Origin of the sequence: Bradyrhizobium sp. CCBAU 45321 (assembly GCF_028128975.1) — a bacterium.
GTDB lineage: Bacteria > Pseudomonadota > Alphaproteobacteria > Rhizobiales > Xanthobacteraceae > Bradyrhizobium > Bradyrhizobium yuanmingense.
The window spans coordinates 113,515-168,997 of sequence record NZ_LFKZ01000130.1 but is presented as its reverse complement, the minus strand read 5'-3'; the positions used below and the strand labels follow the sequence as shown (position 1 = coordinate 168,997).

Annotated in this window: 55 protein-coding genes (2 of these 55 running past the window's edge); 31 read left to right on the top strand and 24 right to left on the bottom strand. The window is 64.9% G+C overall.

Features of this window, described 5'->3' with window-relative positions; genetic code table 11:
- Together ACM43_RS33320 and ACM43_RS33315 are read right to left on the bottom strand one after the other, a co-directional pair.
- Positions 1-2,352, bottom strand: partial view of a Wzz/FepE/Etk N-terminal domain-containing protein gene (locus ACM43_RS33320; protein WP_271545898.1) — the 5' portion only. The gene continues 24 nt to the left of window position 1, outside the view; 2,352 of the gene's 2,376 nt are visible here — the first part of the coding sequence; it begins with the start codon at positions 2,350-2,352; its stop codon lies beyond the left edge, outside the window.
- A 282-nt stretch (positions 2,353-2,634) separates the two neighbouring features.
- Positions 2,635-3,435 carry a class I SAM-dependent methyltransferase gene (locus tag ACM43_RS33315; RefSeq protein WP_157283098.1) on the bottom strand — a complete coding sequence of 267 codons (801 nt, stop codon included), beginning with the start codon at positions 3,433-3,435 and terminating at the stop codon, positions 2,635-2,637.
- A gap of 323 nt (positions 3,436-3,758) precedes the next feature.
- Here ACM43_RS33315 and ACM43_RS33310 point away from each other — a divergent pair, with 323 nt between their 5' ends.
- Positions 3,759-4,787 (top strand): glycosyltransferase family 2 protein, encoded by a 1,029-nt coding sequence (locus ACM43_RS33310; RefSeq protein WP_271545895.1) that lies wholly within the window; start codon positions 3,759-3,761, stop codon positions 4,785-4,787.
- Positions 4,788-5,008: 221 nt separating this feature from the next.
- On the opposite strand, the gene ACM43_RS33305 is transcribed toward ACM43_RS33310, so the two are convergent.
- A complete protein-coding gene (locus tag ACM43_RS33305) occupies positions 5,009-5,995 on the bottom strand; it encodes a glycosyltransferase (RefSeq protein WP_271545893.1) in 987 nt (328 codons plus the stop codon).
- 285 nt (positions 5,996-6,280) lie between these two features.
- Between ACM43_RS33305 and ACM43_RS33300 the strand changes: the two genes are divergently transcribed.
- The 3 genes from ACM43_RS33300 to ACM43_RS33290 are packed head-to-tail and all read left to right on the top strand — an operon-like array spanning position 6,281 to position 9,846.
- A complete protein-coding gene (locus tag ACM43_RS33300; RefSeq protein WP_442869363.1) occupies positions 6,281-7,348 on the top strand; it encodes a glycosyltransferase in 1,068 nt (355 codons plus the stop codon).
- Positions 7,349-7,351: 3 nt separating this feature from the next.
- Positions 7,352-8,704: an O-antigen ligase family protein gene (locus ACM43_RS33295; RefSeq protein ID WP_271545890.1), complete on the top strand. Its 1,353-nt coding sequence runs from the start codon at positions 7,352-7,354 to the stop codon at positions 8,702-8,704.
- Entirely contained in the window at positions 8,701-9,846 is a 1,146-nt protein-coding gene (locus ACM43_RS33290; RefSeq protein WP_271545888.1) for a GNAT family N-acetyltransferase, read from the top strand. The genes ACM43_RS33295 and ACM43_RS33290 overlap by 4 nt, the downstream gene beginning before the upstream one ends.
- Positions 9,847-9,867: 21 nt before the next feature.
- Here ACM43_RS33290 and ACM43_RS33285 read toward each other — a convergent pair whose 3' ends face one another.
- Positions 9,868-10,407: an RBBP9/YdeN family alpha/beta hydrolase gene (locus tag ACM43_RS33285; RefSeq protein WP_271545886.1), complete on the bottom strand. Its 540-nt coding sequence runs from the start codon at positions 10,405-10,407 to the stop codon at positions 9,868-9,870.
- Positions 10,408-10,529: 122 nt separating this feature from the next.
- Between ACM43_RS33285 and ACM43_RS33280 the strand changes: the two genes are divergently transcribed.
- Together ACM43_RS33280 and ACM43_RS33275 are read left to right on the top strand one after the other, a co-directional pair.
- The gene (locus ACM43_RS33280) at positions 10,530-11,006 is read left to right on the top strand and encodes an Lrp/AsnC family transcriptional regulator (protein ID WP_271545884.1); all 477 of its coding nucleotides are present in this window, start codon (positions 10,530-10,532) and stop codon (positions 11,004-11,006) included.
- A gap of 103 nt (positions 11,007-11,109) precedes the next feature.
- Positions 11,110-11,994, top strand: a complete 885-nt coding sequence (locus ACM43_RS33275; RefSeq protein ID WP_271545883.1) for a protein-L-isoaspartate O-methyltransferase family protein — start codon at positions 11,110-11,112, stop codon at positions 11,992-11,994.
- A gap of 63 nt (positions 11,995-12,057) precedes the next feature.
- Here ACM43_RS33275 and wrbA read toward each other — a convergent pair whose 3' ends face one another.
- Complete coding sequence (wrbA, locus tag ACM43_RS33270; RefSeq protein WP_271545880.1) at positions 12,058-12,657, bottom strand: NAD(P)H:quinone oxidoreductase; 600 nt, start codon at positions 12,655-12,657, stop codon at positions 12,058-12,060.
- 139 nt (positions 12,658-12,796) lie between these two features.
- A complete protein-coding gene (locus ACM43_RS33265; protein WP_271545878.1) occupies positions 12,797-13,495 on the bottom strand; it encodes a pirin family protein in 699 nt (232 codons plus the stop codon).
- A gap of 115 nt (positions 13,496-13,610) precedes the next feature.
- Here ACM43_RS33265 and ACM43_RS33260 point away from each other — a divergent pair, with 115 nt between their 5' ends.
- Complete coding sequence (locus ACM43_RS33260; protein ID WP_157283089.1) at positions 13,611-14,546, top strand: LysR family transcriptional regulator; 936 nt, start codon at positions 13,611-13,613, stop codon at positions 14,544-14,546.
- A 120-nt stretch (positions 14,547-14,666) separates the two neighbouring features.
- Here ACM43_RS33260 and ACM43_RS33255 read toward each other — a convergent pair whose 3' ends face one another.
- Positions 14,667-14,924: a hypothetical protein gene (locus ACM43_RS33255; protein ID WP_271545876.1), complete on the bottom strand. Its 258-nt coding sequence runs from the start codon at positions 14,922-14,924 to the stop codon at positions 14,667-14,669.
- Between the two features lie 142 nt (positions 14,925-15,066).
- On the opposite strand from ACM43_RS33255, the gene ACM43_RS33250 reads away from it, so the two are divergent.
- Positions 15,067-16,053, top strand: a complete 987-nt coding sequence (locus ACM43_RS33250) for a tripartite tricarboxylate transporter substrate binding protein (RefSeq protein WP_271545874.1) — start codon at positions 15,067-15,069, stop codon at positions 16,051-16,053.
- An 8-nt stretch (positions 16,054-16,061) separates the two neighbouring features.
- Here the strand turns inward: ACM43_RS33250 and ACM43_RS33245 are convergent, their stop codons facing one another.
- Complete coding sequence (locus ACM43_RS33245) at positions 16,062-18,677, bottom strand: autotransporter outer membrane beta-barrel domain-containing protein (protein WP_271545872.1); 2,616 nt, start codon at positions 18,675-18,677, stop codon at positions 16,062-16,064.
- A 250-nt stretch (positions 18,678-18,927) separates the two neighbouring features.
- Between ACM43_RS33245 and ACM43_RS33240 the strand changes: the two genes are divergently transcribed.
- A complete protein-coding gene (locus ACM43_RS33240; RefSeq protein WP_157283186.1) occupies positions 18,928-19,266 on the top strand; it encodes a hypothetical protein in 339 nt (112 codons plus the stop codon).
- A gap of 6 nt (positions 19,267-19,272) precedes the next feature.
- Here ACM43_RS33240 and ACM43_RS33235 read toward each other — a convergent pair whose 3' ends face one another.
- Both ACM43_RS33235 and ACM43_RS33230 read right to left on the bottom strand, forming a co-directional pair.
- The gene (locus ACM43_RS33235) at positions 19,273-19,740 is read right to left on the bottom strand and encodes a YbaK/EbsC family protein (protein ID WP_271545869.1); all 468 of its coding nucleotides are present in this window, start codon (positions 19,738-19,740) and stop codon (positions 19,273-19,275) included.
- Between the two features lie 41 nt (positions 19,741-19,781).
- Positions 19,782-20,513 carry a haloacid dehalogenase type II gene (locus ACM43_RS33230; RefSeq protein WP_225126556.1) on the bottom strand — a complete coding sequence of 244 codons (732 nt, stop codon included), beginning with the start codon at positions 20,511-20,513 and terminating at the stop codon, positions 19,782-19,784.
- Between the two features lie 208 nt (positions 20,514-20,721).
- Between ACM43_RS33230 and ACM43_RS33225 the strand changes: the two genes are divergently transcribed.
- Together ACM43_RS33225 and ACM43_RS33220 are read left to right on the top strand one after the other, a co-directional pair.
- Entirely contained in the window at positions 20,722-21,684 is a 963-nt protein-coding gene (locus tag ACM43_RS33225) for an ABC transporter substrate-binding protein (RefSeq protein ID WP_271545867.1), read from the top strand.
- Between the two features lie 149 nt (positions 21,685-21,833).
- Positions 21,834-22,130 (top strand): hypothetical protein, encoded by a 297-nt coding sequence (locus ACM43_RS33220; protein ID WP_157283080.1) that lies wholly within the window; start codon positions 21,834-21,836, stop codon positions 22,128-22,130.
- Between the two features lie 123 nt (positions 22,131-22,253).
- On the opposite strand, the gene ACM43_RS33215 is transcribed toward ACM43_RS33220, so the two are convergent.
- Entirely contained in the window at positions 22,254-22,625 is a 372-nt protein-coding gene (locus tag ACM43_RS33215; protein WP_271546511.1) for a winged helix-turn-helix transcriptional regulator, read from the bottom strand.
- Positions 22,626-22,784: 159 nt separating this feature from the next.
- Between ACM43_RS33215 and ACM43_RS33210 the strand changes: the two genes are divergently transcribed.
- Positions 22,785-23,519, top strand: coding sequence for an SDR family NAD(P)-dependent oxidoreductase (locus tag ACM43_RS33210; RefSeq protein ID WP_271545864.1), 735 nt, complete (start codon positions 22,785-22,787; stop codon positions 23,517-23,519).
- A gap of 132 nt (positions 23,520-23,651) precedes the next feature.
- On the opposite strand, the gene ACM43_RS33205 is transcribed toward ACM43_RS33210, so the two are convergent.
- On the bottom strand, positions 23,652-24,536 hold the full coding sequence (locus ACM43_RS33205) for an amidohydrolase family protein (protein ID WP_128266238.1): 885 nt from the start codon (positions 24,534-24,536) through the stop codon (positions 23,652-23,654).
- A 309-nt stretch (positions 24,537-24,845) separates the two neighbouring features.
- Here ACM43_RS33205 and ykgO point away from each other — a divergent pair, with 309 nt between their 5' ends.
- The 3 genes from ykgO (at position 24,846) to ACM43_RS33190 (ending at position 26,111) form a co-directional block, all read left to right on the top strand.
- Positions 24,846-24,971 carry a type B 50S ribosomal protein L36 gene (gene ykgO / locus ACM43_RS33200; protein WP_006611362.1) on the top strand — a complete coding sequence of 42 codons (126 nt, stop codon included), beginning with the start codon at positions 24,846-24,848 and terminating at the stop codon, positions 24,969-24,971.
- A gap of 119 nt (positions 24,972-25,090) precedes the next feature.
- Positions 25,091-25,726 (top strand): tetratricopeptide repeat protein, encoded by a 636-nt coding sequence (locus ACM43_RS33195; RefSeq protein ID WP_157283076.1) that lies wholly within the window; start codon positions 25,091-25,093, stop codon positions 25,724-25,726.
- A 124-nt stretch (positions 25,727-25,850) separates the two neighbouring features.
- Positions 25,851-26,111: a hypothetical protein gene (locus ACM43_RS33190; RefSeq protein WP_271545862.1), complete on the top strand. Its 261-nt coding sequence runs from the start codon at positions 25,851-25,853 to the stop codon at positions 26,109-26,111.
- Between the two features lie 7 nt (positions 26,112-26,118).
- On the opposite strand, the gene ACM43_RS33185 is transcribed toward ACM43_RS33190, so the two are convergent.
- Entirely contained in the window at positions 26,119-26,301 is a 183-nt protein-coding gene (locus ACM43_RS33185; protein ID WP_028180446.1) for a hypothetical protein, read from the bottom strand.
- 328 nt (positions 26,302-26,629) lie between these two features.
- On the opposite strand from ACM43_RS33185, the gene ACM43_RS33180 reads away from it, so the two are divergent.
- On the top strand, positions 26,630-27,586 hold the full coding sequence (locus tag ACM43_RS33180; RefSeq protein ID WP_271545859.1) for an alpha/beta fold hydrolase: 957 nt from the start codon (positions 26,630-26,632) through the stop codon (positions 27,584-27,586).
- 117 nt (positions 27,587-27,703) lie between these two features.
- Here ACM43_RS33180 and cycA read toward each other — a convergent pair whose 3' ends face one another.
- Positions 27,704-28,099 carry a cytochrome c-550 CycA gene (gene cycA, locus ACM43_RS33175; protein WP_157283070.1) on the bottom strand — a complete coding sequence of 132 codons (396 nt, stop codon included), beginning with the start codon at positions 28,097-28,099 and terminating at the stop codon, positions 27,704-27,706.
- A 228-nt stretch (positions 28,100-28,327) separates the two neighbouring features.
- Between cycA and ACM43_RS33170 the strand changes: the two genes are divergently transcribed.
- Entirely contained in the window at positions 28,328-29,821 is a 1,494-nt protein-coding gene (locus ACM43_RS33170; RefSeq protein ID WP_271545857.1) for an FAD-linked oxidase C-terminal domain-containing protein, read from the top strand.
- Between the two features lie 5 nt (positions 29,822-29,826).
- On the opposite strand, the gene ACM43_RS33165 is transcribed toward ACM43_RS33170, so the two are convergent.
- On the bottom strand, positions 29,827-30,597 hold the full coding sequence (locus ACM43_RS33165; protein WP_271545855.1) for a hypothetical protein: 771 nt from the start codon (positions 30,595-30,597) through the stop codon (positions 29,827-29,829).
- Between the two features lie 220 nt (positions 30,598-30,817).
- Positions 30,818-32,395: a cation:proton antiporter gene (locus ACM43_RS33160; protein WP_085968676.1), complete on the bottom strand. Its 1,578-nt coding sequence runs from the start codon at positions 32,393-32,395 to the stop codon at positions 30,818-30,820.
- A 97-nt stretch (positions 32,396-32,492) separates the two neighbouring features.
- Between ACM43_RS33160 and ACM43_RS33155 the strand changes: the two genes are divergently transcribed.
- From ACM43_RS33155 to ACM43_RS33140, 4 genes are all read left to right on the top strand, one after another.
- The gene (locus ACM43_RS33155; protein WP_271545852.1) at positions 32,493-33,251 is read left to right on the top strand and encodes a tetratricopeptide repeat protein; all 759 of its coding nucleotides are present in this window, start codon (positions 32,493-32,495) and stop codon (positions 33,249-33,251) included.
- 305 nt (positions 33,252-33,556) lie between these two features.
- A complete protein-coding gene (locus tag ACM43_RS33150; RefSeq protein WP_271545850.1) occupies positions 33,557-34,948 on the top strand; it encodes a tetratricopeptide repeat protein in 1,392 nt (463 codons plus the stop codon).
- Positions 34,949-35,318: 370 nt separating this feature from the next.
- On the top strand, positions 35,319-37,229 hold the full coding sequence (locus ACM43_RS33145) for a propionyl-CoA synthetase (RefSeq protein WP_271545848.1): 1,911 nt from the start codon (positions 35,319-35,321) through the stop codon (positions 37,227-37,229).
- 157 nt (positions 37,230-37,386) lie between these two features.
- Positions 37,387-37,656: a hypothetical protein gene (locus ACM43_RS33140; protein ID WP_225126530.1), complete on the top strand. Its 270-nt coding sequence runs from the start codon at positions 37,387-37,389 to the stop codon at positions 37,654-37,656.
- A 149-nt stretch (positions 37,657-37,805) separates the two neighbouring features.
- Here the strand turns inward: ACM43_RS33140 and ACM43_RS33135 are convergent, their stop codons facing one another.
- A complete protein-coding gene (locus tag ACM43_RS33135; protein WP_035997500.1) occupies positions 37,806-38,501 on the bottom strand; it encodes a DUF1013 domain-containing protein in 696 nt (231 codons plus the stop codon).
- A gap of 263 nt (positions 38,502-38,764) precedes the next feature.
- On the opposite strand from ACM43_RS33135, the gene ispH reads away from it, so the two are divergent.
- The 3 genes from ispH to rnhA are packed head-to-tail and all read left to right on the top strand — an operon-like array spanning position 38,765 to position 41,184.
- Entirely contained in the window at positions 38,765-39,733 is a 969-nt protein-coding gene (gene ispH / locus ACM43_RS33130; RefSeq protein WP_157283056.1) for a 4-hydroxy-3-methylbut-2-enyl diphosphate reductase, read from the top strand.
- Positions 39,734-39,739: 6 nt separating this feature from the next.
- Positions 39,740-40,723: a homoserine kinase gene (locus ACM43_RS33125; protein WP_157283054.1), complete on the top strand. Its 984-nt coding sequence runs from the start codon at positions 39,740-39,742 to the stop codon at positions 40,721-40,723.
- Entirely contained in the window at positions 40,720-41,184 is a 465-nt protein-coding gene (gene rnhA, locus ACM43_RS33120; RefSeq protein WP_271545843.1) for a ribonuclease HI, read from the top strand. Before ACM43_RS33125 ends, rnhA begins: the two co-directional genes overlap by 4 nt.
- A 153-nt stretch (positions 41,185-41,337) precedes the next feature.
- On the opposite strand, the gene ACM43_RS33115 is transcribed toward rnhA, so the two are convergent.
- The 6 genes from ACM43_RS33115 to ACM43_RS33090 all read right to left on the bottom strand — a co-directional run bounded on the left by ACM43_RS33115 (position 41,338) and on the right by ACM43_RS33090 (position 49,001).
- Positions 41,338-41,823 (bottom strand): peroxiredoxin, encoded by a 486-nt coding sequence (locus ACM43_RS33115; RefSeq protein WP_028180275.1) that lies wholly within the window; start codon positions 41,821-41,823, stop codon positions 41,338-41,340.
- A 108-nt stretch (positions 41,824-41,931) separates the two neighbouring features.
- Positions 41,932-42,486, bottom strand: coding sequence for a DUF924 family protein (locus tag ACM43_RS33110; RefSeq protein ID WP_271545841.1), 555 nt, complete (start codon positions 42,484-42,486; stop codon positions 41,932-41,934).
- Positions 42,487-42,501: 15 nt separating this feature from the next.
- Positions 42,502-44,187 (bottom strand): long-chain fatty acid--CoA ligase, encoded by a 1,686-nt coding sequence (locus ACM43_RS33105; protein WP_157283050.1) that lies wholly within the window; start codon positions 44,185-44,187, stop codon positions 42,502-42,504.
- Positions 44,188-44,377: 190 nt separating this feature from the next.
- Entirely contained in the window at positions 44,378-45,883 is a 1,506-nt protein-coding gene (locus tag ACM43_RS33100) for a D-alanyl-D-alanine carboxypeptidase family protein (protein WP_225111594.1), read from the bottom strand.
- Positions 45,884-46,072: 189 nt separating this feature from the next.
- On the bottom strand, positions 46,073-47,869 hold the full coding sequence (locus tag ACM43_RS33095) for a glucan ABC transporter ATP-binding protein/ permease (protein WP_271545838.1): 1,797 nt from the start codon (positions 47,867-47,869) through the stop codon (positions 46,073-46,075).
- A gap of 82 nt (positions 47,870-47,951) precedes the next feature.
- Positions 47,952-49,001, bottom strand: a complete 1,050-nt coding sequence (locus tag ACM43_RS33090) for an ABC transporter substrate-binding protein (protein WP_271545836.1) — start codon at positions 48,999-49,001, stop codon at positions 47,952-47,954.
- Positions 49,002-49,227: 226 nt separating this feature from the next.
- Here ACM43_RS33090 and ACM43_RS33085 point away from each other — a divergent pair, with 226 nt between their 5' ends.
- From ACM43_RS33085 to ACM43_RS33055, 7 genes are all read left to right on the top strand, one after another.
- Entirely contained in the window at positions 49,228-49,587 is a 360-nt protein-coding gene (locus ACM43_RS33085; protein ID WP_157283042.1) for a hypothetical protein, read from the top strand.
- A 118-nt stretch (positions 49,588-49,705) separates the two neighbouring features.
- Complete coding sequence (hisE, locus tag ACM43_RS33080) at positions 49,706-50,110, top strand: phosphoribosyl-ATP diphosphatase (RefSeq protein WP_157283040.1); 405 nt, start codon at positions 49,706-49,708, stop codon at positions 50,108-50,110.
- Between the two features lie 46 nt (positions 50,111-50,156).
- Entirely contained in the window at positions 50,157-50,759 is a 603-nt protein-coding gene (locus ACM43_RS33075; RefSeq protein ID WP_081492862.1) for a YqaA family protein, read from the top strand.
- Between the two features lie 47 nt (positions 50,760-50,806).
- Complete coding sequence (locus ACM43_RS33070) at positions 50,807-51,346, top strand: hypothetical protein (protein ID WP_035997543.1); 540 nt, start codon at positions 50,807-50,809, stop codon at positions 51,344-51,346.
- A 30-nt stretch (positions 51,347-51,376) separates the two neighbouring features.
- Complete coding sequence (locus ACM43_RS33065) at positions 51,377-52,777, top strand: aspartate ammonia-lyase (RefSeq protein ID WP_271545832.1); 1,401 nt, start codon at positions 51,377-51,379, stop codon at positions 52,775-52,777.
- Positions 52,778-53,048: 271 nt separating this feature from the next.
- On the top strand, positions 53,049-54,017 hold the full coding sequence (locus ACM43_RS33060; protein ID WP_036021244.1) for an NAD(P)H-dependent flavin oxidoreductase: 969 nt from the start codon (positions 53,049-53,051) through the stop codon (positions 54,015-54,017).
- A gap of 22 nt (positions 54,018-54,039) precedes the next feature.
- Positions 54,040-54,813, top strand: coding sequence for a thioesterase family protein (locus tag ACM43_RS33055; protein ID WP_271545830.1), 774 nt, complete (start codon positions 54,040-54,042; stop codon positions 54,811-54,813).
- A 374-nt stretch (positions 54,814-55,187) separates the two neighbouring features.
- On the opposite strand, the gene ACM43_RS33050 is transcribed toward ACM43_RS33055, so the two are convergent.
- On the bottom strand, positions 55,188-55,483 hold the end of the coding sequence (locus tag ACM43_RS33050) for an AMP-binding protein (protein WP_157283030.1). 1,267 nt of this gene lie beyond the right edge of the window; 296 of the gene's 1,563 nt are visible here — the last part of the coding sequence; its start codon lies beyond the right edge, outside the window — the gene reads right to left on this strand; its stop codon occupies positions 55,188-55,190.

Here is a 55,483-nt window from a genome sequence, read left to right as displayed (position 1 = left end):
GCGCGTTTGCATTGCAGGGGTGAGCTCGTCGAGCACGACGCCGACGAGCTTGCGCTCGGCCGGGCCGAGCGCGGCTAGGATCTCTTCCAGGCTGTCGTTGACGTCGAGGCTGGTCGGCAGCACGGCCACCAGCGAGTCGATGTCCTCGAGCAGCTTGCGGCCGCCGGCCGCGAGCGGAATGGCTGGGCCGTCGAGGATCACGAGATCATAGCCGCCCGCGGAATGGGCCTGCACAATCGCCTTGTGGATGGCATCGGCGGCTTTGCCGGCGTCGCCATCGGCGGCCGGCAGCACCGAGATGCCATTGACCGTCTTGATCTCGCGCGCGTCCTTGCTGCCGATCGAGAGCCAGCCGAGCCTGCTCGGCTCGCTCTTGCCGGGACGGATGACCCTGTTCGTGAGCGAGCGCGCCTGATGGTCGGCATCGATCATCAGCACGCGGGCGCCGTCGCGTGCGGCCGCCAGCGCGAAGTTCAGCGCGGCCACGCTGCGGCCGCTGGTCATGCCGGTGCCGACGAGCGCGACGACCGGCATCGCCTTGCCGCCGGCGCGGCGCGTCACCGCGGCGCGCATGTCGCGCCAGGCGTTGAGCAAGCTCGTCATGGGAAAGCCGGGGCGCAGCGTCGGCCAACCCAGCCGCGTGAGATCGACGCCGCCGCCGGTGGGAAGGATGGCGCCGAGCGTATGGATGACGTCGGCCTCCTGGAAGCGTGCGATCAGCGGCTTCTCGATCACTGGCTGCTCGACCATCGAAGGCTGCAGCGGGGGCGCGGCAAGTTCCGGCGTCGATGGCGCTGCTTCAGGAACGCGCGGGGCCTGCCGCGGCGGAGCAACCTCCGCAGCGCGCGGCAGCTCCGGAGCTCGGGACGTCTGCGGCGCCGGCGAGCGCTCACGCCGGGCGGGTGTCGGCGTCCCGGGCGCGGCTGCACCGGCGAAAAGCAAATCTGCCACAACGAACCAGCTCGACGCCGCGATCGCCCCGAAGATGAAGCCGATCATGGCGAACAGGCTCATGGCCGGCGGGAACGAGCGCCGCTGCGGCACCGTCGCCTCGCCGATGACGCGGGCGGCCGAGGTGTTCAGGCTCTCCTGCTCCTCGGTCTCGCGGGAGCGCTTGAGAAAGGACTGATAGACCTCGCGGCTGGCATCGGCTTCGCGCTCGAGCTCGCGCAGGCGCACGGCGGCCTGGCTGAGCTGGACGCTCTGCCGCTTCTGCGCTTCCAGCGCGCGGTTGAGCGAGGCCTCGAAATCGCGGGCGCGCGTCAGATCGTTCTTGGCGGACTGGGCGAAGCGGTCGATCTCCTCGTTGATGGTGCGCTTGAGATCCTCGACCTGCTTCTCGGTCTGACGCAGCGCCGGGTGGCGCGGGCCGAGCTCACCGGCCTGCTCCGCATATTTCTTGCGCGCATCGGCATATTGCGCGCGCAAATTCGCAATCGTCGGCGATTGCAGCGCCTCCGGAATCGCGCCGGCATCGGCAGCGGTGCGGCGGCTCGCCTCGATCTGGTCGAGCCGCGCCTGCGCGTCCATCGTCGCTGCGCGGGCCGCGGAAAGCCGCTGATTGCTGGCGGAGAGCTGCTGATCGCTAATCAACGCATCCTGGGTGCCGACGAAATTGTTCTGGGCCTTGTAGGTCGCCAGCGCAGTCTCGGCGTTACGCAGCCGGTCGCGCAGCTCCTTCAGGCGGCTGGAGAGATCGTTGGTGGCACGCCGTGCCGCCGAAGCCTGCGACTTGCGGGACTCGGCGAGATAAGCATTGGTCAGCGTGTTGGCGAGCATCGCCGCCTTGGCGGGATTCGTCGACCAGACCTCGATGTCGACGATGAAGCTCTTCTCGGTTTTGCGGATCGCGATGTGCTTGTTCAACGCATCGAGCGCCGCGAGCTCCACTTCCCTCTTCTCCGCAGCGGAGGGCGCGCGCGGTTGCAGGCCGATCAGGCCGAGCAGCGACGACATCAGGCTCCCAGCCTCACCGCCTCCGAATTCCGGATCCTTGTCGAGGCCGGCCTGCTGGATCACCTGGAGCAGCACGCTGTTGGAGGTGATCAGGCGCGCCTGGCTCTCCACCACCATGGCCATGCCGGTGACGTCCTGGGCCCGGGGCGTGAGCTCGCGGTCGACGAGCTGAAGCTCGCGCGGGTCGACATAGAGCTGAGCGGTGGCGGTGTAGCGGGGCGTCACGCTCTTGCCGATCGTGACGGCAAGCGCCGCACCGAGCAGGGCGGCCGCGGCGATCGCGACCTTCCGCCGCCAGAGCAGATTGGCGAGCTCCAGCACGTTGAAGCCGGCCTGAGGCTTCCGTTGCGCAGCCTCCGGTCCGGCTCGATCGATCGGCTGGTTATAGTCAAGCATGATCCCCAGCTTTCATTCCAAGTGCCGCGGGCTGAGGGGTTACTCTTCGCTTTACGCCACGCACCCGGGATATAGGTGTCCGATCAACGCAACAGCGAAAATTAACCATACTCATTGAGGGACTATTCACCGAAATGGCAAACAAAGCGTTTAAGCGCATGCCATCCCTCGGCGCCTTCCTGTGAATCTCGCGATACCCGCTCCTTAACGGTTCGTTACCGCGCGCAGCATGGCCGCGAGCCGTCGCTCGTCCGTTGATGGGCCGCGCACGTGCCATCGCCGTCAGATCCTCCGAAGGATGACGTGATAGTCGCCGCGGCGGACGTCGGTGCCGCGCGGCAGCACGGCGTTGAGCACCGCGGCGCCGGCGTCGACCAGGGCCGCAAACAGCGGCTTGCGCCGGCGCATCTCGGGATAGCGCGGACTTTCGACTTCACGACGATAGATCATCTCGAGGCCGTTGGCGGCTGCGAATGCTTCCAGCCGGGGCAGCGTCACCAGCGGATGGAAGAACGTCGGGAACGGCGGCTCGCCGGGCAGGCCGGCGTCCTTGATGCCGCGGATATGCCGGTAGAACCAGACGTGAAACCAGTGCGGCGAATATTTGGTGACGAACCCGGAGAGCGAGCGCGGATTCGGTGCGCCGATCAGGATCATCCCGCCCCGCCTCAGCGCATCGCGGAAGTTCAAGAGCGCGGCGTCGACATGGGGCAAGTGCTCGATGACGTTGTAGCATATCACGAGATCGAAGGTCTCGCGGGCGAAGCTGTAGGTCTGGACGTCGCCGAGGATCGCCTCGTCGGCGTAGGTGTTGTTGCGGACCTGGTCCTCGTCGATGTCGACCACGGTGACCTTGCTGCGGCTCAGCAAGTCCGGTGGCAGAACGCTGCACGAGCCGCCGCCCGCCTCATAGATCGCGAGCCGGCCCTGCGGCAGCTCGCGGCACAGCACGTCGTGGACGGCGAGCAGGCTGTCGCGGGCTTCGCCGGGAACGAGATCATGGAGCGCCTCGGCATATGGTGCAGCCGCGGGGAATTGGATCGCCGTGGCTGTCGCGAAATCGATCGGTGCTGGCTTGTTCATGGATTCTGACCGCGCTTGTTCTATTCAAATTTACAGGAAAAAATGCGCCTGCCCGAAGAGCAAATCCGATGCCGCACCGTCTCACCGGTCGCAGTGCTTACGGCCCGGTTAATGCGCATGCGCATTAACTACGGTATTGTTCATGTTGGAGCGTTGTCGGGCGCGTGGACCGCCAATTGCAGCATGACGCGCGGCGAACATGGTGGCTATGTACCGCGCGGCAGCCGTTCATTTTGAGACGCATCTGTCCCGCGGCGATGTGCCGTCGTGGGACGCGCGATCGAAGCAGGGATTCTTCAATACATCTCGGACATCTAGACCTCATGACATTGATCCCGACAGACCTGTCTGCAGCACGCATCCCGGATGCCGTGCGCGATTCCAACCGGGAGATCGTGGCGAGCTCTCGCGTCATCGACCTCTCGGTCGGCATCGTCGTCTGTGTCCCGTGCTTCCGTCGTCCGCAACACCTGCGCCTGACGCTGGAGTCGTTGGCGAACCAGCGCACCCCGCGCTCCTTTGCCGTCGTCATGGTCGAGAACGATGCGGTGCGGCGCGAAAGCGCGCCGGTCGCCGCGGAATTTCTGGCCGATGGAAGGCTCCAGGGCGTCTGCCTTATCGAGGCGCGACAGGGAAATTGCCGGGCGATCAATGCTGCCTTCGAGACGGCGCAGGAGCTGTTTCCCGCCGCGACCCGTTTCCTGATGATCGACGACGACGAGATCGCATCAAGCGACTGGCTCGAGCTGATGGTCCGCACCGCGGAGGCGACCGGCGCCGACGTGGTTGGCGGGCCGGTGCTGCCGGTCTTCGACGACGACAGCAAGCCCTGGCTTTCGCGCCATCCCGCCTTCTGTCCAGCCTACGACTACAGCGGTGCGGTGCCGCTGATCTACGGCTGCGGCAATTGCCTGATCACGCGTGCCGCCTTCGAGCGGTTCGACCGTCCCGCGTTCGACCTGCGCTTCAATTTCCTCGGCGGCGGCGACTGTGATTTCTTCGTGCGGTGCCGTGACGCCGGCATGCTGTTCCACTGGACGGCGGAGGCCGTCATCACCGAGACCGTGCCGCGTAGCCGCACCAGCCTCGGCTGGATCGCAAAGCGCGGCTTGCGCATCGGCGCGATCAATTATCGTGTGCAGTACAAAGCCGCCCCGAGCGCAGCAGCGCGGGCGCGGGTCTTTGCGCAGATGCTGGGCCGCCTGCCGCTGTCGCTGCTTCGCGCCGCCGCCTTGTTGACCTCGTCGAAAGCCGTCGTCGCGATGCATCCGGTGATGGTTGCGTCTGGCGCCGCGCTGGCGGCCCTCGGCCTCGAGCCGAAGCCTTACGAGGCCTCGAAGATCGCGTCCTGACGCGGCGACGACTAGAGCGTGATGAGATCGGGTTGATTGCTACAAGGTAAGTGCACTCCCTCTCCCGCTTGCGGGAGAGGGCCGGGGAGAGGGTGTTTCCGCAATGGGATAGCCCCCTAGAGGAGAAAGCCCTCACCCGCGCCTTCGGCGCGACCTCTCCCGCAAGCGGGAGAGGTTGCAACGAGCCCGTGGCAAGCGATTCAACCTAAAGCCATTCCGCTCTAGATACCAAACCGGGCGAAGGCGACCCGGATTGCCGAGCGTGGCAGCGATTTGAGCGACTGCCGGCCGATCATCGCGAGATAAGCGAACGCCTGGCGATACCTGCCGAAGCGGACCGCCTGCATCGCCGAGTAGGTGACGAGATGAATCTCGGCGGCAAGGCGCAGCCCGGCTGTCATGTGCTCGGGCAATCTCGCCAGGATCAATCCGTCATCGAACACCCGCGCGATGGCCGGGAAGAAGTCCTTCGGCGTCCGGACCGCGGCGTTCATGGTGTTGGCCGTGTGAAGACGATAATCGAGCAGCAGCTCCGGCGCGAACGCGAACTCCCCGATCGCAGCGAGGCGGCACCAGCAATGCCAGTCCTCGCAATATTTGAGGGACGTATCGAAGCCGCCGATGGCGCGGAAAGCTTCCGCGCGTGCGAGCGCGATGCCGCCATTGACGATGAAATTGCCGGCGGCGAGCCGCGTCAGCACGTCTCCGGACGGCTTCCGGCGCCCCTTTAGGAGGCCGCGCCGGCCGATCTGGCGGCCTTCGCTGTCGATGATGTTGTAGTCGCCATAGACGAGAACGGCGCGCGGCGCGCCACGCGCTGCAGCGAGCAGCGCCGCCACCGCGCCGGGGCGCAGGCGGTCGTCGGCATCGAGGAAGAGCAACCACTCGCCGCTTGCCTGTCTTGCGCCGAGATTGCGTGCGGCCGATACGCCCGCGGAATCGTTGTGGAACAAGTGCAGCCGCGGGTCACGCATGCCGCGGACGATCGCAACGGTTTCGTCGTCCGAGCCGTCGTCCACGACGATCACCTCGGTCACCTCGCGCTGCGCCAGTGCGCTGGCGAGCGTTTCGCCGACATAGGCCGCAACGTTTTTGGCGGGAATGACGACCGATACCGATGTGGTCGAGCCGACCTGAAGCGGAAAGCGCGCCGGCGCTGCCGCGCGGGAGGCGGCTGGCAGTTCAAGAACCTCTTCAGCGGTGATCAAGCTACGGCTCGCCTTTAATGATCCGTTAACCAGGACCCATGTGCCGCGCTGGTAACGCTGGCGATCTGCAAGTCCGGCGTGCGCGCATGATACTCGCATTGCGCTCGAGCGGTTGCCGAGAAGGCTCGCGTGCCGCCGGTTTCGTAGAATAACGTTAAGCCGCTGGCATTAAGCCTGTGGCAAATTTGGAAGAGTGCGGCGGCCTATCCCGTGCGAGAATACGCATCGGAATGCCGCGGATGGAATCCCGTGCCCGCAAACAGGTTCGAACACGCCCCCGATACGATGATCCTGAACCTCTTCTACGAGGACAAGGATGACCGCTGGTTTCCGGGCGACCGGCATCTGCGCCGCATCGCCCGCCGGTTGTTGCTCGGCGAGCCGCGCATGAGTGGCCAGCTGCGCGTGTTCCTCAATCTCTGTGCGGGGCTCGACCGGCTCGGCGTCCGCTACCGCGTCAACGATTACGGCTACATCGCGGAACATCCCGACGAGCTCGCCTGCGTCGTCGGCCGCACTTTCTTGCTCGACAAGTTCCCATGGAAGAACCCGATCCTGCTCGGCGCTGCCGCCCACAATCATCCGCTCGACGACCCTGATCTATTCAAGCGTCTGCCGGTGAAGAAGGTCGTGGTGCCCGGTCCCTGGTACGTCGACATGTACCGGTCATATTGGCCCGAGACCGAGGCCTGGCCTGTCGGCATCGACACGAATCTCTGGGCGCCGTCGGCTCGAGCGCAAAAGACCGTCGATGTTCTGATCTACGACAAGGTCCACTGGGACCGCGAGCGTTACGCGCCGGAGATGATCGAGCCCGTGCGCGCCCGGCTCATCAAGGAAGGCCGCTCGTTCACGGAGCTGCGCTACGGCAGCTACAAGGAGGCAGATTATCAGGCTGCGCTCGCGCGTTCGCGCGCGATGATCTTCCTGTGCCAGAGCGAGAGCCAGGGCATCGCCTATCAACAGGCCTTGTCCTGCGGCGTGCCGGTGTTTGCCTGGGATCCGGGCGGGCCGTGGCGCGACCCCGACTATTATCCGCATCGCGTGCAGTTCGCGCCGGTGTCGTCGGTGCCGTATTGGGACGAACGCTGCGGCGTCAGATTCACCGACATCGCCGGCTTCGAGGCGGGCTGGGACAATTTCTGGGCCGGGTGCAGCGCCGGCGAGTTCGATCCGCGCGGCTACATCCTGGACAATCTCACGCTGGAACAAAGAGCGCTGCAATATTACGAGATCGCGCGGAGCATCCTGCGGCAGCCCGTGGTGTCGCAGACCTCCGCAAGGCCCGTTGACGAAGCCTCGGAAGGGTTGAGCCGCGACCCGAAGCTTCACCGGCGTTACCAAATGTCTTGAGCCATGGACCGCAGCGCCGCCAACATGACCGACGTCGAGCCCCGACCGTTCGGCCATATCCTGCGTGATCGCCTCGCAGGGCTCGATGCCGTGCAGGTGGCGCGCTGCCTCGTCGCGGTCGGGGCGCTGCTGCTGGTGCTCGTGACACTCGATCCGTTCCCGGACCTGCGCAATCCCAACGTCACCACGATCGTCGGCGGACGAATGGCGCTGACCTATGTCGCCTGGGGCCTGCTGGCTGCGGTCGCTATCCTGTGTGTCGCTGCCACCGATGCGCCCGCGCTGAAGAGCCTGGTGACGCCGCTGCATCTCTGCCTGCTGGGCTGGCTTGTGATCAACATCGTGTTCTCCGAAAGCCGCGGCGTTTCGATGCAGCGATTCGTGCTCACGGTCAGCGTGACGTCGCTTGCCATCGTGTTGCCGTTGCTGCCGCCGACGCGGCGCAGCTTCAATTCTTGCCTCGGTGCTGCCGCACTCGTGCTGCTCGCGCTGTGCTATCTCGGCGTCTTCCTCGCGCCGCAATATGCGATCCACACCGCGCTCGACGTCACCGAGCCGCAGCTTGCCGGCGACTGGCGCGGCAGCTTTGGCCACAAGAACATCGCCTCGGCCGTGATGACCATCCTGGTCTATGTCGGCATCTACCTGTCCGCCGTCGGCTCGTTCGTGATGGGGCCTGTGATCGCCGTGCTGGCCGGCACCTTCCTGATCTTCACCGGCGGCAAGACGTCCTCGGTGCTGTGCCTTGCGATCTACGTGCTCGCTTCGCTGGTCTATGTCACGCCAAGCCTGTGGCTGAAGCGGCTCATCTGCTTCGTGCCGCTGATTGCGATGAACCTGTTGACCGTCGGCAGTGTCGTCAGCCCGGTGCTGGCGGCGATGACACGGCTGCTTCCGCTCGATCCCACCTTCACCGGACGCTCCGCGATCTGGGATTTCGCGCTCGCAGCCGTCGCCGAGAAGCCGATCATCGGCCACGGCTATTCTGCGTTCTGGGACGACGTGAGTGCGCGGGCCACCGCGGAAGGAGCCGAATGGGCAACATCGGCGGCGCACAGCCACAATAGCTACCTCGATCTCGCGGTCACGATCGGTCTGCCGGGGCTGCTGCTGGTGATCCTCATCTTCGTGCTCGCTCCGCTCCGCAATTTCCAGACGGCGCAGGCTCGCAGCCGCAGTGGCGCACTGGCCAAGCTGTTCCTGACCGTGTGGCTGTTCGGCCTGTACTACGGTGCCACCGAGACCTTCCTGCTCGAACGACAGAATCCGATCTGGTTCATGTTCGCGCTGGCGGTGGCCGGCCTGCACTTCCTGGCAAGGTTCCAATGCATCGAGCAGACCGAGCCCCGCGCATGACCTTCCTCAGCGTTGATCAGCCCGACGATTTTGCGTCCAGCGCGTCGGCCATCGCGGTCGATTTCCTGCGTGACTGGCGGCATGCGGCCTCGCGCCTGAACGCCGGGCACCGCACCGCTTTCCAGCATGCTGGCTGGCTCGGCGCCTGGTACGAGTCGTTTCACGACGTCGCTCCGTTGATCGCCGTGATCTCCGATGCTGCCACCGGCAAGGACATCGCGGTCGTGCCGATGATCAGCCATGTCCGGCGCGGCATCCGCATCGTCGAGTTCGCGGACCTCGGCGTCTCCGACAACAACGCACCGATCCTGGCGCTCGATGCCTCGTTGGATGCGGGAACGGCGGACGCGATCAACACGGCGCTGATCGGCGCGTTGCGCGCGCTGCCCGATCGTTTTGATCTGCTCCGCCTGAAGAAGATGCCGGCAGAGGTCGGCGGCAAGCCGAATCCGCTGGTATCGCTCGGCCGGATCGGATCCTCCTCGCTCAACGGCAATCTCGTGTTGATGGGCGACGACTATGGCGGCTATCAGGCCGCGATCAAGCGCCTGCAGATGCCGCGCTGCTGGCGGGTCTTCAGCCGTCATGCCGGTGCGCGGTTCGAGATCGCCGCCGATGTCGGGCGTGCGCACGAGCTGTTGGACGTGATGGATCTCCAGCAGCAGGCACGCATGCAAAAGCTCGGCTCGCGGTTCGTTCTCAACGACGAGACCCATGCGCGATTCTATCGCGAGGTCGTCCGCCGGGGCCTCGCCGGAGGTCATGCCATGGTCTCGGCACTGGTGTGCGAGGAAGGCATTGTCGCCACGGCGCTTGGCGTCAAGCATGGCGCGACCTATGTCCTGCTGCGCATCAGCCATGGCGGCGATCAATGGTCGAATTGCTCGCCGGGTCTGCTCGTCATCGAGCGCACCATGGCGGCGCTGCATGCGCAAGGCCTGCGCCGTTTCGACCTCAGCATCGGCAATCAGGACTACAAGCGGCGCCTCGGCGCCGAGAGGGTGCCGCTGACCGATGTCAGCGTCGCGCTGTCCTGGCGCGGCCTGCCCTTCGCCTGGCGCGATCACGCCGCGCAGGGCCTTCGGCGCTATCCGAAGCTCGCCTCCCTCGCGGCGAGGGCGATGGGCAAGGGAGCGCGCTGACGGGCGCCCTCTGTTTCGCCATCACCTCGGAAGGCCCGCCCGGAAAGCATCCAGCAACGCGCGTCCGTGCGGCCAGTCGCCGAGCCCGCTCGCGGCATTGATGTGGCCGAGCGCGCCCGACACGATCAGGCCGGACTGCCAGTCCTGCGCCCGCCGCCGTGTCACCTCGAGCGCTCCATATGGATCATTCGTGCTCGCGATGATCAGCGCGGGAAAACGCAACGCGCCGCCGGGGACCGGCTTGAACGTCACAGCTTCCGCGGGAAAATGGCCACCATCGGGATCGGGCACGGCGACCAGAAAGGCGCCCGCAATCGCGGAAGGGAAGCGTGCGGCCCAGTGCGCCACCAATAGGCAGGCGAGGCTGTGTGCGACCAGGACGGGCGGCCTGGCGCAGCGCGCGACCGCGTGCTCCAGGGCTTGCTCCCAGTCGTCGAGCTCCGGCTGGTCCCAGCTCGCCGGCTGGAATCGCGTGAAGCGCGCATCAGCGCGCTCCCATAGCGTCTGCCAGTGGGTCTCTCCGGAGCCGCCGAGCCCGGGCAATGTGATGATGTCGTGCATGAACGTCCCGTGATATCTGAGGTGACGCCGCAGTGTGACCGATCGCGGTCCTGCATCACATGGCAAGTCATCGGCGAAATCGACCATCTGCCGATGATCTCAAGGTGGAACGGAGAATTGAGTTGGATCGCTTCGGGAGCATCGATGCCAAGGATTTGAAGATCCTCGAGGCGCTGCAGGCCAATGCGCGGGTGCCGTTGTCCGAGCTCGGCCGTTCCGTCGGGCTGTCCCAGCCGGCCGTGTCCGAACGCGTCAAGCGGCTCGAGGAAGCCGGCATCATCGAGGGCTACGGCGCCCGCATCAACCCGCGCGCGCTCGGGCTCGGCCTGATGGCGCTGGTGCGCCTGCGCACCTCGCACGAGCATATCAAGACCTGCCTCAAGCGGTTCAGCGAAATCCCTCACATCATCGAAGTCCATCGCGTCACGGGCGATGACTGTTTCGTGCTCAAGGTGCTCGTTCCGGCGCCGGAAGATCTCGAGACCATCGTGGATCGCATTGCCGGTTTTGGCGCTGTGACGACCGCGCTGGTGCTGCGGAGCGAACCCGTGCGGCCAATCGGCAGGGACCTCGTCAGGAAGAAAACAGAACGGAGTTGAGGCGTGGCCACGTCACCGCGCCGTCACAAAGGCCCGCGATTGCGCAAGCCTTCCGATGATCGTCCTCGTTGTGTTATCGTCGCTTCCATTCCGCGGAGGCGACATGGAAGACCGTTCGGCAAAATATCGTGCATTCTATGCGCAGTTGATTTGCGCTGCTGCGAAGGCTGCAGACCCTCGCCTCGAGCAGGCCTTTCGGACCATCAGGCGCGAGCCGTTCGCCGGGCCCGGGCCGTGGTCGATCTGTCTCGGCGGTCATCCCTATGTGGTCACGCCTGACGATGATCCCGCCTTCCTCTATCAGAACGCGCTGTTGGCGCTGGACCCGGCGCGCCGTCTCAACATCGGCATGCCCGGTGCGCACGCCTACTGGCTCAGCGGCTGCGCCGTGAAGGAGGGCGAGACCGTGGTCCAGATCGGCGCCGGCAGCGGCTATTACACCGCGATTCTCGCGCATCTCGTCGGTCCCGGCGGTCGCGTTCACGCCTATGAGATCGACGAGCGTCTGGCGGGACTTGCGCGCGACAATCTGAAGGACATCACCCATGTGGACGTGCGCGGACGCTCGGGCATCGCTTCCGATCTGCCGGCGGCCGACGTGATCTATGTCTGCGCGGGCGCGGCACAGCCGGCGGCGGAATGGCTCGATGCGCTGCGGCCCGGCGGGCGGCTGGTGTTTCCGCTCGCGCCCGAAGGCATGCTCGGCGGCATGTTGATGATCACCCGGCCGGATCACGGTGCGATCTGGCCGGCGAAATTCCTCAGCCGCGCCCAATTCATCGGCTGCGCGGGATTGCAGGATGCCGAGGTCGGCCGGCGATTGGGCGAGGCGTTCGCGAAAGGTTGGGAAGGGGTGCAGTCGTTGCGGAGAGAGGGCGCCCCCGACGAGACATGCTGGTTTGCCAGCGAGGGCTGGTGGCTTTCGACGGCGCCCGCACCTCTACCGACGGAGGCGGTTCGGCCTCACGCCGACATCACGCAGATTTAACGGTGACGTATCCCAATCCCGGATTGGGGCGGCATTCCGACTGAGAATGCCGCCCGGGTCGCATCAGCCATTCAGCTTCTTGGCGGTCTCCGCGATCTGGCGGCCCTGATAGCGCGCGCCGGCGAGCTCGTTGGCGCTGGGCTGGCGGCTGCCGTCGCCGCCGGTGATCGTGGTGGCGCCATAGGGCGCACCGCCCGTGACCTCGTCGAGCTTCATCTGGCCGGCAAAGCCGTAGTTCATGCCGACAACGACCATGCCGAAATGCAGCAAGTTGGTGATGATCGAGAACAGCGTGGTCTCCTGGCCGCCGTGCTGGGTCGCGGTGGCCGTGAAGGCGCCGCCGACCTTGCCGTGCAGTGCGCCCTTGGCCCAGAGCCCGCCGGCCTGGTCGAGGAAGTTCGCCATCTGCGAGGCCATGCGGCCGAAGCGGGTGCCGGTGCCGACGATGATCGCGTCGTAATTGGCGAGGTCCTCGATCTTGGCGACCGGCGCGGCCTGGTCGAGCTTGTAATAGGAGGCTTTCGCGACCTCGGCCGGCACCAGCTCGGGCACGCGCTTGATGTCGACGGTCGCGCCGGCCTCGCGCGCACCTTCGGCGACGGCATTGGCCATCGCCTCGATATGGCCATAGGCGGAATAATAGAGGACGAGAACTTTGGTCATGGTGGTCTCCGTTGGGACTAGTGTTGGTCTAATTGTTGAGGTCGTCATGCCCGGGCTTGTCCCGGGCATCCACGTTGTTGTCGGCGCGTGGAGAGGCGTGGATGGCCGGGACGAGCCCGGCCATGACGGAGAGAGCGGTTTAGGCCGCGTCGACGAGCACGAGCTCGGAATCTTCGAGCGCCGTGATCTTCAGCCTGGCCTCGTCGCGGATCGCGGCGCCGTCGCGGGCGTTGACGCGGACGCCGTTGACCTCGACGGCGCCTGCCGCCGGCACCAGGTAGAGATGCCGCGACGTCTGCGGCTCATACTCCGCGCTCTCGCCCGCCTTCAGCGTGGTGGCGAGCACTCGGGCATCGGCGCGGATCGGCAGTGCGTCCGTGTCGCCCGCAAAGCCGCTGGCGATCGTAACGAGCCTGCCGGAGCGGTCTGCCTTCGGAAACGGCTTCGAGCCCCAGGTCGGCTGTCCGCCGCGCATCGCCGGCTCGATCCAGATCTGGAAGATCCGCGTCCTGGTCGGCTCGAAATTGTACTCGGAGTGGCGGATGCCGCTGCCGGCGCTCATCACCTGCACGTCGCCCGCTTCGGTGCGGCCCTGATTGCCGAGGCTGTCCTGATGGGTGATCGCGCCTTCGCGCACATAGGTGATGATTTCCATGTTGGCGTGGGGATGGGCGGGAAAGCCGGTGTTCGGCGCGATCTCGTCGTCATTCCACACCCGCAAGGCGCCGTGGCCCATGTTGTTTGGATCGTAATGGCTGGCAAAGGAGAAATGATGCTTGGCCTTGAGCCAGCCGTGATCGGCGCCGCCGAGTTTTGCGAAAGGTCTGAGTTCGATCATCTGTGCAATTCCCTGATGTCGGATTGATCTCTTGGATAAGCCTTCGCCCGTGGTATAGAAATAGAAACTGTCGAAACGCATTGTTTCCTTAAATGCCCCATCAGGATCGGCTGCCATGGCAAAACTCCCAGACTTCGAAGCGCTCGCGATCTTCGCCAAAGTTGTAGAGCTGCGATCATTTGCGGGGGCTGCGAGCGAGCTTGGGATGTCCAAGGCCACGGTGTCCAAGGCGGTCACGCGATTGGAGGAGCGGCTCGGCGCGCGGCTGTTCAACCGCACCTCGCGCCGGCTCGCGCTGACCGATGCCGGCCACAAGCTGGCCGAACGCGCGACGCGCCTCCTGGCCGACGGCGAGGCCGCCGAGAACGAGGCGTTGGCGCAGTCGGTGGCGCCGCGCGGCTTGGTGCGGCTCGCCGTCCCCATGACGTTCGGCATCAAGGCCGTGGCGCCGCTGCTGCCGGAATTTTTCGAGACCTATCCGGAGGTCTCGGTCGATCTGCATTTGAGCGATGCGACCGTCGACCTGATCGGCGAAGGTTTCGACATGGCGGTGCGGATCGCGCGGCTGCCTGACTCTTCGCTGATCGCGCGGCGGCTCTTCACCATGCCGCGCTACACGGTCGCCGCGCCGTCCTATCTCAAGAAGCACGGCCGGCCGACGCACCCGATGCATCTCGCCGCACACAAATGCTTCAGCTACGCCTATCTCTCCACGCCCAATGCCTGGCACTACACCAATTCGGCCGGCGAGCAGGCCAGCGTCCGCCCGGGCGGCCAGCTTCGCGTCAACAACGGCGAAGCGGTGATGCCGGCGTTGATCGCAGGCCTCGGCATCGCCGAGCTGCCGGAATTCATCGTCGGCGAGGCGATCTCATCGGGCGAGGTCGAAGTCATCCTGAAGGACTGGAAGCAGGCCGAAGGCGCCGTGCATCTCGTGACCCCGCCCGGCGGCCCCCGCCCCGCGCGCGTCGAAGCGCTCGCCGATTTCCTCGCAGCCAAGCTGCCGGGCACATGCAAGCGGCGGCCGCGCGGGAAAAGCAAAGCGTCGTAGGAGCGCGCGCGGCTTCAACGCTCTCCGTCATTGCGAGCGCAGCGAAGCAATCCAGAATGTCTCCCCGGAGGGATTCTGGATTGCTTCGTCGCAAGGGCTCCTCGCAATGACGGTGTTTGACTACGCCACCTTCACGCCGTCGATCGCGACGACGCGCAGGCTCGGCTTCAGCGTTTCCTCCAGCTGCGCCTTCAATTCGTGAACGCGTGGGTCGCTCGACCGCGCCGCACACACCCCATATTGATGGACAGATCGTGCCAGCGCGCGCCGCGCTTCCGGCGTTCGCGTCAATTCGGGCGTCGAAAGCCGCAACACGATCGCTGCGAGATTCACCAGCATCTCGTCCAAGGCGAGGTCGATGGTTCCAAGATTGTGCATCACTCACTCCCTGGAAGGCCAACGGCGGCTCCAGGCCGGCGTTCCTGGCCACCCCGGACATGGCTAACGTTTGGTAAACGACTTGTCCTTGCCGGTCGCCACGTTAGGCTGGCGAAACAAGAAAATCAGGGGAGGGACCACCATGGATCGACGCGATCTCTTGCGCGCCGCTGCGGCATTGCCGTTGCTGCGGGCTGCTTGGCCGGACAAGGCCGCTGCGCAAGCCTATCCGGCGCGCAACATCACCATGATCGTTCCGTTTCCGGCCGGCGGACAGGCCGATCTTGCTGCGCGACCGGTCGCGACGGCGTTGGAGCGAATTCTCGGCAAGCCCGTGATCGTCGACAACCGGGCGGGAGGCGGCGGCGGATCGGTCGGCAATGCCGCGGCCGCGCGTGCCGAGCCCGACGGTTACACGCTGCTGATGACGCTGTCCTCGCTCGCGGTGCTCCCCGAGGCCGACCGGCTGTTCGACCGACCCGTGGCCTACGAGGTGTCGCAGTTCATGCCGATTGCGCGCGTGCTCGCCGATCCCACGCTGCTCGCGGTGCCGGCCTCGGCGCCCTGGAGAACCGCGCAGGATTTCGTCGAGGACGCGAAGAAGCGGCCGGGCCAGATCACCTATGGCTCGTCCGGACCGTACGGCACGTTGCATGTGGCGATGGAGATGTTCGCGAGCAGCGCCGGCATCAAACTGCTGCACGTGCCGTTCCGCGGCGCAGGCCCCGCGCTGACCGCGATCCTCGGCGGGACCGTGCAGGCGATCGCCGCCGCACCCGGCACGGTGAAACCGCAGGTCGACGACGGCAGGCTGCGCGTGCTCGGCAATTGCGGCGCGCAACGCATCGCCAGCTTCCCTGATGTGCCGACCTTCCAGGAGCTCGGCTACAAGGATGTCGAGTTTTACATCTGGGCCGGGCTGTTCGCGCAGAGCGCTCTGCCTGCGCCGATCGCGACCCGCCTGCGCGAGGCGATGGCGCAGGTGATGACGAGCCCCGACGTCCTCAAGGCGTTCGAGACCTCGGGCAGCCTCGTCGCCTATCAGGACGCGCCGGCCTTCTCTGAGTTCGTCGCGACCGACAGCAAGCGGCTGATCGCGGCGGTGAAGAAGATCGGCAAGGTGGAGTAGGGCGAGGTTCAGAATTCGCTGCGGACCAGGCCGCGCAGCGTGTGACGGTCGTATCCCGGCGCGAACGCGCCCTCGTACGAGGCCTTGAACGATGTCGCGGTCGTCAGATCCCACCGGATTTCGGCGCCGGCAAGCGCCACCGTGCGCGCGCGCTCGACGCCGGTGATCGCGAACGGAATGCCGGGTGCGCCTTCCAGAGCCGCCGTCGTGGTTGCCGCGCTGCCGGTAAACTCATGACGAACGGCAATGGTCGCGCCGAACTGTGCCGCGTGGCCATTCGGCATCATCATGCGCTGGCTGCCGCGCAGGCCAGCCGTGCCATAGCCGAGGTCGAAACTGCCGCCTCGCACCAGCTGATTTACCCCCGGCGCACCGGCCTCTGAAAGACTGCCCTGGCGTGTCGCGTACCAATCGGCCTTGGCAAAGGGCTCGGCGACAAGACCCCATCCGGTCTGGAACGGCCGCGAGATGCCCAGCGAAGCGGCAAAGGTGTTTGCGCGCGAAGCGGCAGTTGCCGTCTCGCCGAGGAACGCGATCGTGCGTGAGGAGTCGAGCGCCGCGAAGGAATAGCTGATCGCCGATGCGAGATTGAATCCGCCGGCTTCGCCGCGCGCGTAGACGCCGGCATGCCCGGCATTGGCCTCGATGCGGTCGGCGCGGCCGGCCATGCGCAGCTGGCCGGTCGATGCGCCGATCGCGAGGCCTGCCGTAAAGCCCGGCCTGTGCCAGAGATCGGCACCGAGCGCGGCGCCGGCGATGGTCGTATTGGTTCCGAAGGCAATGTCGCTCGCGGCCACCTTGTCCCAATTGCCATAGCCGCCAAACCAGACGCTCTGCATCGGCGCCGCGCGGCGGCGGTTCAGCGCCTTGCCGATCGGGTCCGTGGGCTCCGGCGCATAGGCGGACGCGGTCATCCGAACGGTCTCGCCGCGCGACTGCGTTCCGGCGCTCCACATGAAGCTCTGGAACATGTCGGCCTGATCTGCGACGAAGCGGCGTCCATCGGCGTGGATTTGACCGGCCAGGTCGTCGAGGCCGGCCTTGATAACAGGCGTATTGAGCGCGGCGAGTGTGTTGATCGCAGTGGCCAGCAGTCCCGATGCGCCGCCGAGCTGTGCCTGATCGAGTGCGCCGGCCACCGCAGCCTGGTTCGGCGTCAGCCCCGACAACGTTCCGAAGCCGCCGATCTGCTGCAGCAGGAAATAGACGTTGTTGGCATCGTAGCTGAGCTGCCCCGTGACCAGCGGGCTGCCGGAGCTCGTGAGCGCCGCGAACGTGCCGCTGACGCCGCCGGCCGCCGAGAGGATGGTGTATTGCGTATTGGCGATAAAGCCCGCGCCGAGCGGCACGATCTGCACCGTCCCGCCGTTGAGCGTCGCGGTGCCCGTTGCCGCGATTCTGTCGGACTGGCCGGCGGGGTTGATCTCGACCTGGAAGGTCGAGCCGGCATTGAAGGCGACGTTGCCGTTGACGTTGAGCGTCCCGATCGAATTGCCGGGCGCGACCATGCCGCCATTGTTGACGACGATTCCGCCGACCGTGCCGGTGCCGCCGAGATAGCCGCCATTGATCGTGACGACCGAGGGCAATGTGCCGTTCACGATCAGGCCGCCCGCGTCCACTGTCGTCGCGCCGTTGAAGGCGGTGGTGCCGGTCAGCGTCCAGACGGAGTTGCCGTTCTTCTTCAGTTGCTCGAACTCGTCATATTGCAGGCCGGGGCCGAGATTGCCGAGGTCGAACGTGGCGCTGCCAATGCTGCCGAAGTTCAGCGTATCGGTACCGCTCCCGCCGCGAACATTCCCGGTGATCGTCGCGCCCGGCGCGAGGCCGAGCTGATCATCGCCGCCATTCAGCTCGATCGCTCCGCTGCCGCCGCCCGAGATGGCGCCGGCGTTGAAGATGGTGTCGCTGCCGGAAGAGCCCTGGATGGCGAGGAAGAAGCCGCCGGAGATCGTGCCGCCATTGACGAGCGAATTGCCGCCGGCGATGAATTGCACGCCGGTATGGCCGCCGCCGATCGATCCGCTGTCATAGACGAGGACGACATTGCCGCTCGACGTCCCGCTGATCCGGAGCCCCGTCGTGTTTGCCCCGGTGCCGACCGCCGTCCCGCGAATGTTGACGAGATTGTCGTTCGAATTGTCGATGACTATGGCTGCTTCGGCGTTGCCCGTACCCTCCGCGATCCCACCGGCCGCGATCGTCACATTGTTGTGGATCGATCCGTTGGAGAGCAGAACCGCTCCGCTGTAGGTCGAGGCTGTCGCCTGATTGTTGACGGTAATGTGCGAGGCGATGGTGCCGTCGAAAACGACCGCAGGTATGCCTGCGCCCGGCAGCAGCGACGTCGTGGTGCCGTCACCGACATTCACGGTGACGTTGCTGCCGCCGGTGGCGTTGATGTGATCGGTGTTGCCGAGGCCGGTGCAGGTCGCGACGTCGCCCGAATTGAGCGCGCCGATCGTGCCCGTGCCGGCCACGGTGCAGGCGGCGCGCGCCGGGCTGGACGTCAGGACGGGGAAGGCGAGCACGATGGGCGCCAGCGCGGTGGTGACCAGCAGCTTGCGGCGAAAGATTGCGGCCGTGCTGGCGTTTTGCGCATAGACCGGTTGTGCAGTCGGCATCGACGTTCCCCTCATTGCAGCACATTGCTAGCGGGAGCGCCCTCATCCTTCTTGGCGTCAGGCGAAATGCCTTATGGCGAAAGGCGCAAGACGCCGGTTTGCCTCGGCCCTGTTGCTGAGGCGCCACGGACCAAAGCGTCAGCGAGAGCCGCCATGGTTCCTGACCCGTTTTCACAATTTGTTGTTGGTCCAGAACCGGCTCCCGCCTCATTGATTGATGAAAATCGACGGGAATCGGGAAGGATCTGACATGCGGACAGAGCGGATAGCGCTGGGTGTCGTGCTCGCGATCGGCGGCATCGTCGCGCCGGGCGCAGCATTCGCCCAAGAATATCGCGGGACCATGGAGCAGCAGATGGCCTGCACGCCGGATGTCTGGCGTCTCTGCAGCGATCAGATTCCCGATGTGAACCGCATCGTGGCCTGCCTGCAGCAGAATACGCCGCAGCTTTCGAGCGGCTGCCGAGCGGTATTCCAATCCAACAATCAGATGCCGCCGCAGCAACAGGTTCCGCGCGGTCGCGCCGCTCCGCCACCACGCTACATTGCTCCGCCGCCTCCACAGCGGCCTTACGACGAGGACGAATAGCGCCGCTCAGGGCCTGTGCTCGCAGACGTCGACCCATTCAGCCGCGGTCAGCTCGGCCATCCGCTCCGGTGTGATGCGCACCGCGCTATGGGTCGAGCCGGCAGCCGGCACCACAACATCGAAGGCCTTCAGCGAGACGTCGCAATAGATCGGCAGCGGCGACTTCAGGCCGAAAGGGCAGACGCCACCGACCTCGTGTCCGGTGATGTCGGCGACTTCCTCCAGACCCAGCATCTTCGGCTTGCCGCCGAACTGCGCCTTCACCTTCTTGTTGTCCATGCGCGAGGTGCCGCTCGCGACGATCAGGACCACGCGCTCGCCGATCCGCAAGCTCAGCGTCTTGGCGATCCGTCCCGGCTCGACGCCATAGGCTTCGGCCGCCAGCGCCACGGTCGCGGAGCTGATCGGAGATTCGATGACGGAGATGTCGGGGGCTTTCTCGGCGAAGAAGGCGCGAACGGATTCCAGGCTCATTCCGGGCAGCTCATTCCAATCTTACAGGCGGGCAACGACCCCTAAGCGATTCCCGGCAGCTCGGAGAGGGCGCGGACACGATGATCCGGCGCAAAGCCGAGCTCATCCATCTGGGTGCGGATCGCCTTGAACATGGTGAGCGGTGCCACGAGTTCGTTCTCGACGCAAGCCAGCGCCATCGCTTCGGGCGTCACCCGCTCGATCCAGGCAACCTTCAGTCCGAACGATTTTGCCCCAGCGGCGTCCCATGGATTGGAGGAGACGAACAGAACCTCATCAGGCGCGGTGCCGAGCACCTCGCCGATCAGCTCATAGGCCTGCGGGCTCGGCTTGAAGATCTTCTTCGCGTCCACGCTGATGGTTGCATCGAGCAGACGGTCGAGACCGGAATTGCGCACCAGCGCATTGAGCATGTCCGGGCTGCCGTTGGAGAGGATGGCGAGCTTGCGCGGTCTCAGGGCCGCAAGCGTTTCCGCCGCATCCGGATAGAGATCGAGATGCAGATATTTCTCGATGACGCGCTCGAATGCCTCGCTCTCATAGGCGAGCCCGAGTACACGCAGCGTATAGGCGAGGGAATCGCGCGTGACCGCGTCAAAATCCTGGTAAGCTTGCATCAGCGAGCGCAGCCAGGTGTATTCGAGCTGCTTGATGCGCCAGACCTGCGTGATGATCTCGCCATAGCCCGGAAACGCATCCTCGGTGACGTCCGCGACCGACTGGATGTCGTAGAGCGTGCCATAGGCGTCGAAGACGACGGCTTTGATGGGCATTGGCTGTCCTCCCGGGGTTGTGGTCACAGGAACTCCGATTGGGGCGTGTGTATAGTTCGTCAGCTTACCAGAGCTAAGCGGACGTCTGCCACTGCAAGTGTGTGATTGGCAGCTTGTGACCCGAAGCAGTCATTGCACCCGGTATAGTCTCACGAAAAAAGTGCTAAGCTGATCGTCCCACAGGCGTGATCCCTAGAGGGAGCGACGCATGCGACGGCGGGAATTCATAGCCTTCAGCGGTGCCGTAGCAATCCTCCCCTTTGCTGCGGGGGCTCAGGCCCAAGTCCGCCGCGTGGGTGCGCTCCTAGCTAGCCCTCTAAGCAGGCCAATTCTCGAAAGAGTATTGAAGGAGAAAGGTTGGCTGTTGGGTCAGAACCTGCTCATAGACTATTGCATAAGCGATGGCGATACTGAGGAGAGCCGCAAGTGCGCGCGCGAATTGATCTCGTTGAAGCCTGATGTCTTGTTCGCGGTTACCAACACGTCGATGGCGTCACTGCAAGCTGAGGGGTCTAACATCCCGACCGTATTCGCGATGGTCAGCGATCCGATTGGAATGCGCTATGTCGAGACTTTCGCGCGGCCCGGTCGTAATGTTACCGGCTTCACTGCCTTTGTACCATCTCTCGGGGGTAAGTGGGTCTCCCTGCTGAAGGAAATCGCGCCGCAGATTCAGCGGATCGGCGTTGTCTACAACCCAGAACCGGGGAATAACTCTGCTGCGTTTCTCGCTTCGATAAAGGCCGTCGCACAAACCTCCGGAGTGGTTTCGGTGGAGACGCCCCACGGCGATAGCTCCAGCATCGAACGGCTAATCCTATCTCTCCAAGACGCGCGGAACGCTGGTCTTGTTTTTCTACCTGACGCACTGACTGCCGCACGACGGAAGGAAATGACCGCGCTTGTTGCTAAGTGCAGGTTGCCCGCGATCTACTTCCTACGACTATTCTGCGATGTAGGGGGTCTTGTTTCGTATGGAGTAAACCTCAATAAAATATATGCAGGCGCGGCATCCTACGTTGATCGAATTTTGCGCGGCGCCAATCCGGCGGACCTGCCAGTGCAAGCTCCGACCGAATTTGAATTCATCATCAACCGCAAGACCGCGAGAGTGCTCGGCTTGGAATTACCCGAAAGCCTCCTAGCCCGCGCCGATGAAGTTATCGAATAGAGAGCCGACTTCCACTTGTGGCCCTTAGCAGACTTCGTGCGCATAGCGTCCAGTTAGGAAGTCGATATCTTAATTGATAGACTTCGATCTGCTCGGCAAGCCCTTCTCTAGGAATTAGCCAGTACAAACCAGGGCGAAGGATTCTGGCCATGTACTTCCTCACTGCCTGTCTGATCGTGGTCGTCTTGAGTGCTGTGGTGGCGTATCGTCGAGCTGGATCTCTACCGCGAAACCTTCAGGGACGGCTGGACCGTCAGCAACGGCGTGCAGCGATGTGGCCCTTTTTCTGCGCAGGAATTTGTGCACTGGGGCTGCTCGGACTTCATCAGGTTCTAGACAGGCAAGAAATCGGTCCCATCGAAACGGACTATCTTCTCGTGCTCATCATGCTTATCACCTCTTTCTTTGGTGGTTGGTTTCTTGGCGTCATTGGCTGGATGGATTGACCGCGGACAAGCTGTCATGGGTTTCGGCATCGTCCGGTTTTGACCCAAGTCGGACGCAAGTCGAGTTGCGGCAACGCGCTGCTATCAGGGGCGGAGCAGACCTCAGACGACGAGCAGCGCAAGCTAGCCAGCCGGCTGACGTTCTCGCCGCGGCCAGGTCGCCCTTTCGGCAAACACCTGGCTGACCTCCGCCATGTGCTCGGTGCCCCACGTGCAGAGCGGCACCAGCGCTTCGGCGAGGCTCTGGCCCAGAGGCGTGAGGCTATAGTCCACCCGCGGCGGCACCTCCTTGTAGTCGGTCCGCTTCACCAGGCCATCGGCCTCCAGCTCCTTGAGCTGCTGGATCAGCACCTTGTCGCTGACGTCGCGGATGGCGCGCCGGAGTTCGCCGTAACGGGTCGGTCCGTCCTGGGCGACGAAGTAGAGGATCAGCGGCTTCCACTTGCCCGAGACGACCCGCAAGGTCGCATCGAGGCCGCAGGTGAAGCCGGGCAGGTTCGGTGTGCAACGTTGGACGTCTGCTTGGGCTTGCGCCGGCGGGGAGATGAAGTCTGAATGGTCTGACGACATTTTTGGGTACTTACCAAAAGGTGCATACTTGTGGTTAGGTAGGTAGGCCGCCAGCTCAGTGCAACCTCAATGAAGGAGCACATCATGAGCAGACTACAAGGCAAGACGGCGGTGGTGACGGGCGGTGGAACGGGCATCGGGCTCGGAGCCGCCAAACGGTTCGTCGATGAGGGCGCATTCGTCTATCTCTTCGGGCGGCGGCAGGAGCCGCTCGACGCTGCGCTCGCGCAGCTGGGGTCCTCAGCGCGCGCCGTCAGGGGATCGGTCACCGATCTGTCCGACCTCGACCGGCTGTATGCGACGGTGAAGGCCGAACGCGGCAATGTCGACGTCCTGTTCGCCAATGCCGGGACCGGCGCGTTTGCGCCGCTCGGCCAGATCACCCCCGAGCACTATGATCAGATCTTCGATGTCAATGTGAGGGGGCTGGTGTTCACCGTGCAGAAAGCCCTGCCGTTGATGCGCAGGGGATCGTCGATCATCCTGACCGGCTCGAGCACGGGCGTGATGGGGACGCCGCAATTCAGCATCTACAGCGCGACCAAGGCGGCGATCCGCAATCTCGCGCGCAGCTGGGCGCTGGACCTGCGCGGCACGGGCATCCGCGTCAACGTGCTGTCGCCGGGGCCGACCAAGACCGAGCTGGCGCTGGAGGTCGTGGGCGAGGAAGCCTTCGATGCACTCGGCAGCGCCACGCCCATCGGGCGCGTTGGCGACCCCAGCGAGACCGGCGCGGTGGCCGCATTCCTGGCGTCCTCCGACAGCAGCTACATGACGGGCGGCGAGGTTTTCGTCGATGGAGGCCTCGCGCAGGTCTGATGTCTCGTTCACCTCTCCCGCTTGCGGGAGAGGTCGGCGCGAAGCGCCGGGTGAGGGCTTTCTCCTCTCGGTGACTGTCCCACTGCGGAAGCACCCTCTCCCCGACCCTCTCCCGCAAGCAGGAGAGGGTTACTAGATCCCCAGCAGCTTGCGCGCGTTCGCCTTCAACACCTTCGGCCGGATCTCGTCGCGGATGTCGATCTTGGCGAAATCGGACAGCCAGCGGTCCGGCGTGATCACCGGCCAGTCCGAGCCGAACAGCATCTTGTCCTGGAGAATCGAGTTGATGTAGCGCACCAGGATCGGCGGGAAATATTTCGGCGACCAGCCCGACAGGTCGATGTAGACGTTCGGCTTGTGGGTCGCGACCGACAGCGCCTCTTCCTGCCAGGGGAAGGAGGGGTGGGCGAGGATGATCTTGAGGTCGGGGAAATCGGCCGCGACGTCGTCCATGTACATCGGGTTGGAATATTTCAGCCGCATCCCCATGCCGCCGGGCATGCCGGAGCCGACGCCGGTCTGGCCGGTGTGGAACAGCGCGATCGCGCCGCCATTGTTGATCTCTTCGTAGAGCGGATAGGCCATGCGGTCGTTGGCGTAGAAGCCCTGCATTGTCGGATGGAATTTGAAGCCGCGCACGCCGTATTCCTCGATCAGCTTGCGTGCCTCGCGGGCCCCGAGCTTGCCCTTGTGCGGGTCGATCGAGACGAAGGGGATGAGCACGTCGAGATGCTCGGAGGCGATCTCCAGCATCTCCTCGTTCTTGTAGCGGCGGAAGCCGGTCTCGCGCTCGGCATCGACAGGGAAGATCACCGCGGCGATGTTCTTGGAGCGGTAATAGGCCGCGGTCTCGGGCACGGTCGGCGGATGCTTATGCGGCGACTTGAAATACTCCGCCATCTGCGCCTGGAAATCGTCATAGCCGTCGTCGGGATGGGTGCCGCAGGGCTCCTCGGCATGGGTGTGGATGTCGATGGCGACGACTTTGTCGATATCAGGCAGCTTCAGCTTCGGCATGGGTGTCCTCCCGACGGGTTGCCGAATTGATTATAGGATATAACGAATTTGGCAAGGCCGCGTTGGAGGCCCTTGAAGTCACTGCAAGAAAATCGGGCCGATCCGGCCGCTTCTACTGTGCATGGGGTTGTTTTCACGTTTTGCCGGGCCGCACGGGCAGTTAACATTGACATGACCTCCCGCCATGCCTTAAGAACCGCTCCGTCCCGGGCGGTCGGTCTGCCAGCGGGAAAAATCTCATTTTGCCACATTCGCGCGTGCCGAAACGGTAGTGCCGAACACGGCCTTTCGAACGTTCAGGATTCTGCCATGAAGGTCCGTAACTCGCTGAAATCGCTGCGCGGTCGCCATCGCGCCAACCGCCTGGTCCGCCGCAAGGGCCGGGTCTATGTGATCAACAAGGTGCAGCGCCGCTTCAAGGCGCGCCAAGGCTGATCTGAGCGGCTGACCACGCCCGGCCGGGCGCTTTCGCGCGCCCGCAAGACCACGGTCTCACACGAGTTTGACGCCGCCTTTGCTTTGCAAGGGCGGCTTTGCGCGTTTAGACTTGCACCATGGCAGTGAGATTCCGTTTCGCGCGCACCCTGTGTCTGGCCCTCGTGCTGGGAACCGCCGGCCTTGCTCCGGCCGCCCTGGCCCAGCAGGTCGAGCCGCCCGGCAAGCAGAAGAAGCTGCCCGAGGCGCCGTCAAAGCTGCCGAAGGTCGACCGCAGCAAGAATCTCGATTTCCTGTTCGGCGCGCTGAAGGCGGCGCCCGATGAGGCCAGCGCCAAGCATGTCGAGGCGCGGATCTGGGCGATCTGGCTGCAGACCCCGAGCGACACCGCCGCGCTCCTGATGTCTCGCGCCAAGACCGCGGTCGATGCGAAGAAGATCGACGTCGCGATCAAGCTCCTGGATTCGATCATCAAGCTCAGGCCCGATTACATCGAGGCCTGGAACCGGCGTGCGACGCTCTATTACATGCAGAACGATTATGGCCGCTCGCTCGCGGACATTCAGCAAGTGCTGATCCGGGAGCCCCGCCATTTCGGCGCGCTCGCCGGCCTCGGCATGATCATGCAGGAGGTCGGGGACGAGAAGCGCGCGCTAGATGCCTACCGCAAGGCGCTCGCCGTCAATCCGCACCTGGAAAAGATCCCCGACCAGGTCAAGGCGCTGACCGAGAAGGTCGAAGGCCGCGACATCTAGCTATAACTCGATCATTTCTTGAGCGATCGCGGCCGCCGCGGATTAACCACGATCCGAGCCGGGGCGTCGCAAGGACTATTGCGGGGCCTGTTGCAGGCCTACCTGCATGGCAGGAGCGAAAGCCATGAAGCATTTGATGGTCACAGCGACATTGCTGCTCGCGTCGGGGACGGTGAGCTTCGCCGACGGACTGTTCTGGGTGGTCGGCAATCGTGCCACCGGCAAATGCACCATCGTGACCAGCAATCCAGTCATCATTGGCGACATCTGGTTCGGCGACGGTCCCTACAAGTCCAGGGCCGATGCCAAGCTTGCGCGCTCGACGATCCGCGCCTGTCCCCCGGTCACGCCCGAGGAAGAAAAGCAGGAGGAGGGGGCGAACTAGGCTGCGCTTAATGCAGCACGCTGCTGCCGCGCTCGACCAGGCCGCGGTCGGCGGCTGCGGCGTAGGCCTTTGCCAGCTCGGTCTCGAGATGCTCGTTGATCAGGAGCAGCGCCCGCACGGCACCGCGCAGGTCGCCGTTGCAGCTCGCGACGATTTCGTCGATTGCAGTATCGTTCGATCTGAAGCTCATCGAAAATTCTCCGGTTCAAACCAGGACAATCCTGCCGGTCTTTCCCGCATCCCCTGATGTTGCGAGGAGGATCGGCACCCACCCGCGCCTAGATGGCGGAACCGACCATGGCGATTATATGGAAGCTGCGATGACGCCCGCATGAAGCTGGTCCGAAGCTTGCGTGCGGCTTTGAACATCCCTGATTTCATTGAGTTTTCTCGATCGGCAATTATGCACATATCCACAGCCCCTGCATTTTCAGTGGAAGCGCGCACCGCCGGCGGCGAAACTGCCGACCGAGCAGACCCGTAACTGCCCCGTGCCCAGGATCACCCGGATTCTCTCCATGATCGTGATGTCAGTCGTGACGGCGCTGGTCCTGCTGGCGCTGCTCACGCAGGCCGGAGTCGTCGCCGTGCAGCGGGCCTTTCCGCCGCAGGGGCGCATGATCGAGGTCGAGGGCGCCGCGCTTCACGTCGTCGAGCTCGGCCCGCGCGAGGCCGCCCCGCCGATCGTGATGCTGCACGGCGCGAGCTCCAACCTCGAAGCGATGCGGCGGCCGCTCGGCGATCTCCTCGCGAGGGATCATCGCGTGATTCTGATCGACCGCCCCGGCCATGGCTGGAGCACGCGCGCAAGCCGGCAGGATTCGACGCCGCAGATTCAGGCGCGCATGATCGACGAGGCGCTCGGCAAGCTCGGGATCGATCGCGCGGTCTTCGTGGTGCATTCCTGGAGCGGCGCCCTCGGCGCGCGGATCGCGCTCGATCACCCGCGCCGCGTGGCGGGCCTCGTGATGCTCGCGCCCGTCACGCATCCCTGGCGCGGCGGTGTCGGGCGCTACAACGAGATCATCGCAACGCCCGTGATCGGCCCGCTGCTCGCCTACACGATCACGCTGCCGCTCGGCTATTTCATCACCGAAGCCGGCGCCCGCGACGTGTTCCTGCCGCAGACCATGCCGGATGGTTTCGTGCAGGACTCCGCGACGCCGCTCCTGCTGCGCCCGCGCGAGTTCATCGCCAATGCCTATGATCTGGTGACGCTGAAGGAGTCGGTCGCCGCGCAAGTCGCGCGCTATGGCGAGATCACCGCACCTGTTACGATCATTGCCGGCGAGCCCGACAAGACGGTGAGAACCAATATCCACGCGCGTCCGTTCGCCGCGGCTGTGTCGAATGCAAAGCTGATCGTGCTGCCCGATCTCGGCCACATGGTGCAGAACGCCGTGCCGGATCTCGTGAAGGCGGAGATCGAGACGATGATCGGACACATCGCCCCGGCGCAGGCGGTCGCCGACTAAAGCGTTTTTCGAGCGAAGTGGAAACCGGTTCGCGCGAAGAAACGCGTCAAAACAAGAAAGCTAGAGCTTCGATTCTGGTCCGATCGGAACCAAAGCTCTAGCGTCCGCCTCGTGCGCTTACTGCTTGATCTTCCCATCCTTGTCGTATTGGGCAAGGAAGGCCCAGAGATTGGTGATCTCTGTCTCGTTCTTGATGCCGGCGAACGCCATCTTGGTGCCGGGGATCTTGGCCTTGGGGTCCTTGATGTATTCCTTGAATGTGGCCTCGTCCCAGGTGATGCCGGAATTCTTGTTGGCGTCCGTGTAGCTATAGCCCTCAGCCGTGCCCGACTTGCGGCCGTTGAGGCCGTTGAGCTCCGGGCCGACCTTGTTCTTGGCGCCTTCGCCGATCGCGTGGCAGGCCAGGCACTTGTTGAACGATGTCTTGCCGGCCGCGACATCCTGCGCCATCGCGGCGGGTGCGGTGGCAATGACGGTGAGGATCGTCAGCGCGCCCAAAGTCAGTTTTGTCATAGTGTGCTCTTCGTCTCTTCCCGGGTCAGATGGAGGGTCGTGGTTTTGGCAGGTCCGATGCAAGTGGACAAGCCGCGAAACTTTGACAGGTTTCCTGCTAGCAGACTTGCCCCAGAGAGAACTTGCGCTGCAACAAAGCAATGCGACCTTCGGAGGACCTACCCAAAGACGACAAGACATGATTGATTTGCCCAGATAATTCCATCCGTCGGACGAAGGCTTCTTAAAATGGCCATCATGATGCCCGCAAGCGACCAGGCCGTGCTGGCGCGTCGCAGCGAAATCGTCGCCGCCTTGCGCGCAATCGTGCCGGGCGAGGGCGTGATCGACAGCCTCGCCGAGATGCGGGCCTATGAATCCGACGGGCTGACCGCGTATCGGCAGCCGCCGATGGTCGTGGTGCTGCCGGATACGACCGAGCAGGTCTCGCTCGTCCTGAAATATTGTGCGGCGCAGAACATCAAGGTGGTGCCGCGCGGCTCCGGCACTTCGCTGTCCGGCGGCGCGCTGCCGCTGGAGGACGGCGTGCTGCTCGGCCTCGGCAAGTTCAAGCGCATCCGCGAGATCGATTTCGACAACCGCGTCGTCGTCACCGAGCCCGGCGTCACCAATCTCGCAATCAGCCAGGCGGTCGCCCATGCCGGCTTCTACTACGCGCCCGATCCGTCCTCGCAGATCGCCTGCTCGATCGGCGGCAACGTGGCGGAAAATTCCGGCGGCGTGCACTGCCTGAAATACGGCATGACCACCAACAACGTGCTCGGCTGCGAGATCGTGCTGATGAGCGGCGAGATCCTGCGCATCGGCGGCAAGGGCTGCGAGAATCCGGGCTATGACCTGATGGGCGTCATCACTGGTTCCGAGGGCCTGCTCGGCGTCATCACGGAGATCACGGTGCGCATCCTGCAGAAGCCGGAAACGGCGCGCGCGCTGATGGTTGGCTTCGCGCAGGTCGAGGCGGCCGGCGAATGCGTCGCGCGCATCATCGGCGCTGGCATCATCCCCGGCGGCATGGAGATGATGGACAAGCCCGCGATCCACGCCGCGGAGGCCTTCGTCCATGCCGGCTACCCGCTCGATGTCGAAGCGCTGCTCATCATCGAGCTCGACGGGCCCAAGATCGAGGTCGACGAGCTGATCACGCGCGTCGAGGCTATTGCGAACGCTTGCGGCTCGACCACCTGCCAGATCTCGACTTCGGAGGCCGAGCGCAACCTGTTCTGGGCCGGCCGCAAGGCCGCATTCCCCGCCGTGGGCCGCATCTCGCCCGATTATCTCTGCATGGACGGCACCATCCCGCGCGGCGCGCTGCCGAAGGCGCTGGCGCGCATCCGCGAGCTCTCGGAAAAGTACCAGCTCGGCTGCGCCAACGTGTTCCATGCCGGCGACGGCAATCTGCACCCCCTGATCCTCTACGATGCCAACAAGCCCGGCGAGATCGAGCGCGCCGAAGCCTTCGGCGCCGACATCTTGCGCGCCTGCGTTGAGTTCGGCGGCGTGCTCACCGGCGAGCACGGCGTCGGCATCGAGAAGCGCGACCTCATGCCCGACATGTTCAGCGAGATCGACCTCAACCAGCAGCAGCGCCTGAAATGCGCCTTCGACGCGAAGGGCCTGCTCAATCCCGGAAAAGTATTTCCGACCCTGCACCGCTGCGCCGAGCTCGGCCGCATGCACGTCCACGCGGGCAAGCTGGCGTTCCCGGATTTGCCGCGGTTCTAGGCCGCCTACTGGGCCAGCGCCAGGATGCCGCCGGCAAATGCGTGCCACGCCGCCGTTTCGCTGACCGGCCAGTTGAGCACCTTCACCGCCAGAAGCGCGAGCGTGCCCGTGATGTACACCGGATGCACGCGGCCCTCGGCGCGCCAGTCGCGCACCATGGCGACGACGAGCAGAAGGGAGGCGGCGACAGCAGGCGCGATCGTCACAGGCACCGGCGGCGGGCCGGGCGGTCCTGATGGTGCGAGGAAGGTCAGGAACCAACGCGCGATCGCGGCGTCGAGGATCGAGACCGCCGCGAGCAGCATCAGGCGCTTGTGAACCTCGAGCCTGCGCGTGTTCATGATGGCGAGCACGAACACCACGGCAAAGAACGCGATGCCGCTCAGCGGCACGATCGAGAAGGCGATGCCGGCATCGGCCTGTCCCAGCGCCGCGGCGTTCTTCATCGAGGTCACGGACGCGAAGAAGCCAGAAATGACCATCGCGGTCGCGAGCGAGACGCCGACGATGCCGCACGAGCGGTGGTTGACCACACGGCCCGAGGCGGCGAGCCAGGTCTGGAGCACGAAGTAAAGCGACCAGGTGAAGAACAAGAGTCCGTGAAAATGGATCACCGGGCTTGCGGACAATGTCCGGTGAGCGAGCGGCACCCAATAGGTCGGTGCGAAGCCGAGAAAGGCAGTGGCGGCGCAGGCGAGCGCCATGTGGAGATAAAAATATCGTGCAGGCGAGGCATCACGCGCGCGTACACGACGGTCGTCAATCAGGGTCGTCATCAGGGGTGAGTCTGGAAAGGCGGCGTTTGGTTCAACGTCTCCCCGTCCACCCTCCGGTGTCGTCCCGGACAAGCGTAAGCGCAGATCCGGGACCCATAACCATAAGATGTAGTAGTATCACTCGCCGGCAACTCCGAGTCTTCGCCAAACAGAATTTCGTGGCTATGGGTCCCGGATCTGCGCGCGCTTTGGGCGCGCTTGTCCGGGACGACAGCGGAGGTTAACCCCCCGCGCTCAATTCTGCGCGATCGAGCTCCTCCTCGAGCCGATGAAACGCATCGTCGCCGATCACCTCGGTGGCGCGCAGGTCGAAGATCGCCTTGCGCGCGGCCTCGATAGCGCGGCGGCGCAGGGGATCGGCGGGCAGTTCGCCGTTGCTGATGCCGCCGTTGGGATCGGTCTCGGCCTGCATCAGGATGGCGCGATATTCGAGCCGCAGGATTTCCGCCTCCTCCGACGGATCGCTCTCGATCGCATCGAGCGCGGCGCGATAGGCCACGGCGCGGCCGCGGGCGACCTCGATGCCGACGGGATCGTCGTCCTTGAGGTTGAAAGCGAGGATCAGCGGCCGCAGCGTCAGGCCCTGGATCACCAGCGATCCCAGCACCACCGCAAACGCGATGAAGACGATGAAGTCACGATAGGGAAAGTTTTCCGGCAGGGCAAAGGCGGTGGCGAGCGTGACGAGGCCGCGCATGCCGCACCAGGAGATGATGAGCCCGCCCTTGGGCGAGGCCACCTGCTGCGGATCCTTGGGATGATAGAGCCCCTGCGCGATCAGCACCCGCAGGCTCGTGCGATAGAACGTCACCCAGAACAGGCGTACCAGGATCACCGTAAGCAGGATCCAGGCGGCGGCCACGCAATATTCCCAGCGCACGTCCGCATCCAGCCGCGTCCAGATCGGCCGCATCTGCATGCCGATCAGCATGAAGGCGAGCACGTTGAGCACGAACACGGTCGTCTCCCATACCGCATAGGACGGCACCCGCAGCCGCGCCGGGATGCGCGCCGGCGCGGTGCGCGCGACCGTGATGGCGTAGACCACGATGGTGAGGATGCCGGAGAGACCGAGATGCTCGGCGGCGATCCAGACCATGAAGGTGGTGGCGAACTGCACGATGATGGCGCTCGGCGCCTCCGTCACCCGCTCCATGAACAGCGGAATGATGCGGCCTGCGGCTAGACCCGCGATGACGCTGCCGACCAGCGCCAACGCCATGGTCGGAGCGACCTGGCTCCAGGTCAGATGCTCGGTGGCGACCGCGCCGACGGCGATGCGATAGATCAGCAGCGCACTGGCATCGTTGAGCAGGCTTTCGCCCTCCAGCACCTTGACCATGCGGTGGGGCAGCTTGACCTGGCTCAGGATCGCAACCGCAGCGGCCGCATCCGGCGGCGCCACGATGGCGCCGAGCGCGACCGCGGCGGCCCAGGGCATGTCGGGCATCAGCCGGTGCGCGACATAGGCCACGGCGGCCGTGGTCAGGCCGACCGCGGCCACCACCAGGGTCGAGACCGGAACCCAGTTCTTGCGAAGGTCGCGCAGCGACGTGTCGAAGGCGGCATCGAGCAGGACCGGCGCGACAAAAAGGGCAAGGGCGAGGTCCGGCTCCAGCGTCCAGGAGGGGCTCGACGGCACGAAGGCGATCAGCGCGCCGCCGATGGCGAGAAAGGTCGGGTAGGGCACCTTGATCCGCCGCGCCAGCGCCGATAAGCCGACCGCGCCGAGCAGCAACACAATGATCCATTCGAATGTCGACACGATGATCCCCGAAGCCGATTTCAGCGGCGCCACAAGCTAGCACCAATCCGGCCGTATGATCGATAGTGCGGCTTCAAGGCCAGAGCTTAACCAAGAGCTTAACATCGACGACAAGGCTCGACTGCAACGCATGCGTTTTCTCATTCAACTGATCGGCGCCGGACTGCTCTATGCGCTCTCGTTCGCCCCGGCCGATGCCGTGACCGGCGGCGAGCCGGTGGCTGTGACGCAGGTCGATGTCGCGCCCTGCCTCGCCGCGACCGCAGCCGATGACATGGACAAGGCCGCCACGGCCTGCGCCGAAGTGATCGACAACGAGAAGACGACGAAGGGCGATCTGATCAAGGCTCTGATCGCGCGCGGTGCGCTCTATGCGCGGCACGATCAGGTCGACCATGCCATCGCCGACGACAGCCGTGCTCTTCTGCTCGATCCCGGCCTTGCCGACGTCTTCAATGCGCGCGGCGAACTCTGGCTGAAGAAGGGTGACAAGCCGAAGGCGGTGCAGGATTTCGGCGCAGCGCTCAGGATCGATCCGAACCACGAGAAGGCCAAAGCCAATCACAAGGCGATGGCGCGCGAGATCGAGCGGATCGGCGCGCAGATGGCGGTCGCCGGCAAGCCCAGCTTCAATTGCGGGCGAGCGCGTCGGGCGGTGGAACGGGCGATCTGCGGCAATCGCGAACTCGCCGATCTCGATCGCGAGGTCTTTGCCTCCAATGCCCGTGCGATCCGGGAGGCGCGCAATGCGGCCGAGGCCAAAGCGCTCCAGCGCGAGCAGGACGAGTTCATCGCGCGCCGCAATGCCGATTTCGGCCGGCCGGGATACGATCTGAAGAAGGCGATGCAGCAGCGCTTGCAGCGGCTGAACGGTGTGGATGGATATTGAGACTTTCGCCTCTCCCCGCAAGCGGCAGGGCAATCGCATTTGAATATTGCGGGGGTCGTCATGCCCGGGCTTGTCCCGGGCATCCACGTTCTTTGCGCCGTGTGGAAAGGCGTGGATGGCCGGGACAAGCCCGGCCATGACGCTGTGGAGACAGCCGGTGCCCTAGCCACATCTCATATGCGATAGTCCTGCCCAAGCAGGGCGAGGGAGAGCCGGCAGCGCTCCGTCCCTCCCAGGCCCGGTTTGAACCCATCGCTTGCCAGCTGCGACAACGGTGAGAACCCGACGTCACGGAGCCCTATGTCATGTGCGGCACTCACGCCTCCGCGCAAGCGCTTTCGCCTGCCAAAATCTCGCTTCGCGCCCTCTTTCTCGGCGCGGCCATGAGTTTCGTTCTCGCGGCTCCCGCCGCGGCGAGCACCGAGTGCGTGCTGGGAAGCAAGGCCACCCCGGCCGAGTTGATCTCCGCGTGCAGCGCCATCATCGACCAGACCGCCAATTCGGCCGCCGAACGCAGCGCGGCCCTCGTCGTCCGCGCCGAAGCCAATGCGCAGACCCTTGGAGGCCAGTCGCAGGCGCTGCGGGATCTCGACCGCGCCATCGCGCTCGACGGCAAGAACGCGAAGGCCTGGCGCGTGCGTGGCGACCTCCTGCGCGAGGCCGGCGGCGACCTCAATCGCGCCGCGGCGGATCTGACCAAGGCGATCGAGCTCGACCCGCAGGATGCCGAAGCTTACGAGCTGCGCGGCGTCGTCTACACCAATCAGCGCCGCCTCGACCGCGCGCTCGCCGATTACGACCAGGCGATCAAGCTGAAGCCGGACGATGCGCAAGCCTGGTCCGACCGCGGTGTGGCCTATTATCTCGGCGGCGACAACGAGAAGGCGATCAGAAATTTCGACGAGGCGCTGCGGCTCGATCCCAACCGCGCGCGTACCTACACCAATCGCGGCGCGGCCTACAAGAAGCTCGGCCAGCTCGACAAGGCGGTCGCCGACGACGGCGAGGCGATCAGGCTCGACCCGAAGGTGCCGGAATATTACGACAACCGCGGCCTGACCTATGCTGCGATGGGCGAGTACGACAAGGCGATTGCCGATTACGACCAGGCGATCCGGCGGGAGCAGCGCGCCAACTTCCTGACCAACCGCGGCGATTCCTACCAGTTCAAGGGCGAGCTCGGGGCGGCGCTGAGCGACTACGAGGCTGCGCTCAAGCTCGATCCGAATTTCGCGAAGACCTACAATAACCGCGCGGTGCTCCACAAGAAGATGGGCGAGCGCAAGAAGGCGCTGGCCGATTATGAGACGGCGCTGAAGCTGGATCCTGGCAACGAGAATGCAGCGAACGGCCGCCGCAGCATGATTGCCGAGATCGCCAGGTTCGGCGCGGCGTCGCCGGGCCCAATGCATGCGCGCTCGGCCGACGATAGCGGTCCTTCGTTCAATTGCGCCACCGCCAAGCGCGAGGTCGAGAAAGTGATCTGCGCCGATCCGCAGCTCGGCGTGCTCGACCGTCAGATCGCCGAGACCTATGAACGTGTGCTGAGGGCTTCCAAAGGACGTTCCGCTAGCGACCTGCGCAAGACCCAGCGCGAGTTCCTCACGACGCGCAATGCGAGCTTCCGCCGCCCCGGATACGATCTGAAGAAGATCATGCAGGACCGCTTGCAGCGGCTGAACGCGATGGAGAGCTGAAAGGCGAAGGAGCTGAAGCCTTGCGGCTGGCTCGTAACCTCTCCCGCCTGCGGGAGAGGTCGACGCGCTCGGAGAGCGCGGCGGGTGAGGGCTCTCTCCTCTTGGGGACCTCATGAATCTTGTACGATCCCAACGCGGAGACACCCCCAACCCCAACCTCCCCCCGCAAGCGGGAGAGGGAGCCGACTGCCGATGCCGCGCAAGCTTCACACCTCTCCGCCAAAAAAACCCATCCTTTTCAACTTGAACCGCGGCCCGTTCCCGGGAAAATAGCTCCAAACAAGGCCGGCAATTGATCCTGGTCATGGCGGGGCGCCTGTCCTGCCACAAGGGTCGGAGCCGGGCGAATAAAGGGAACGGGAGCGCGGGAATGAATATCCAGGGCAAAAGCCGTTATCACGAGGTCCACGCGCGTTCGCTGGCGGATCCGGAAGGGTTCTGGGCCGAGGCGGCCAAAGAGATCGACTGGATCGAACCTGCAACGAAGATCTTCGATCCCTCGCAAGGAACCTACGGCCGCTGGTTTGCCGGCGGCGTCGTCAACACCTGCTACAACGCCCTTGACCGCCACGTCGAACGCGGCCGCGCCGACCAGGTCGCACTGATCCATGATTCGCCGCTGACGGGCTCGGTCACCAAGCTCACCTATGCCGAACTGCTGAACGAGGTCCAGGCGCTCGCCGCAATCATGCAGGATTTCGGTGTCGCCAAAGGCGATCGTGTCATCCTCTATATGCCGATGGTGCCGGAGGCGGTGGTCGCGATGCTCGCCTGCGCGCGGCTCGGTGCGGTGCACTCGGTGGTGTTCGGCGGCTTTGCCGCGAAAGAGCTTGCCACCCGCATCGACGATGCGCAGCCCAAGCTGATCCTGTCCGCCAGCTGCGGCATCGAGCCCGGCCGCATCGTGCAGTACAAGCCGCTGCTCGACGAGGCGATCAAGCTTGCCAGCAGCAAGCCGAAAGCCTGCATCGTGCTGCAGCGTCCGCAGCTCACCTGCGAGATGACGCCGAGCCGCGATTACGACTGGGCCAGCCTGCGGCGCAAGGCGCTGAACGACGGCAAGCGCGCGGCTTGCGTGCCTGTCGCCGCGACAGACCCGCTCTACATCCTCTATACCTCGGGCACAACAGGCGTGCCGAAGGGCGTCGTGCGCGACAACGGCGGGCATCTCGTCGCGGTGAAATGGTCGATGTTCAACCTCTACGGCGTCAAGCCGGGCGAGGTCTGGTGGTGCGGTTCCGACATCGGCTGGGTGGTCGGCCACAGCTACATCGTCTACGGCCCGCTGCTGCACGGCGCGACCACGATCATGTACGAGGGCAAGCCGGTCGGCACGCCCGACGCCGGCGCGTTCTGGCGCGTGATTTCCGAGCACAAGGCGGTGGCCTTCTTCACCGCGCCGACGGCCTTTCGCGCCATCCGCAAGGAAGACCCGGAAGGGAAATTCATCCGGCAGTACGACCTCTCCAAATTCCGCACGCTGTTCCTCGCCGGCGAGCGTGCCGATCCGCCGACCGTGGAATGGGCGGAGCAGCAGCTGAAGGTCCCGGTGATCGACCATTGGTGGCAGACCGAGACCGGCTGGTGCATCGCCGGCAACCCGGTCGGCCTCGGCATGTTGCCGGTGAAGCACGGCTCGCCGACGGTGCCGATGCCGGGCTATCAAGTCGATGTCGTCGACGAAGCGACAAAGCCGGTCGGCCCCAACACCATGGGCTCGATCGTCATCAAGCTGCCGATGCCGCCGGGCTGCCTGCCCACGCTGTGGAACCAGGACGCGCGCTTCAAGGAGGCGTACCTGAGCGAATTCCCCGGCTATTACAAAACCTCCGACGCCGGCTACAAGGACGAGGACGGCTATGTCTTCGTGATGGGCCGCACCGACGACATCATCAACGTCGCCGGCCATCGCCTCTCCACCGGCGGCATGGAGGAAATCCTGGCCTCGCATCCCGATGTCGCCGAATGCGCCGTGCTCGGCGTCAAGGATGCGATCAAGGGCGAGGTGCCCTGCGGCTTCCTGGTGCTGAAGGCAGGCGTGAAGCGCCCGCCGGCCGAGATCGAGAAGGAGATCATCGCGCTGGTGCGCGACAAGCTCGGCCCGGTCGCCGCGTTCAAGCTCGCCATCACCGTCGGCCGCCTGCCCAAGACGCGCTCCGGAAAGATCCTGCGCGGCACCATCAAGAAGATCGCCGAGGGCGAATCCTGGACAATGCCGGCGACGATCGAGGATCCCAAGGCACTCGAGGAGATCGGAGAGGCGCTGAAGGGACGGATGTGAGGCGAAGCGTCATCCCGGGGCGGGAAGGGCGTTGCTTCACCGCTCTCCACTGTCATCGCTGCCTGTGCGGGGAACGACAGCGAGCGTGGAACGGCGTCCAGGGACTTACAATCTCCGCATTCCGCGCTAAACAGGGCCGGCCGATAGGGAACCTCGTATGCCACTTGCCGCCGCGCCACGCCTGCTGACCGCCTTAGCTCTCGCCGTCGCTCTTTCCGCGTGCTCGGCGCGCTACCAGAATCCGGTGGCGGCGGGCGGCGACGACGACGATGCGGTCTGCCAGAGCCGGGGATATGCGCAGGGCTCGCCGGAATACGTGGCCTGCCGCAAGGACCGCGACGTCCAGCGCAATGCCGCCACCGCGCGCGCCGACCGCCGCCAGCGCGATCTCGGCGAGTACATGCTGAACAACCCCGTGCGGCCGTAAAGATAGCGCTCCCCGCCTTCTACGTCATTGCGCGCTGCGCTTGCAGTGACGGGATGGCTGAAGTTCTCTCGCGACAATCGAGCAAAAAACGCGGCAGTTTTTCCTGCCGCGTCTTGCCTGATGCATAATCGCGAACGAAGTGCGGAGCCTTACTCCTCCTCGTCCTCGTGCTTCTTGCCGCCGAGCGTCTTCAGCTTGGCGAACACGGCGTCGACGTTGAGGTCGTCACTGGACTTCTCCGCGGGCTCGTACTCGTCCTTGCGGGTGGTCTCGGAGGCCGGCAGCAGGGTGGCGCCGCCATAGGCTGCGTCGATCGGCTTCTCCTTCGCCGCGCGCTGCACCTCGAAATCGAGCTCGATCTGCGAGCACAGACCGAGCGTGACCGGGTCGATCGGGGTCAGCGCCGAGGTGTTCCAGTGGGTACGGTCGCGCACGCTCGCGATCGTGCTCTTGGTGGTGCCGACCAGGCGCATGATCTGGGCGTCCTTGAGCTCCGCATGGTTGCGCAGCAGCCAGAGGATGGCGCTCGGGCGCTCATGGCGGCGCGAGACCGGGGTGTAACGCGGGCCCTTGCGCTTGGGCTGGGGCGGCAGCACCACCTTGCTCTCCTGGAGGCGGAGCCGGTAGTCCGGGTTCTTCTCGCCCTTCTCGATTTCCTCGCGGGTCAGCTGGCCATTGGAGAGGGGATCCATGCCCTTGATGCCCTGGGCGGCGTCGCCGTCGGCGATGGCGCGCACCTCGAGGGGATGCATCTTGGTGAAATCGGCGACCTGGTCGAAGGTCAGCGCGGTGTTGTCGAGCAGCCAAACGGCGGTCGCCTTGGGCATCAGAGGTGCGTTGCTCATGGCAAATCTCCTTTGTGCTTCGCCCACCCCTCTGGAGGCGAAACCGGTGGTCATCAGCGATGACAGGGAATTCGCGCTATATAAGCCCGGAGGGGGTAGCCATGCAATGGTTCTGCTATAGATAGTGCCTTGACACCGCCCGAAAGGGGGCCCAATTCCCTTTGAACCGCTGTAAGGTTCAAGCCGACAGTTTTAAGCCAAATTCCCATCCATCGACCGCCCCGGCAGAACGCGAACGGGTGATTCGGTCCCGAGATCGCTCAATGTCAGCCAAACCAGACCTCAAGATCGTGCTTTGTTCTCCCCGCGGCTTCTGTGCCGGGGTGGTCCGGGCGATCGACACCGTCGAACGGGCGCTCGATAAGTACGGCGCCCCCGTCTATGTTCGCCATGAGATTGTGCACAACAAGTACGTCGTCGATGGGTTGAAGAAGAAGGGCGCCATCTTCGTCGAGGAGCTCGCAGAAATCCCGGAGAATACCACCGCCCCGGTGGTGTTCTCGGCCCACGGCGTGCCGAAGTCGGTTCCGGCCGACGCCCAGTCCCGCAACCTGTTCTCGCTGGATGCGACTTGCCCGCTGGTGACGAAGGTGCATCGCGAGGCCGCGATCCACTTCAAGCGCGGCCGCGAGATCTTCCTGATCGGCCATTCCCACCATCCCGAGGTGGTCGGCACGCTCGGCCAGCTGCCGCCGGGTGCCGTGACCCTGATCGAGACCGCCGAGGACGCCAAGACCATCACGCCGAAGGACCCCAACAACCTCGCCTTCGTGACCCAGACCACGCTGTCGATCGACGACACCGCGGAGATCGTCGCGCTGCTCAAGGAACGCTTCCCCAACATCAACGGGCCGCACAAGGAAGACATCTGCTACGCCACCACCAACCGCCAGCTCGCCGTGAAGAAGGTGGCGCCGGTGGTGGACGCGCTCATCGTGGTCGGTGCTCCCAACTCGTCGAACTCGCAGCGCCTGCGCGAGGTTGCCGAGCGCGAGGGCTGCAAGATCGCGGTGCTGGCGCAGCGCGCCACCGACATCGACTGGGGCAGGTTCGGCAACATCAAGAGCCTCGGCATCACCGCGGGCGCGTCCGCGCCCGAGGTGATCGTCGAGGAAATCATGGACGCCTTCGCCGAGCGCTACACGCTGCACGTGGAGACGGTCTCGGCCGCGGAAGAGAACGAGTTCTTCCCGTTGCCGCGTCAGGTGCGCCCCGAAGCCGCCGCCGAGTAGACCTTTATGGCGGTCTACACCGACGTCGCCGCCGACGAGCTTGCGGATTTCCTGGAGCAATACGATCTCGGCGAATTGCTCTCCTACAAGGGCATCGCCGAGGGCGTCGAAAATTCCAACTTCCTGCTGCACACGAGCAAAGGCTCGTTCATCCTCACGCTGTACGAAAAGCGCGTGGCGAAGAACGATCTGCCGTTCTTCCTCGGACTGATGACGCACCTCGCCGAGCACGGCGTCAATTGTCCGCTGCCCGTGAGGGGACGCGACGGCGAGGCCTTGCGCGAGCTCGCAGGCCGGCCCGCCGCGATCATCACCTTTCTCGAAGGCATCTGGCCGCGCAAGCCGAACGCGACCCATTGCGCCGGCGTCGGCGAGGGGCTGGCCCGGATGCATCTGGCCGGCGCCAATTTCGCGGTTCGGCGCGCCAATGCACTCTCGGTCGCCGGCTGGCGGCCGCTGTTCGATGCGGCTTCGAATCGTGCGGACGAGGTGCAGCCGGGGCTGCGCGCCTTCCTCGCCGCCGAGCTCGACTATCTCTCCAGCGGGGTCTGGCCGAGCAACCTGCCCGAAGGCGTGATCCACGCCGACCTTTTCAACGACAACGTCTTTTTCCTCGGCGACAAGCTCTCGGGGATCATCGACTTCACCTTCGCCTGCAACGACATGCTGGCCTATGACGTCGCGATCTGCCTCAACGCCTGGTGCTTCGAGCCGGATCATTCCTTCAACGTCACCAAGGCGCGTGCCTTCCTCAACGCCTATGGCCGGGTGCGCAAGCTGAGCGAAGCCGAAGAGGCCGCGCTGCCGCTCTTGGCGCGGGGCGCGGCGATCCGCTTCCTGCTGACGCGGCTGGTCGACTGGCTCAACGTGCCCGCAGGCGCGCTGGTCAAGCCGAAGGATCCCTTGGAGTATTTCCGTAAGCTGCGCTTCCACCAAAGCGTGACGAGCGTGCGTGACTACGGGCTTATGCCGTCGGGACTGGTGGCGTGAGCGAGCTTCCCAAGGTGACGATCTACACCGACGGCGCCTGCTCGGGAAATCCCGGGCCGGGCGGCTGGGGCGCGATCCTGAAGTTCGGCGACAAGGAGAAGGAGCTGAACGGCGGCCAGCCGCACACCACCAACAACCAGATGGAATTGATGGCGGCGATCTCGGCACTCGAAGCGCTGAAGCGGCCGTGCACGGTCGACCTCTACACCGACAGCCAGTATGTCCGGCAGGGCATCACCGGCTGGATCTTCGGCTGGAAGCGCAACGGCTGGCGCACCGCCGACAAGAAGCCGGTGAAGAATGTCGAGCTATGGCAGCGCCTCGACGCATCGCTGAAGCAGCACGAGGTCCGCTGGCACTGGGTCAAGGGCCACGCCGGCCACCCCGAGAACGAGCGCGCCGACCAGCTGGCGCGCGATGGGATCGTCATGGCGCGGTTGCAGCAGCGGGTGAGGGAGTAGGGGGCGGCGTCGTCGCTCCGCCCCGAACTGTCATCACCCGCGAAGGCGGGTGATCCAGTATTCCAGAGGCGGTTGTGATTGAGCCGAGAGGCCGCGGCGTACTGGATGCCCCGGTCAAGCCGGGGCATGACAGCGTCTGTTGTCGCGAAGCGCTTACAGCTGCCCAAGCAGCGTATCGCCGCCGGAGACCTCGACCTTGCCGGGCATCGCCTCGAGGTTCAGCTTCTTGACCACGCCGTCCTCGATCAGCATCGAATAGCGCTTGGAGCGGATGCCGAGGCCGTTGGCGGAGGCGTCCAGCTCCATGCCGATCGCCTTGGTGAAGTCGGCATTGCCGTCGGCGAGGAAGACGGCCTCGTCGCGCTGGTCGGTGTCGCGCTTCCAGGCGTTCATGACGAAGGCGTCGTTGACGGAGACGATGGCGATGGTGTCGACACCCTTGTCCTTCATGGCATAGGCGTTGAGGAAGATGCTCGGCAGATGCATCTTGTGGCAGGTGCCGGTATAGGCGCCGGGCACCGCGAACAGCGCCACCTTCTTGCCCTTGAAGATGTCGTCGGTGGTCTTCACCTGCGGGCCTTCCGCCGTCATCACGCGGAATTTCGCCTCGGGCAGCTTGTCGCCAATCTGGATCGCCATCGTCAGTCTCCCTGAAAATCGGTCCCGCTTTTTAGACCGGGCGGCGGGCCTGCACAATATTGCCGGTGGCGGAAGCGGCGAGGATGGCGGCCGTTCACCGTGATGTCATCAGCCGGCAAAACCGCCGCCGTCGAGGAAGGCCTGCTCCTCCTCGGTGGTGTCGCGGCCGAGGAGACGGTTGCGGTGGGGAAAGCGGCCGAACCGCGCGATGATGTCGGCGTGGTCGCGCGCGTATTTCAGGCTTTCGGCATTGTCGGTGTTTTGAAACAGCGCGACGCAGTGCAACTGGTCGGCCAGGTGCTCGGAATGCATGAAGGGCAAATAGAGGAATTCGAGCAGGAGGGGATCGACCCTGCGATCGACGCCGCGCGCGATGGCGCGGCGGGCGACGTCGCGCGTCTGTGCGTCGCTGGCAAAGGCCTGCGGTGTGCCGCGAAACATGTTGCGGGGAAACTGGTCGAGCAAGATGACGAGTGCGAGCGCGCCGTCGTCGCTCGCCTCCCATGACGCCAGCTCGCCGGCGGCCGCCCTCTGCCACAGCGAGAGAAAGCGGCGTCGTATCTCCGCATCGAAAGCATCGCTGCGCTCGTACCAGCGTTCGCGCCCGGCCTCTCGCCAGAAGGCGAGAACGCCTGATGGCGTGATGTCGCGGGCGTCAGCCATGAACGGAGGCGCGCCTTACGCCGCCTCCGCCTTCTTCTCGTCGCGCAGCTGCCGACGCAGGATCTTGCCGACATTGGTCTTCGGCAGGTCGTTGCGGAATTCGACGTGCTTGGGCACCTTGTAGCCGGTGAGCTGGTCGTGACAGAACTTGATCACGGCATCCGCCGTGAGGTTCGGGTCCTTCTTCACCACGAAGGCCTTCACCGCTTCGCCCGACTTGGAATCGGGGATGCCGATCACGGCGCATTCGAGCACGCCCGGATGGCTCGCGATGACTTCCTCGACCTCGTTCGGATAGACGTTGAAGCCGGAGACCAGGATCATGTCCTTCTTGCGGTCGACGATCTTGATATAGCCCCTCTCGTCCATCACGCCGATGTCGCCGGTGCGGAAATAGCCGTCCGCGGTCATCACCTTGGCGGTCTCCTCCGGCCTGTTCCAGTAGCCCGACATCACCTGCGGACCCTTGGCGCAGATCTCGCCCGCCTGTCCGAGCGGGACCTCGTTGCCCTCGTCGTCCCGGATCGAGATGTAAGTCGACGGCACGGGGATGCCGATCGAGCCGGCGAACTCGGTCGCCGTCGGCGGATTGCAGGTCAGGACAGGCGAGGTCTCCGACAGGCCGTAGCCCTCGGCAATGCTGCAGCCCGTGATGTTCTTCCATTGCTCGGCAACGGGGCGCTGCACCGCCATGCCGCCGCCGTTCGAGATCTTCAGCTTGGAGAAGTCGAGCTTCTTGAAGTCGGGATGGTTCATCAAGGCGTTGTAGAGCGTATTCACCGCCGGGAAGGTGTTGACCTGGTATTTCGCCAGCTCCTTGATGAAGCCGGGAATGTCGCGCGGGTTCGGGATCAGCAGGTTGCAGCCGCCGGCGCGCACTGCGAGCAGATAACAGGCCGTCAGCGCGAAGATGTGATAGAGCGGCAGCGCGCAGACGATCATCAGCTGCTCGACATGTGGCGGCGCGGCGAGCGCCGGCTGCAGCCACGCATCGTTCTGCAAGACGTTGGCGACGATGTTGCGGTGGAGCAGGGTGGCGCCCTTGGAGACGCCGGTGGTGCCGCCGGTATATTGCAGGAAGGCGACGTCGCCCGGCGACAGCTTCGGCTTGTTGAACGTCATGCCGCGGCCGGCGGATAGTGCGTCGTTGAAAGAGACCGAGCCTGGCAGCGACCAGGCCGGTACCATCTTCTTGACCCGGCGGACGACGAGGTTGACGATCACGCCCTTGAAGCCGAGCAGGTCGCCCATGCTGGCGACGATGACGTGCTTCACCTGCGTCCTCGCGATCACCTGCTCGACCGTATGAGCGAAGTTCTCCAGCACGATGATGGCTTCGGCGCCCGAATCCTTCAACTGGTGCTCGAGCTCGCGCGGCGTATAGAGCGGGTTGACGTTGACCACCGCGAAACCGGCGCGCAGCACGGCGGCTGTCGCGACCGGGTATTGCAGCACGTTCGGCATCATGATGGCGATACGCGCGCCGCGCTGCAGCCCGCGGCCCTGCAAGTAAGCGGCAAGCGCGACCGACATCTGGTCGAGGTCGCGATAGCTGATCGACTTGTCCATGCAGATGAATGCCTTGCGGTCGGCGAACTTGGTGAAGCTCTCCTCCAGCAGGTCGACCAGCGATGCGTATTGCGTCGGCTCGATATCGGCAGGCACGCCGGGCGGATATTGCTTGAGCCAGATGCGCTCCATGGAAGACTCCCCTCATTGACCAGGGCCCGTTGTTCTCGGGCTTGCCTCGTTGTCGCCAGTATCCAGCTTGCCGGAACGGGTGGCAAGCCGTCGTGGCTTAGGGCAAAGGTCGCAGCGTCGCTACTGGAATCGTCGCAAAACGGTGCTGCCGCAGGTGCGAAGCGGGGCTGCGGTTTCGTGCCGAGCGGCGTTAACTGTTGTTGGCTGGCTTGGCCGCGGCGGGAGGCTTCGTCGCGGCGGGGGTCGTCGCTGCCTTGGGCTTGGCGGGCTTCGCCGCCTGATCGCCGCCGGCCGAAGGCTTCTCGGCGGGCTTCGCCACCGCATCCGGCTTGGTCGCGGCATGCTTGGCGCCAGCCGGCTTGGTTGCGGCCGGTTGGGGCGTGGCCGGCTTGGCCGCCTTGCCGTCAGTCGGCTTGGCATCCGGCTTGGCCGCCGCGGTCTTGGTGTCCTTGGGCTTATCGGCCGGCTTGTCGGCGGCGTCTGGCTTCTTGGCGACGCGCGGCTTCTTGGCGCGCGGCTTGGACGCGGCCTGCTGGTCGGCATCGGCTGCCACAGCAGCAATCAGGGCGGTGCCGGTGCGGGTCGGGCCGGTATAGACCAGCACGGGCTCGGTCGGCGCCGCAGCCGAGGCCATCAGCTCGGAAGCTTTCATCAGCGGCGGCTGCAGGCCTGCCGTGAAGAAGGTGAACTGGGCCGCGCCGCCGGTGGCGGAGCCCGATCCGGTCGCGCCGCCACTGGCCGCAATCAGCGCATCGTCGTCGTCGCTGGCCGGCCGCTTGCGGTTGGGTCCGCACATCTCGTCGCGCAGGTTCGGCGGCGTGGCATCGACCGGCACGAGATTGTCGACCGTGCCGAGCGAGGGGCGCAGCCAGGTGAGGTTGTCCGGAGCGAAGCCACGCTCCAGCAGCTGCGCCGCCTTCACCGCGCGTGCCGTGCCGGAGTTTGCACCGAGCACCACCGCGATCAGCCGGCGGCCGTTGCGCGTGGCCGAGGCGACGAGGTTGTAGCCGGAGGCGCAGATGAAGCCGGTCTTGAACCCGTCGGCGCCGGGATAGCGGCCGATCAGCTTGTTGAAATTGCCGGTGACGCGCTTGCCGAAGCGGATCGCCGGGATATGCATGTAGTACTCGTATTCCGGCAGGTCGCGCAGGAAAGACCGCGCCAAGATGCCGAGGTCGCGCGCAGAGGTGATCTGGCCCTCGGCGGGCAGGCCGTTTGGATTTACATAGCTCGTCTGCGCCATGCCGAGCTTCCTCGCGGTGTCGTTCATCACCGCGGAGAAGCCGTCGACCGAGCCGCTGACGCCTTCGGCGAGCACCACGGCCATGTCGTTCGCCGACTTGACCATCATCATCTTCAGCGCGTTGTCGACGGTCACTTGGGTTCCCGGGCGGAACCCCATCTTCGATGGCGATTGCGAGGCCGCGGTCGGCGACACCGTGAGCAGCGTGTCGAGCGTCAGCCTGCCGTCCTTGACCGCCTTCAGCGTCACATAGGCGGTCATGATCTTGGTGACGGAGGCCGGATACCAGGGAAGGGTCGCGTTTTCGGCCTGCAACACCTTGCCGCTGTCGGCCTCGATCAGCAGCAGCGCTTCGGCACTCGCCGTGCGCGGCGCGAGCATCGCGGCACAGGCGAGCATCGCAGCGAACAGGTTGAACAGGGATTTGCGAAGCAGCGGGCGAAGGGCGTGCACTATCCGATTCCGGTCCTTGGAGATCCGCCTGATAGGGCCGGTTCTCGTGATCTGATTGTCGGTTCTGAAATCCAGCGCCGCCGCTTGCGGCGTCGCAAACCTATACCGGCTGGTGCGTCGAGAATAGGGGGATCGGCGCGGTATTCCGCAACGAAGTAGGCCGAATTTCGACGGTCCTCTCGGGACTTGCTAGGGGGATTTGACAGCTGTCGAGGCAGCCTCGGCGGCCGTCACGCTGGCCCGTGCGTTCTCCTGCACCATGAACTGGGCCTTGGCCATCTCGGCAAAATGGCCGCCTTTGGCCACGAGTTCATCGAAAGTTCCGGTTTCGATCACCCGTCCATTCTCGAACACCAGGACCCGCGTGGCGTTGCGGATGGTGGAGAGGCGATGGGCGATCACGAAGGTGGTGCGGCCCCTCATCACTTCGTCGAGAGCGGCGTTCACCTTGACCTCGGTGACCGCGTCGAGCGCGGAGGTCGCCTCGTCCAGGATCAGGATCGGCGGGTCCTTCAGCAGGGCGCGGGCGATCGAGAGCCGCTGCCGTTCGCCGCCGGAGAGCATGCGGCCGCGCTCGCCGGCATTGGTCTCGAAACCGCCGCTGCGCTCGATGAACTCCAGCGCCTGCGCGCGTTCCGCCGCCTTACGCATCTCGGCCTCGGTCGCATCCGGCTTGCCGACGCGCAAGTTCTCCGCGATCGAGCGGTTGAACAGCAGCGCTTCCTGGAACACGACACCGATGTTCCGCCGCAGCGAGGTCAACGTGACGCCGCGCACGTCCATGCCGTCGATCTTGATGACGCCGGATTGCGGATCGAAGGCCCGGTGCAGGAGCGCAATCGCGGTGGACTTGCCGGCCCCGGTCGGGCCGACCAGCGCAATGGTCTGGCCCGGCAGCGCGGTGAAGGTGAGGTCCTCGATCGCCGGCCGCTTGCCGTCATAGGAGAACGTGACGTCGTTGAACTCGACGAGGCCCGACAGCCTGCCGGCATCGATTGCGTCCGGCCGGTCGTGCACCGCGGGCACGGCGTCGAGCACATTGAAGAACTCGCGCAGCCGCGGAGCTTCCATGAACACGTTGTTGATGAAGCTGACCACCTGCTCGAGCTTCTGGATCAGCAGCGTCGCGAAGCTCACGAACATCACGATCTCGCCGACCGAGGTCAGGCCCTGGTCGTGCAACGCGATGCCGAGGGTGAAGATCGCGAGCACCGTGATGGTGGTGGAGGCGCGCGTGATCACCGTGACCAGCGCCCACCACGACAACACCGGCATCTGCGCGGCCAGCAGCTCGTCGGCGACCGAGCGCAGCCCTTTGACCTCGGATTCGACGCGCACGAAGCTCTGCACCAGCGCGACGTTGCCGAGCGCATCAGACGCGCGCGCGGAGAGCTCGCTGTAGTGCTCCTCGACCGCCATCTGCATGCCGAAGGTCCTGCGCACCACGAAGGTGGTCAGCGCCGTGAACACGATGCAGAGCACGAACAAGAGGATCGCCAGCCGCCAGTTCAGGTAGAGCGACAACGGCAGCAGCACGACGACCGACAGGATCGCGGCAAAATGCTCGCGGAAGAAGCCGACCCACAGCCGCCACAGCGCGTCGGTGCCATTGAGCATGACCTTCATCAACCGGCCGGAATGGGTGCCGGAGTGGAAGGTCAACGGTAGCTGCAGGATGTGCTCGAAATAGTCGGTCAGCACCGCCTGGCGCTGGCGATGCGAGAGGCGGTCGGCCTGCAAAGCCACGATCGCGCTGCAGACGATGGTGAACAGCCCGAACGCGACCCAGGCGACCAGGAACGGCCAGGCCGAGCTCGAGCCGGCCACGGTCTTGCCCGAGAGCACGTCGACGATCCGGCCGAACAGCACGGGCTCGGCGAACTGCGATCCCGCCAGCAGGAGGTTGGCGACCGCGAGCAGCCAGCCCAGCCGCGCCTCCTTGCCGAGCAGCTCGAGAACGCGGGTGTAGAGACGGAGGAGGGACATGGAGGCGAGGGACTCGGCGAAGACGGAGTCCACATTCTAAGCCGGGACCGCCGCGAGATACAGCGCAAGCTTTCAGTTTTGCTCAGTTGATCAGCCGCTCTGCCGGCGGCGGCAGGTACTGGTCGTCGAAAACGTCGCGAGCCGTCGGCCGTTTGCGGAATTTGAAGTCCCGCGCGATCTGATCGATCGAACGTTCCAGGCGCGCCGGCTCGACGCCGCCGAGGCCGTTGCGCTTGACCTCCTCGGTCAGGATGTTGTCGGCAAGGACCGCGTGCAGGCGCTTCAGCTCCAAATTGCGGTCGCCGTCGTCGATGCGGCTCGCGGCCTCCTCCGCCGCACGCGCCGGCTCCCTCGCCGTCGCGATGATGCCCGCGATCAAGGCGCGAACGAAGCCTTTCACGGCATCCGGCTTCGCTGCGGCGAAGGCGGTGTTGGCCACCACGGCAAAGCCGTAGGCCTCACAGCCGTAGTCCGCATAGCGCAGCACGACGAGATCGGCTTCGGGTACGCCGCGATCGCGCAGGTTCACCGCCGAGAGATAGCTGAACCCGGCGACGGCATCGACCTGTCCTGCGGACAGGATCGGCTCGTGCACCGCGGCACTGATCTTGTGGAATTTGACGTGCGATGCCTTGATGCCGTTCTGCTGCGCCAGCGCCGGCCATAGCCGCATCGACAGATCGCCGTCGGCAACGCCGACGGTCTTGCCGTCGAGGTCGGGCAGGAGACGGATACCGCGGCTTTTGCGCGCGACGATCGCATAAGGCGCGCGGTCGAACAGCACGAACACGGCCTTGACTGGCGCCGCGTCGTCCTTGTCACGAAAGCGTATCAGCTCGTTGATGTCGACGAGCGCGAGCTCGCTGTCGCCTTTGGCGAGCCGTGCGAGCGCCTCCGGCGATCCGCTCGCGCTGTTGAAGGACACGTTGAGATGCTCGGCGCCGAACCTGCCGTCCTTCGCCGCAAGGAAGAATGGCGCCATGCTCGCATCGATGGGACGGTCGAAGGTGAAATGGATGGCAGTCGAGGGAGTGTCGCTCCCGGCCGCAATGGCTTCGCGCACCGTCGATAGGGCGAACGCGATTGCAAGGGCCAGCAGCCACTGAAGGGCGATCGTCTTGAATCCGGACATCGGTCGCGCCGGCCCCGCATTGTTATGGTTTCGTGACGCTTGGCAAGCGCCGGCCGCGACGAACGTGCGCGCGCCAACATGAACGGCGGATGAGCGGGCTTGCGGCATCGTTACGCAACCCCGTTCAGCCTGTGTTGGGGTGGGGGAACCTACTTAGGTGGTGAGTGTTTGACAGACATCAGCCTGTCGTCAGGCACAATCCGAGGTCCCAAGGAGGGTCCAGATCATGTTTGACAGCCTTTCGAAGTTCGTCGGCCGCAAGGCCGTTCTGGCCACGGCCGCCGTGGTGGCCCTGACTGCCGTTGCACCCAGCGCCTCTTACGCGGGCGGTCGTCATTGGCATCGCGGTGGCGGCGGCGCAGCTGCTGCAGCGATGTTCGGCCTGGCCGCGACCGGCCTCGCCATCGCAGCCAGCCGCAATGCCTACGCCTATGATCCGGGTCCGGTTTACTATTACGAGGGCGGCCCGGCCTATTACAGCGGCCCCGGCTATGGTCCCTATTATTACGACTCGGGCAACCGCTACACCTATGGCGGCTACAAGAACCCCTGCGCCCACGGCTATTCCGGCTACAGCTGCTATTAACCGATCGGGCATACGTCATCGGCGAACAGGCCGTCGCGCTTGCCGCGGCGGCTTGTTTTTTGCTTATATTGCCGCGTGTTAACACGCCGGCCATTTGTTTCGAGTAGTTTTGGGTACCATGAGTGATTCGCTTGAGCGGCTATATCTGGCTGTGCTCGCGGCCAGAGACCTTGATCCGGCAACATCGCGCACGGCCCGGCTGTTTCAGCGTGGGCCCTCACAGATGGCGAAGAAACTGGCCGAAGAAGCCATCGAGGTCGTCATCGATGCGGTCAATGGCGATAGCGAGGCCGTGATCCGGGAAAGCGCCGACCTGCTCTACAATCTCACCGTGCTGTGGGCTTCGGCCGGAGTACGCCCCGAGGACGTCTGGCGGGAAATGACGCGGCGGGAGGACATGCTCGGAATTGCCGAGAAACTGCCGAAGTCGCCGGCGAAATTGCCCAAAGTCGCATCACCGCGCATGGCCTCGCGGCGGCCTATTGTCGCGCTTGACGGCCGCGCCGCGCGCAAGCGCCACTAGAAGCGTCACAAATCGCTCAAAAACTGGCGATGGACAAATCCGTCCCATGGTGCTTCATCGCGGCGCCATGCTGAAACGAATGTACGACTGGTGCATCGACGCCGCCCACAAGCCCTATGCGCTCTGGATCATGGGCATCGTGTCCTTCGCCGAAAGCTCCTTCTTTCCGGTCCCGCCGGATGTGATGCTGATTCCGATGTCCCTGGCGCGGCCGCAGCGCGCCTGGTTCTATGCCGCGATCTGCACCGTGACCTCGGTGCTCGGCGGCGTCGTTGGCTACGCCATCGGCGCGCTGCTGTTCGACTCGGTCGGCCAGTGGCTGATCCAGGTCTACGGCCTCGCCGACAAGGTCGACGCCTTCCGCGCCTCCTATGCGGAATGGGGTGCGGTCATCATCCTGCTCAAAGGACTGACGCCGATCCCCTACAAGCTCGTCACCATCACCTCGGGCTTTGCCGGCTACAACATCCTCCTGTTCGTCCTGTGCTCGATCGTCGCGCGCGGCGGACGCTTCTTCGTCGTCGCGATCCTGCTCAACCGCTACGGCGACTGGATCCGGGTCAGGATCGAGCGGCATCTCGGATTGTGGGTCGCGCTCGGCGCGATCGTGCTGGTGCTCGGCTTCGTTATCGCCATCAAGCTGATCTAGAGCCGCAGCGCTTTGCCGCCGCGCCGGCTTCGGCTACGGTTGTCGTCATGATGGTTCGATCCGGCAATCCGGCGGCACGGCATGGGACGCTGATGTCGACAGCGCTGCTGCTGCTGCTCGCTGCCGGAGGGACGGCCCGGCCGCAATCCGCCCCGCCGGCGCTCGGCCTTCAGCAGCAGGGGGCGCAGGCCGGCCCGTCGCCATCGACGCCCGCTCCCTCGGCGCCGCCGGCGCGTGAGGAGAATCCCGGGCTGATCAACGAAATGGGCAAGCTGTTCGACAAGCTGCCTTCGATCCTGCCGCCGATTAAAAGCCCCAGTGAAACCATGGACGACCTGTCGCGGCTGGCCAAGCCCTCGACCATGGTGTCGGGGCGCGTGATCTGCCCGGTCTCTGCGAACGGCGCGCCCGACTGCAAGCAGGCGGCCGACCAGCTCTGCCAGGGCAAGGGCTACAAGGAAGGCAAGAGCCTGAACGCCGACTCCGCGGAAAAATGCTCGGCCAAGGTCCTGATCCCGGGCCGGCAACGTAAACCGGACGACTGCCGCACCGACACTTTCGTGACCAGCGCGCTGTGCCAGAACTGAAGGCCGGCGCGCGAGAACCAAGGAGCGCCCATGAGCCGCACGGAGCAGGACTTCCTCGGACAGCGTGAGATCGCCGACGACATCTATTACGGCGTCCAGACCATCCGGGGTAAGGAGAACTTCCACATCACCGGCATTCCGATGAACCAGGAGCCTTACTTCGTGAAGGCGCTTGGTTATGTCAAGAAGGCCGCCGCGATGGCCAATCGCGACCTCGGCGCGATCGATGCCAAGGTCGCGGACGCCATCATCCTCGGCTGCGACCGCGTCATCGCGGGCGACATGATGGATCAGTTCGTCACCGATTTCATCCAGGGCGGTGCCGGCACGTCGACCAACATGAACGCCAACGAGGTGATCGCGAACCTCGCGCTGGAATCGCTCGGCTTTGCCAAGGGCGACTACCAGCACGTCAGTCCGAACGATCACGTCAATTACGGCCAGTCGACCAACGACACCTATCCGACCGCCTTTCGGCTGGCCCTGATCCTGCGGCTCGAGAGCTACATGACCGCGTTGCGCCAGCTCCAGGAAGCCTTCTTCGCCAAGGGTCGCGAGTTCGACCGGGTCCTGAAGATGGGCCGCACGCATCTGCAGGACGCGGTGCCGATGTCGCTCGGCGCCGAATTCCGGGGCTGGGGCACCACGATCGGCGAGGAGGTCGACCGCATCTCGGAAGCGCGCGCGCTGCTGCGCGAGATCAATCTCGGCGCCACCGCGATCGGCACCTCCGTCACGGCGGCGATCGGTTATCCCAAGCTCGCCGTCAGGCACCTCAGCGCGCTCACCGGCGTCGATTTCATTCTCGCCGGCGATCTCGTCGAGGCGACCTCCGACACCGGCGCCTATGTGCAGCTCTCCGGCGTGCTGAAGCGCACGGCCAGCAAGCTGACGAAAATCTGCAACGACATCCGCCTGCTTGCCTCCGGTCCACGCGCGGGCTTGAACGAGATCAACCTGCCGCAGCTTCAGCCGGGCTCCTCGATCATGCCCGGCAAGGTCAATCCGGTCATTCCCGAAGTCGTCAACCAGACCAGCTTCCTCGTCATCGGCCTCGATACCACGGTGACGCTGGCGGCAAGCGCCGGCCAGCTCCAGCTCAACGTGATGGAGCCGGTGATCTCGTTCGCGCTGTTCTTCTCGATCCGCACCATGGAGCGTGCGGTCAACAGCCTGCGCGAGAATTGCGTCGTCGGCATCACCGCCAACGAGGAGCACACCCGCAACATGGTGCTGAACTCGCTCGGCATCGTCACGGTGTTGAAGCCGCTGCTCGGCTACAAGCAATGCGCCGAGATCGCGCGCGAAGGCTACAAGAGTGGCAAGTCGCTGCACCAGATCGTCGTGGCCGAACGCAAGCTGCTGACGCAGGAGAAGTGGGACGAGATGTTCTCGTTCGAGCGGCTGATCAACCCGGATCTGATCGGGTAGGCGGTCGCTGTCATTCCAGGGCGCGCGAAGCGCGAGCCCGGGATCCATTGCGCCGCGCGTGCTGACGCCCGACGGATTCTCTGATGCGCAATCGCGCATCATAGCTCGACGCTCCGCCTCGCCCCGGAATGACGGGTGAGGAATTCCGCTGCTTGGAATTGCGGCAATGGCCTCCGCTGCGGCGCCAAAACGCAATACTTGACAGTGGAAAGATTGCCTTGTTGGTATGGCTCCCAACTTCAACTTGACCGGCTGAGAGGATCGTACCGCAATGTCCATGCCTGCCTTGTTCAAGGGGCGCCTGTCGATCCCCGTGATCGGCTCGCCGCTCTTCATCATCTCGGTGCCCGATCTCGTGATCGCGCAGTGCAAGGCGGGTGTGGTCGGCTCGTTTCCGGCGCTGAATGCGCGGCCGCCGGAGCTGCTGGACGAATGGCTGGCGCGGATCACCGAAGAGCTCGCGGCCTATGACCGCGCCCATCCCGACAGGCCGTCGGCGCCGTTCGCGGTCAACCAGATCGTGCACAAGTCGAACAACCGGCTCGATCACGACATGCAGCTCTGCGCCAAGTACAAGGTGCCGATGATCATCTCCTCGCTCGGCGCCCGCGAGGAGCTGAACCAGGCCGTGCACGGCTGGGGCGGCATCGTCTTCCACGACGTGATCAACCAGAAGTTCGCGCACAAGGCGATCGAGAAGGGCGCCGACGGCCTGATCCTGGTCGCGGCCGGCGCCGGCGGCCATGCCGGCACCATCTCGCCGCTGGCCTTCGTGGCCGAGACGCGAAAATGGTTCGACGGTCCGATCGCGCTGTCGGGTGCGATCGGCAATGGCAAGGCGATCCGCGCCGCGCGTATCCTGGGGGCCGACTTCGCCTATATCGGTTCGGCCTTCATCGCGACCAAGGAGGCCAATGCGGTCGAGAAGTACAAGGAGATGATCGCGGGCTCGAGCGCCGACGACATCGTCTATTCCAATCTCTTCACCGGCGTGCACGGCAACTATCTGAAGCCCTCGATCCTGGCCGCAGGCATGGACCCCGAAAATCTGCCGACGTCCGATCCCTCCAAGATGAACTTCGGCACCGACGCCTCCGGCGAGCGCGCCAAGCCGAAGGCCTGGAAGGAGATCTGGGGAAGCGGCCAGGGCATCGGCAGCATCGACAAGGTCGTGCCGGCGGCCGAGCTGATCGCGCGCTTCAAGAAGGAATACGACGAAGCGATCGATCCGCCGTTGTGATCGCACCCAGATCGAGTGCTGCATGCCCCCCATCTACCGCGTCGACGGCAACGACGTCGTCACCAGCCCCGATGCAGCCGGCCCCTGGGACCGGCGCATGCAGCACGGCTCGGCACCGGCATCGCTGGTGACATGGGCGGCTGAGCGCATCCCTGCGGCGGTGCCGATGGATATCGCGCGCGTGACCATCGATCTGATGCGCCCGGTACCGGTGGCGCCGCTCACGATCGCGACCGAAATCTTGCGCGAGGGCCGCAAGATCCAGCTCTGCGGGATCAAGCTGCTCGCCGACGGCGTGCAGGTGGTCGGCGCCACCGTGCTCAAGATCAGGCGCCAGGCGCTGACGCTGCCCGACGAGGTCGAGGAACTTCCGGTCACGTTGCCTTCGCCGGAGGATTCGTTGGTCGAGGACGGTCACGCCGCCACCAGTCCGTTCGTGCGATCGGTCTCGATGCGCGCCGCGCGCGGCCGCTTCGGCCAGGCCGGCGCCGGCGCGATCTGGTTTCGCGTCGACCATCCGCTGATCGAAGGCGAGGCCGTCTCGCAGGCGATGCGCGCCGTGGTCGCCGCCGACTTCTCCAACGGCACCGCCTCGACGCTCGATTTCCGCGCCTGGACCTACATCAACGCCGACCTCACCGTGAGCTTTGCGCGCCAGCCGGTCGGCGAGTGGATTTTGCTCGACGGCGATTCCTGGATCGGCCCCGACGGCGCGGGCCTTGCGATGTCACGCCTCGCCGACCGCCAGGGCTATTTCGGCCGCGCGGTGCAGAGCCTCGTGATCGAGAAGCGGTGAGAGGCGCTATGTGCGATCAGCCGGGCGATGACACCGATAGTGTGAGAGCTATCTTGCGCATCGCGGGATTGAACGGCAGGCTTCCGCCGCCGCGGAAGGGATGCAAGGTCGTGTTCGACCAGGGCATCCTGCCAGTTCACACACCGTAGAAGATCTTGATCCCCCACAGCACCACGATGATGGCCGTGATCAACGTGATCGCGGCGACTGCACTTTCCAGGGAAGCGACTCTCATTTCACTCTCCGCTTCCCAGCCCCGTCAGCGGTCTAGTTGATTCCCTGATTCGCCGGCAATTGCGCGGGCGTCGCCGTCGCAGACTCCGTTGCGGGCTGTGGTGCCGAAGCAACAACGACACCGTAGAATTCCGGAGTATTTACCCCACCATCCGGTCCCGCCCGCTCCAAAAGCCCGCGCGTAGCACCTTCTTGTCGACCTTGCCGACGCCGGTCATCGGCAATTGCTTGACGAACTGGATCTGCTTGGGCGCATGCGCCGAGCCCTTTCGCGTCTTCACCAGGTTGATCAGCTCGTCCGGATCGGGCTTCGTCCCTTCGCGCGGGACGACGATGGCGGTGACGGCTTCGCCCCATTTCTCGTCGGGAATGCCGACGACCGCGACCATCGCCACGTCCGCGTGCTGCGACAGCACGTCCTCGACCTCGCGGGGGA

Coding starts and splice junctions, on each gene's coding strand:
- ACM43_RS33140 (WP_225126530.1), top strand. CDS start 37,387: ATGCCACTTGCCGCCGCGCCACGCCTGCTGACCGCCTTAGCTCTCGCC.
- ACM43_RS33185 (WP_028180446.1), bottom strand. CDS start 26,301: ATGAGCTTCAGATCGAACGATACTGCAATCGACGAAATCGTCGCGAGC.
- ACM43_RS33180 (WP_271545859.1), top strand. CDS start 26,630: ATGATCGTGATGTCAGTCGTGACGGCGCTGGTCCTGCTGGCGCTGCTC.
- ACM43_RS33190 (WP_271545862.1), top strand. CDS start 25,851: ATGAAGCATTTGATGGTCACAGCGACATTGCTGCTCGCGTCGGGGACG.
- ACM43_RS33310 (WP_271545895.1), top strand. CDS start 3,759: ATGACATTGATCCCGACAGACCTGTCTGCAGCACGCATCCCGGATGCC.
- wrbA (WP_271545880.1), bottom strand. CDS start 12,657: ATGACCAAAGTTCTCGTCCTCTATTATTCCGCCTATGGCCATATCGAG.
- ACM43_RS33275 (WP_271545883.1), top strand. CDS start 11,110: ATGGAAGACCGTTCGGCAAAATATCGTGCATTCTATGCGCAGTTGATT.
- ACM43_RS33070 (WP_035997543.1), top strand. CDS start 50,807: ATGATGGTTCGATCCGGCAATCCGGCGGCACGGCATGGGACGCTGATG.
- ACM43_RS33065 (WP_271545832.1), top strand. CDS start 51,377: ATGAGCCGCACGGAGCAGGACTTCCTCGGACAGCGTGAGATCGCCGAC.
- ACM43_RS33225 (WP_271545867.1), top strand. CDS start 20,722: ATGCGACGGCGGGAATTCATAGCCTTCAGCGGTGCCGTAGCAATCCTC.
- ACM43_RS33240 (WP_157283186.1), top strand. CDS start 18,928: ATGCGGACAGAGCGGATAGCGCTGGGTGTCGTGCTCGCGATCGGCGGC.
- ACM43_RS33295 (WP_271545890.1), top strand. CDS start 7,352: ATGGACCGCAGCGCCGCCAACATGACCGACGTCGAGCCCCGACCGTTC.
- ykgO (WP_006611362.1), top strand. CDS start 24,846: ATGAAGGTCCGTAACTCGCTGAAATCGCTGCGCGGTCGCCATCGCGCC.
- ACM43_RS33165 (WP_271545855.1), bottom strand. CDS start 30,597: ATGACGACCCTGATTGACGACCGTCGTGTACGCGCGCGTGATGCCTCG.
- ACM43_RS33300 (WP_442869363.1), top strand. CDS start 6,281: ATGATCCTGAACCTCTTCTACGAGGACAAGGATGACCGCTGGTTTCCG.
- ACM43_RS33250 (WP_271545874.1), top strand. CDS start 15,067: ATGGATCGACGCGATCTCTTGCGCGCCGCTGCGGCATTGCCGTTGCTG.
- ACM43_RS33060 (WP_036021244.1), top strand. CDS start 53,049: ATGTCCATGCCTGCCTTGTTCAAGGGGCGCCTGTCGATCCCCGTGATC.
- ACM43_RS33075 (WP_081492862.1), top strand. CDS start 50,157: ATGGTGCTTCATCGCGGCGCCATGCTGAAACGAATGTACGACTGGTGC.
- ACM43_RS33210 (WP_271545864.1), top strand. CDS start 22,785: ATGAGCAGACTACAAGGCAAGACGGCGGTGGTGACGGGCGGTGGAACG.
- ispH (WP_157283056.1), top strand. CDS start 38,765: ATGTCAGCCAAACCAGACCTCAAGATCGTGCTTTGTTCTCCCCGCGGC.
- ACM43_RS33260 (WP_157283089.1), top strand. CDS start 13,611: ATGGCAAAACTCCCAGACTTCGAAGCGCTCGCGATCTTCGCCAAAGTT.
- ACM43_RS33105 (WP_157283050.1), bottom strand. CDS start 44,187: ATGGAGCGCATCTGGCTCAAGCAATATCCGCCCGGCGTGCCTGCCGAT.
- ACM43_RS33135 (WP_035997500.1), bottom strand. CDS start 38,501: ATGAGCAACGCACCTCTGATGCCCAAGGCGACCGCCGTTTGGCTGCTC.
- ACM43_RS33265 (WP_271545878.1), bottom strand. CDS start 13,495: ATGATCGAACTCAGACCTTTCGCAAAACTCGGCGGCGCCGATCACGGC.
- ACM43_RS33090 (WP_271545836.1), bottom strand. CDS start 49,001: ATGTCCGGATTCAAGACGATCGCCCTTCAGTGGCTGCTGGCCCTTGCA.
- ACM43_RS33205 (WP_128266238.1), bottom strand. CDS start 24,536: ATGCCGAAGCTGAAGCTGCCTGATATCGACAAAGTCGTCGCCATCGAC.
- ACM43_RS33245 (WP_271545872.1), bottom strand. CDS start 18,677: ATGCCGACTGCACAACCGGTCTATGCGCAAAACGCCAGCACGGCCGCA.
- ACM43_RS33085 (WP_157283042.1), top strand. CDS start 49,228: ATGTTTGACAGCCTTTCGAAGTTCGTCGGCCGCAAGGCCGTTCTGGCC.
- ACM43_RS33255 (WP_271545876.1), bottom strand. CDS start 14,924: ATGCACAATCTTGGAACCATCGACCTCGCCTTGGACGAGATGCTGGTG.
- ACM43_RS33115 (WP_028180275.1), bottom strand. CDS start 41,823: ATGGCGATCCAGATTGGCGACAAGCTGCCCGAGGCGAAATTCCGCGTG.
- ACM43_RS33195 (WP_157283076.1), top strand. CDS start 25,091: ATGGCAGTGAGATTCCGTTTCGCGCGCACCCTGTGTCTGGCCCTCGTG.
- ACM43_RS33150 (WP_271545850.1), top strand. CDS start 33,557: ATGTGCGGCACTCACGCCTCCGCGCAAGCGCTTTCGCCTGCCAAAATC.
- hisE (WP_157283040.1), top strand. CDS start 49,706: ATGAGTGATTCGCTTGAGCGGCTATATCTGGCTGTGCTCGCGGCCAGA.
- ACM43_RS33125 (WP_157283054.1), top strand. CDS start 39,740: ATGGCGGTCTACACCGACGTCGCCGCCGACGAGCTTGCGGATTTCCTG.
- ACM43_RS33170 (WP_271545857.1), top strand. CDS start 28,328: ATGGCCATCATGATGCCCGCAAGCGACCAGGCCGTGCTGGCGCGTCGC.
- ACM43_RS33290 (WP_271545888.1), top strand. CDS start 8,701: ATGACCTTCCTCAGCGTTGATCAGCCCGACGATTTTGCGTCCAGCGCG.
- ACM43_RS33285 (WP_271545886.1), bottom strand. CDS start 10,407: ATGCACGACATCATCACATTGCCCGGGCTCGGCGGCTCCGGAGAGACC.
- ACM43_RS33110 (WP_271545841.1), bottom strand. CDS start 42,486: ATGGCTGACGCCCGCGACATCACGCCATCAGGCGTTCTCGCCTTCTGG.
- ACM43_RS33095 (WP_271545838.1), bottom strand. CDS start 47,869: ATGTCCCTCCTCCGTCTCTACACCCGCGTTCTCGAGCTGCTCGGCAAG.
- ACM43_RS33315 (WP_157283098.1), bottom strand. CDS start 3,435: ATGAACAAGCCAGCACCGATCGATTTCGCGACAGCCACGGCGATCCAA.
- ACM43_RS33230 (WP_225126556.1), bottom strand. CDS start 20,513: ATGCCCATCAAAGCCGTCGTCTTCGACGCCTATGGCACGCTCTACGAC.
- ACM43_RS33235 (WP_271545869.1), bottom strand. CDS start 19,740: ATGAGCCTGGAATCCGTTCGCGCCTTCTTCGCCGAGAAAGCCCCCGAC.
- ACM43_RS33145 (WP_271545848.1), top strand. CDS start 35,319: ATGAATATCCAGGGCAAAAGCCGTTATCACGAGGTCCACGCGCGTTCG.
- cycA (WP_157283070.1), bottom strand. CDS start 28,099: ATGACAAAACTGACTTTGGGCGCGCTGACGATCCTCACCGTCATTGCC.
- ACM43_RS33055 (WP_271545830.1), top strand. CDS start 54,040: ATGCCCCCCATCTACCGCGTCGACGGCAACGACGTCGTCACCAGCCCC.
- ACM43_RS33155 (WP_271545852.1), top strand. CDS start 32,493: ATGCGTTTTCTCATTCAACTGATCGGCGCCGGACTGCTCTATGCGCTC.
- ACM43_RS33220 (WP_157283080.1), top strand. CDS start 21,834: ATGTACTTCCTCACTGCCTGTCTGATCGTGGTCGTCTTGAGTGCTGTG.